Raw genomic sequence first — 49,502 nt, forward strand, 5'->3', positions numbered from 1 at the left:
GTTCCCATACCGAACACGGAAGTTAAGCTCTTTAGCGCCAATGGTAGTTGGGACTTTGTCCCTGTGAGAGTAGGACGTTGCCAGGCACCTGAAAAAGGACTAGCTATTTTAGCTAGTCCTTTTTTTATTATTCACAGAGTATAAGCTATCTACATAAAATGGGGTAAATGAAGTGCATAAAGAAGTTACATCTTGTCGATACTTATTTAGTGGAGGTGGAGAGTAATGGAAAAACAAATTAAAACATGTTCCGTTTGTCATGAACAGCATACAAAGGGTATTGAGGTGTTTTCCAGCTTTATATGCCAACACTGCGAGGTAGAGATTGTAGAGGTGGATTCATCTCATTTTCGTTATCAATTGTTAGTAAATCAATTAAAGAGAATATCAGGAGCGTTTTCTTACTAAAAGCCCTTTTTTATAAGGGCTTCTTTATATGGCTCAAAAAAATCAACTAAGTTTGTTATAATGAAAGAAAAATCAATTTTGATAGAAAAAATACTTACATATTCTTTTATCAAGTTAGCAATGTTATATTTACAAAAAGTAAGGAATGGATGTATGGATACATATTTACCTTTATATAACCGTTTAGTAAGGCACAGCGAAAAGAGGTCACTCTCTTATCACGTGCCCGGCCATAAAAATGGTCAAATTCTACCTTCATATATTCAGTCTTCTTACGCAGACTTTTTGCAATACGATCTAACAGAAATTAGCGGATTAGATGATTTACATGAAGCAGAATCTGTTATTAAAGAAGCACAAGATTTAACGGCAAAGTTGTATGGAGTAGATGAAAGCTTTTTTTTAGTTAATGGTTCTACTGTAGGCAATCTCGCCGCGATTTTATCCCTTTGTCAAGAAGGAGATAAAATTGCTGTTCAAAGAGATTCTCATAAATCTATTTTTAATGCTATTGCTTTATCAAAGGCATCACCTATTTTTTTAGCTCCTGAAATAGATTCAAAAACACATCTTAGTACAGGTGTATCCATTAAAACAATTAAAGCAGCTGTAGAGGGTTCTGAGGATATAAAAGCATTTGTATTAACAAATCCTACTTACTATGGGGTGGCGCGAGATCTAAAGGAGATCATTGACTTTATTCATGGCTACAATATTCCTATAATTATTGATGAAGCTCATGGAGCCCACTTTATTTTAGGTAATCCTTTTCCGTCGTCAGCTGTTACGTATGGAGCGGATCTTGTTGTTCAGTCAGCACATAAAACGCTGCCTGCTATGACTATGGGTTCTTATTTACATATTCAGGGGACGTTGATAAATAAGCAAAGCGTTCGGCATTACCTACAAGTACTGCAGTCAAGCAGTCCCTCATACCCTATTATGGCTTCTCTTGATTTAGCACGGTATTATCTGCAGCAGTTTACTCAGCATGATATTGATAGAATGACTGATAATATTCATTCGTTTGTTGAAAAGATTAATGAGATTGATACACTTTCAACTATTGATGTGGAAACAGATCAAACTGCTACCGACCTTTTGAAAATGACGTTGACTTGTTCGGCTGCAACAGGATATCATTTGCAAAAGGAACTGGAAAAGCAAGATATTTATACAGAACTAGCTGACGTTAACTATGTATTGTTTGTTCTACCTTTGAGCAGCAGTTGGGATTTTAATGATACAATTAAGCGGGTTAGACAAGCAGTAGAGAATATACAGCGTAAGTCATATGAAAAACCAATAATCAAACCATTTCGTTTTTCAAGAGCAACGGTTCTCCTGCCTATGGAAGAAAGAAAACTAAGATCAAAGCATATGTGTTCGTTTGAAGAGGCGATTGGGTGTGTAAGCGCACAATCTGTTATTCCATATCCTCCTGGAATCCCCATTTTAATGGAGGGAGAAACGATTACAAGCAATCATATTGACTATATTTTGCATATTCAAAGGTTAAATGGTCATATTCAGGGCGGATCTTGTATGGAAGAAGGAAAGATAGAAGTATTTAAATAGAGAAAGGAATTTATACATGTCAGGAACGTTTATTACATTCGAAGGGCCAGAAGGTGCTGGTAAGACGACGATCATCCATATGGTTCAACAAAAATTAATACAAGAGGGTTATACCATTGTATTAACAAGAGAACCTGGAGGCATACGAATTGCTGAACAAATTCGTGAAATCATCTTAAATCCATCTAATACGGAAATGGATGCCAGAACCGAAGCACTTCTTTATGCTGCGGCTAGAAGACAACATCTTGTAGAAAAAGTGATTCCTGAGCTAAATAAAGGGAATATAGTATTATGTGACCGTTTTATTGATAGCTCACTTGCTTATCAAGGAAATGCGCGGGGCATAGGCGTAGAAGATATTTTTGCTATCAATCAATTTGCTATTGAGCAAACGATGCCACAGGCCACTTTATATTTTGATATTGAGCCTGAGGTAGGATTAGAAAGAATTAATAAAGGTCGAAAAGATGAGATTAATCGATTAGATTTAGAATCCTTAGACTTTCATTATAAAGTACGAGATGGATATTTATCTCTTTTGAGTGAATTTCCAGAGCGTATTCGACGAATTGATGCAAATCAATCCGTTGAAAAAGTCTGTGAAGAAGCTTATAAACAAATAAAATTGATTTTAAAATAAATACAGATGATTGTTATTCTTGCTATACTATTCTTAACAAAAAAGTAAAATGAGGTGTTATTCATGAAATTAGTAATGACCGTTATTCAAGATTCAGATAGCTCAAAGCTTTTAAATGCACTTGTAGAAAGAGGGTTTCGTTCAACCAAATTATCAAGTACGGGCGGATTTTTAAAATCAGGGAATACAACAATTATGATTGGTACAGATGATCATAAAGTAGATGAAGTACTTGATATTATTAAGGGCCAATGTGAAAACCGCAGACAGATGATTTCTCCTGTGGCACCGATGGGCGGTAATGCAGATTCATACATTCCGTATCCTGTTGAAGTTGAAGTGGGCGGAGCTACAGTATTCGTACTACCAGTAGATCAATTTCATCAATTTTAAGAGAGAAGATTTTAAATAGAAAGTGATGATTGAATGGGAAATACATGGGAACAGCTTGAAGCTCTTCAGCCGAACGTATTAAAGATTTTGCAAAACAGCTTACTTAAAGAGCGAGTTGCTCATGCTTATTTATTTGAAGGAAGCAAAGGAACAGGTAAAAAACAAATTAGTTTTTTGTTTGCTAAAGCGCTGTTTTGCCAAAATCCAGTTAATCATAGGCCATGCCATGAGTGCAGTAACTGCCGGCGAATTGATTCAGGTAATCATCCAGATATTCACTTGATTGAGCCAGCTGGTTTATCGATTAAAAAAGAGCAAATTCAATTTTTGCAATCAGAATTCACAAAAACCGGTGTTGAATCTAATAAAAAGTTATATATTGTGAATCATGTTGATAAAATGACAGTAAGCGCAGCAAATAGTTTACTGAAATTTTTAGAAGAGCCTGGCAACGGAACTTATGCAGTTTTATTAACAGAAAATATACAGCGCTTATTAGATACGATTATCTCACGTTGCCAAGTAATATCATTTCGATCTCTTACACCAGAACAGTTAGCTGAAAAACTAGTAGAAAATGGCCTTTCCGCAGTAGATGCGTCCATCTTGTCTAATTTAACAAACAGCATTGATGAAGCAATTGAATTAAGTAAAGATGAATGGTTTGGACTTGCAATAAAGTTAGTGATACAATTATATGAAGTGTTAACAACGAGACCTCAACAAGCTCTTCTTTTTATTCATGAAAAGTGGGTAACACATTTTAAAGAAAAAGAACAAGCACATATTGGTTTAACTTTATTGATGCTTCTTTATCGTGATTTGTTGACGCTGCAAGTTGGACAAGAGTCTAAAATCGTCTATCGTCATAAAATAGAAGAATTAAAACAGCAAGCTCTTCAGACAACGCAGGAAAAAGCGATTTATCGCTTAGAGGTTATCTTGAAGGCCAAAAATAAATTAAATTCAAATATGAATCTACAGTTATTAATGGAACAGCTGGTGTTGGATTTGCAGGAGGGATAAAAGCTTGTATGATGTAGTAGGCGTTCGCTTTAAAAAAGCGGGAAAAATATATTATTTTGACCCTGGAGAACTTACAATTCCAGATGGTGAGTTTGTCATTGTAGAAACAGTTCGTGGTGTTGAATTTGGCAGAGTGGTTATTAATAAAAAGCAAGTAAGTGAACACGATGTCGTACTTCCTTTGAAAAAAGTAATCCGCATTGCCGAACAAAAAGACAGGCTGATTGTGGATGAAAATAAACAAGCTGCTAGAGAAGCGTATGACGTATGCGTGCAAAAAATTCAATCACACGATTTAGATATGAAGTTAGTAGATGTAGAATATACGTTTGATCGTAATAAAGTCATTTTTTATTTTACAGCAGACGGCCGTATTGATTTTAGAGAGTTAGTTAAAGATTTAGCTGCTATTTTCCGTACGCGAATTGAGCTTCGTCAAATCGGTGTACGAGATGAGGCAAAACTGTTGGGCGGGATAGGTCCTTGTGGCCGTATGCTATGTTGCTCAACGTTTTTAGGTGATTTTGAGCCGGTTTCTATTAAGATGGCCAAAGACCAAAACCTATCGCTTAATCCAACGAAAATTTCTGGTTTATGCGGACGTTTGATGTGTTGTTTAAAATATGAAAATGATGAGTATGAAACGGCAAAAGAACAGCTTCCTGATATAGGCTCAACAATTAAAACTTCAGATGGTTCAGGACGTGTAGTGGGTTTGAATATTTTGGAAAGAATTATTCAAGTGGAACTGTCAGATCACGAACAAATTTTAGAGTATACTCTGGATGAGATCAATAATGAAGGTGCTGTTTCGTTTCAAGCCACAGATTAACGAGGTGGGCAAAGGTGGATAAAAAAGAGATTTTTGATTCGGTGACAAACATGGAGGAACAAATTGGTCATTTATATAAGCAGTTAGGTGAGTTGAAAGAGCATCTTGCTGAGCTAATTGAAGAAAATCATCACCTGCAAATAGAAAATGATCATTTGCGCCGTCGCCTTGACCAGACAAACTTCGAAACGAAGCTGAAAAATAGACATTCAAAAGCAAGCGCTCAAACAAAAGAGCAAAAACAAATTGATATCGGAGAAGGATATGACAATTTGGCTCGCCTTTACCAAGAGGGTTTTCATATTTGTAACATTCATTATGGAAGTGTGCGTAAAGATGGAGACTGTTTGTTTTGCTTGTCATTTTTAAATAAAAAGTAACACCACCTCTCCCTTTTGGAGAGGTTCTTTTTATGAGTAAAAGATGTAAATAATAGATGTACAAGGAGAAGAACGACTATGGTTGAGTTATATGGAGATGAACGTTTAGATTATCTATTAGCCGATGAGGAGATGCGCATTATTCAAAGTCCGTCTGTCTTTTCCTTTTCATTGGATGCTGTGCTTTTATCTCACTTTGCTTATGTCCCAATTCGTAAAGGTAACTTGGTTGATTTATGTTCAGGGAACGGTGTAATCCCCCTGTTTTTATCTAAACGAACAAAGGGAAAAATTATTGGTGTAGAAATTCAAGAGCGGCTACATAGTATGGCGCAAAGAAGTATTGTGTATAATCAGCTCGATGGGCAGATTAAAATGATACATGGTGATTTAAAAAATGCGCCTCAAGAACTGGGTTATGGAAAATATGATGTTGTAACATGTAATCCTCCTTATTTCACCACATCCAATAAAGAAGAGATAAATGAAAACGAACACTTTGCAATCGCTCGCCACGAAATTCATTGTTCGTTGGAAGATGTGATTAGAGCCAGCAGTCAACTAGTGAAGCAAGGCGGAAAAGTGGCATTAGTTCACCGTCCAGGAAGACTGTTAGATATCGTTACGTTAATGAGGCAGTACCGTTTAGAGCCAAAGAGACTTCAGTTTGTCTATCCTAAAGATGGGAAAGAAGCAAATACACTTTTAATTGAAGGTACGAAGGATGGAAGTCCAGATTTAAAGATTCTTCCTCCGCTGGTGGTCTACCAAGATAATGATGAATACACGGACGAATTAAAAAGGATTTTATATGGAACAAAATAATCATTATTTTTACGTAGTTGAATGCAAGGACTGTACGTATTACGCTGGTTACACGAATAATTTGCAAAAACGTATTTCTGTCCATAATGAAGGAAAAGGGGCAAAATATACGAGAGCAAGAAGGCCTGTTTCATTAATTTGGCATGAGGTGTTTACTTCTAAAACAGAAGCTATGCAAAAAGAATATTGGTTCAAACAGTTAAGCAGAGTGAAAAAACAGGCTTACATTCGAAGGGAGCAAGAAAAGCAGAATGAAATCACAAAAAAGTTATGATGTATCGAATGAACGAGGCGTTTTATATTTAGTTCCCACTCCTATTGGAAACTTAGAGGATATGACATTTCGTGCGATTCGAATTTTAAAAGAAGTTGATTATATTGCCGCAGAAGATACGAGACAAACGAAAAAACTATGTAACCACTTTGAGATCGATACACCTATTACAAGTTATCATGAACATAATAAACATACAAAAAGTGAACAGCTGTTAAGCGACTTAGACAGTGAAAAAAATATTGCTTTAGTAAGCGACGCGGGCATGCCTTGTATTTCAGATCCTGGTTATGAGTTAGTGGTAGCTGCCGTTAAAGAAGGATATACGGTTGTTCCGCTGCCGGGGCCTAACGCAGCATTAACAGCTTTAATTGCTTCGGGACTACCTACGGGGCAGTTTTACTTTTATGGATTTTTAAACAGAAATAAAAAACAGCGTAAAGAACAGCTTCAAGAGCTTCAGTATATTAAGGAAAGCATGATATTTTATGAAGCTCCTCATCGATTAAAAGAAACGCTAAAGAGTATAGAAGAAATTTTAGGGAACCGATCTATTGTGTTATGTAGAGAGTTAACAAAACGTTATGAAGAATTTTTAAGAGGAAGTGTATTAGAAGCAATGGAATGGACAAATGCTACAGATATTAGAGGCGAATTTTGCTTAATTCTTGAAGGGACAAATGAAGAAGCGCCAGATGAAAGTAATCTATGGTGGGAACAGCTCACCATTATTGAGCATGTTGATCACTATGTAGAAGAAGGACTTTCAAACAAAGAAGCTATTAAGCAAGTGGCAAAAGACCGAGATGTGTCAAAGCGAGACATTTATAGTGAATATCACGTACATTAAAAAAAGCTGTCTATCATAGACAGCTTTTCGTTTTATTTAGAAGCTTGTAAAGAATCTTGAAGTTCTTTCATGATTTGTTCTGCACCTTCACGGCTTAGAATTAATTTGCCGCTAGCAAGTTGAATGTTATCATCAGATACTTCACCTGTTACTTGGCAAGTCATGTTTGGTTTGTATTTTTTTAAGATGATGCGCTCTTCATCTACATAGATTTCTAGAGCATCTTTCTCTGCAATTCCTAATGTACGTCGTAATTCAATTGGAATTACTACGCGTCCTAATTCATCAACTTTACGAACAATACCTGTAGATTTCATATTAATCGTTCTCCTCTCAGTAATCATTTTTCTATGTTATTACTTTCGTCATTATTCGACAATTTCAACGTACTTTCATAATACCAGCGTTTCCAAAACTAGTCAATCATTTTATATGTAAAAAAATGTAGCTGGTAAAAAATTTTTTTCTCGACTTGTTTACAAGCTAATTGTGACCGTCAGTCAAGGAATGACAAGGGGTTTCATTGGAAAAAAGATTAATCGTCTAAATAGCTTGATATTAACTATTTTGAAGATAGGGTAAATATAATTCGACATAAAACGACAAAATTAGACCTATTTGTCGTTTTCATCAAAGTGACTTTTTGAATGAGGGTATATTTTATATAAAAATAGGGCGAAGCTGATACAATTAACAGGATTATTTTTTGGGAAAATAACGATTATTTAAAAATGAAGTGAATCCGTCATATTCCCGCGTATATAGGAAGAGAATGTTTTGAAATTATCATGTAAAATAGTATGATAGATAGTAGAATAAGAAGACAGGGTTTATATGATTACATACATATAAATCAAAATGTTGAAATGGAATGTTGGAGGTTATGAACATGGCAGATGGAAATAATACATTTTATATTACTACGCCGATTTATTATCCGAGTGGTAAATTACATATAGGGCATGCATACACGACGGTAGCGGGAGATGCAATGGCTCGTTATAAACGTTTGAGAGGGTTTGACGTACGTTATTTAACAGGTACAGATGAACATGGTCAAAAAATTCAGCGAAAAGCAGAAGAGAAAAACGTGACACCTCAGCAATACGTAGATGATATTGTATCTGGAATCAAAGAGCTGTGGGATAAGATGGATATTTCGTATGATGATTTTATCCGTACAACAGAACCAAGACATAAAGAAATCGTGGAAAAGATTTTCGCGCGTCTTTTAGAACAAGGTGATATTTATCTTGATGAGTATGAAGGTTGGTATTCAGTTCCCGATGAGACGTACTATACAGAGCATCAACTAGTAGATCCAATCGTTGAAAATGGAAAAGTTGTAGGCGGAAAAAGCCCGGATAGCGGACACCCTGTAGAGCTCGTTCGAGAAGAGTCCTATTTCTTTAAAATGGGGAAATACGTAGATCGTTTACTAGCTTTTTATGAAGAAAACCCTTCATTTATTCAACCAGAGTCCCGTAAAAACGAAATGATCAATAATTTTATTAAGCCTGGCCTTGAAGACTTAGCTGTTTCGCGTACGACGTTTGATTGGGGGGTAAAAGTTCCAGGTAACCCAAAACACGTTATTTACGTATGGATTGATGCGCTCTCTAACTATATCACCTCTCTTGGGTATGATACAGAGAACGATGAAAACTATCGAAAATATTGGCCGGCTAACGTACATTTAGTAGGAAAAGAAATCGTACGTTTCCATACTATTTATTGGCCAATCATGTTGATGGCCCTTGATTTGCCACTTCCTAAGAAAGTATTTGCTCACGGCTGGTTATTAATGAAAGATGGAAAGATGTCGAAGTCAAAAGGGAATGTAGTAGACCCAGTGACATTGATTGACCGCTATGGACTGGATGCCCTTCGTTACTACTTACTTCGTGAAGTTCCATTCGGTTCAGACGGCGTATTTACACCAGAAGCGTTTGTTGAACGTATTAACTTTGACTTAGCAAATGATCTTGGCAACCTAGTTAATCGTACAGTGGCGATGATTAATAAGTATTTTGATGGTGTTATTCCAACTTATGAAGGTAATGTAACAGAGTTTGATGCACTTATCGTCCAAGCTCAAAAAGATACAGTGAACAAATATGAAGAAGCGATGGAAGATATGGAGTTTTCAGTGGCTCTTGCTTCTATCTGGCAATATGTAAGCCGCACGAATAAATACATTGATGAAACGCAGCCTTGGGCGTTAGCAAAAGATGAGAATAAGCGTGCAGAACTTGCTTCTGTTATGACACATCTAGCTGAATCAATTCGTCACATTGCGGTATTGCTGCAGCCATTCTTAACGCGTACACCTGAGAAGATTTTTGCTCAGATTGGTGTAAAAGAAGATGTGTTAAAAACGTGGGAAAGCACAACGCGTTTTAATATGCTTAAAGAAGGCACAAAAGTAGAAAAAGGTGAGCCAATGTTCCCTCGTCTAGATCGAGAAGAAGAGGTAGCGTTTATTAAAGAGCAGATGCAAGGGAGTGCTCCAAAGGAAGAAAAACCTGTTGTGAAGGAAGAGCCTTCTGAAGAGATTATGATTGATGATTTCATGAAAGTAGAGCTTCGTGTAGCGCAAGTTACGCAAGTAGAACCAGTTAAAAAAGCAGATAAACTATTAAAGCTGCAGCTTGATCTTGGCTATGAAAAACGCCAGGTTGTCTCAGGTATTGCCAAGTTTTATAAGCCTGAAGAATTAGTAGGTCGAAAAGTAATTTGTGTAACCAACTTAAAACCTGTGAAACTGCGCGGTGAACTATCACAAGGAATGATTTTAGCGGGGGAAGATGAGAATGGTCTTTCACTAGCAAGCGTAGATCAAAACTTAGCAAACGGCACGAAGATAAAATAAGTACACGAAGATAAAATAAGTATAGGTAAAAGGGGTGTTTCACGTGTAACATGCGAGGACCCCCTTTTATTCATGGAAAGGATCGATTAGATGTTATTTGATACACATGTTCATTTAAACGCAGAACAGTATGAAGATGATTTGCAAGAAGTAATTAATCGTGCGTTAGAAAAAGGTGTTCAAAACATGGTAGTTGTTGGATTTGATGAACCTACCATTAAAAAGGCTATTCAAATAGCTGAAACGTATGACTTTATCTATGCGAGTGTAGGATGGCATCCAGTAGATGCAGTTGATATGACGGATGAGCACTTAGCTTGGATTGAAAAGTTAGCTCAGCATCCGAAAGTTGTTGCTTTAGGAGAAATGGGATTAGACTACCATTGGGATAAATCACCTAAAGAGGTTCAAAAGGACGTATTTCGCCGTCAAATTCGCTTAGCTCGCAAAGTGAATTTACCTATCATTATCCATAATCGTGATGCAACCGAAGACGTGGTAACCATTTTAAAAGAAGAGCACGTAGAAGAAGTTGGCGGGATTATGCATTGCTTCACGGGCAGTATTGAAGTAGCGAAGCAGTGTATGGATATGAATATGTATATTTCTTTCGGTGGACCTGTTACTTTTAAAAATGCGAAAAAACCAAAAGAAGTTGCTACAGAGCTTCCTTTAGATAAACTATTAATTGAAACAGACTGTCCTTATCTGACTCCTCATCCATTCCGCGGCAAGCGCAATGAACCTGGTTATGTTTCATACGTAGCAGAGCAAATTGCAGAGTTAAAAGGGATAACGTATGAAGAATTAGCTGATATTACAACAGCTAACGCTAAAAAGCTATTTGGCATTAATGATTAAAACTTTTTCTCATATAACAATCATTTTCGTGTTAAAGTAAAGATAGGCGCAGAGGAGAATGTTATCCTCTGCCTTTTTCAGTTAAAATAACAGGTAGATGTTTTTTAATTTAGTTGATAATAAGATAAAACGTTGATTTCATAGAAGAAAAATGATGTGCGCAATGAGCATTTCATTTTTACTGAAAAGCAAATGAACAAAACTGAATGTTTTGGAGGAAGCAATGAAGATTAAAGAAATTATTGTAGTAGAAGGCCGAGATGACACTGTAGCAATTAAACGTGCAGTGGATGCGGATACCATCGAGACAAATGGATCAGCTGTAAATGAAGAAACCATTGAGAAAGTAAAATTAGCTCAAAAAACACGAGGCGTGATTATTTTTACAGATCCAGATTATCCAGGACAGCGAATTCGAAATATTGTTTCAGAACGTGTTCCCGGATGTAAACATGCATTCTTAGATAAAGAAGAGGCTCGTCCTAAAAATGGCAAAGGTATTGGAGTTGAACATGCTTCTATTGCATCTATTCAAAAAGCACTAAAAGATGTGAAGCAAGAGTGGATGGGGGCAGCTATGGAGATTTCTCAAGAGGATTTAATCATAGCTCGTTTGATAGGAGATAGTAAAGCCAAGTCTCGACGTGAAAGAATAGGGAAGTTATTAAAAATTGGTTATGCCAACGGAAAGCAGCTCCATAAACGATTACACATGTTCCAAATTTCAAAAGAGGACTTTATCAGAGCTGTTGAGCAGATAAATAAGGAGGAAAAGGGATCGTGTTAAAAGATATTGCAACGCCTAATCGAACCAAGGAAATTTTAAAGAAATACGGTTTTACATTTAAAAAGAGTTTGGGACAAAATTTTTTAATTGATACGAACATTTTACATCGTATTGTTGATCATGCGGAAATAACAGAAGAAACGGGAGCTATTGAGATTGGACCTGGTATCGGGGCCTTAACTGAACAGCTAGCAAAGCGCGCAAAAAAAGTGCTGGCATTTGAAATCGATCAGCGTTTGCTTCCGATTTTAGCTGATACTCTTTCTCCTTACTCAAATGCAAAAGTTATTCATCAAGATGTGTTAAAAGCGGATTTAAAAGGGACGCTCGAACAAGAATTCGAAAACATAGAAGATTTAATGGTCGTTGCGAATTTACCGTATTACGTGACGACACCCATTTTGATGAAGTTATTAGAAGAGCAAATTCCGGTACGTGGAATCGTCGTTATGCTTCAAAAAGAAGTTGCTGACCGTATAGCAGCTAAACCGGGAACAAAAGAGTACGGTTCACTTTCTATTGCTATTCAATACTATACAGAGGCTGAGACGGTTATGATTGTGCCTAAAACAGTGTTTAATCCGCAGCCTAATGTAGACTCAGCTGTTATTCGATTGTTAAGAAGACCGAAGCCAGCGGTAGAAGTCCAAGATGAAGCATTCTTCTTCCAAGTTGTACGAGCAAGCTTCGGACAGCGCCGAAAAACAATTTTAAACAATCTAGTGAACAACTTGCCAAATGGAAAGCAGAAAAAAGCGGACATTGAACAAGCACTTTCAACTGCTGAAATTGATCCGAAACGAAGAGGCGAAACATTATCTATTCAAGAATTTGGAAAGCTAAGTGATCAACTTTTAAAATCATTTCGCTAAATTATCACATTTTTATCATGAAGTCATAGGCTATGAAGAGAATTTATTTTTGAAGTAGCAAAGACGGAGTGAAGCATATGAACATCAAAATTGGTGATATAGTTACACGACCTTCTTATCAAAGAGATTTGCTTTTTCGTGTTATAGCTATTAATGACAGCGAAACGGGGAAATATGCGACTTTAATAGGAGAAGACGTTCGGTTGATTGCGGACGCTCCTTGTACAGATCTAGAGGTTGTGGATGCTAAAGAACAGGATCAAAGAAAGAAACAAGAAGAAGAACTTTTAGAAAGATCCTTGGAGCTTATTCAACAGGATTATCGGCTCGTTCGAGAGAAAACTGAATATAGCATGACAAATGGATACAGCCATTCACATCGCTTATTTCAAATTCCAGGAAAGGTCCTGCACGTAGACGGAGACCCTAATTATTTACGTAAATGTTTGTTGGTTTACGAAAAAATTGGTGTTCCTGTTTATGGTGTTCATTGCGTTGAGTCAGAAATGCCTGAGAAGGTTGGAAAGCTAATTGAGGATGTAAGACCCGATATTCTAGTGCTGACAGGTCATGATGCCTATTCCAAAGGAAAAGGAAATAAAGATGACCTCCTTGCTTATAGACATTCCAAGCACTATATTCAAACAGTCCAAGAAGCAAGAAAAAGAGTTGGTAATTTAGATCAGCTGGTGATTTTTGCAGGTGCCTGTCAATCGCATTTTGAATTATTGATTCAAGCTGGAGCAAACTTTGCTAGTTCACCTTCACGTGTAAATATTCATGCTCTTGACCCTGTGTATGTAGTAGCAAAACTAAGTTTTACTCCTTTCACAGATCGTATTAATGTATGGGACGTCTTACGTAATACATTAACGGGTGCTAAAGGTTTAGGAGGAGTAGAAACAAAAGGGCTGCTTCGCACGGGCATGCCTTATGAAAGCGATGAGTAGAAATAAAAACAACTGGTTACAGCATGTACACGCATGATGTGCAACCAGTTGTTTTTTCGTATGAAGCCAAAGTATACGCTTAATTACACAAAACCATTTTCAATATTTGCTAAAGATATACATATTTCGTTGAAAAACGAGCATACTAACAGCGAAATGTAGATTCATGTTGAAAATTATTTATTGACACAATTAGAGATAGATTGTTATAATTTTATGTTTTTGACTATTTTTCTAACATGTGTTACACTATACATAGTGAGGTGGACCAATATGGCGAAAACTTTGTCTGATATTAAGCAAGCGCTGGATTTGCACCTAGGCCAACGATTAACTTTAAAAGCAAACGGTGGTCGTAGAAAAACAGTAGAACGTTCAGGTGTATTAACAGAAACGTACCCATCTGTTTTTATCGTTGAATTAGATCAAGAGGAAAACTCTTTGGAGCGCGTTTCGTATAGTTACGCAGATGTGTTAACGGAAACAGTGCAACTGAAATTTTTCTAAGAATGACATAGGCAATATAGCAAGTGGTGATGAGCAGTGGACATTGGTTTACTGCTTTTTTATTGGTCTTTTTTTCAAATTATATATGCATTATTTTTTATACATACTATACATATCGTCCTCGCGTTTCTTATGTAAAAGAGCGAGGAGATTCAGGTTGAAATTTCATTTTATACGTAAAGGAGCCATGTGCAATGTCAAGGCGTAGAGGGATTATGTCATCGAAGCTGAAAGAAGAACTGGCTAAAGAACTTGGTTTTTACGATACTGTACAAGCAGAAGGCTGGGGCGCTATCCGGGCAAAAGACGCAGGCAATATGGTGAAGCGAGCTGTAGAGCTTGCACAGCAGCAGCTGAAGCAATAGCATAGTGAAAATCAATGCTTACACGACTATTTAAAGTGAAATGAGGAAAACCGAAGTGTATAACCGCTTCGGTTTTTTTGTCTCAAAATGAAAGATAAAACAGAGGATTAAACAAAGATGTTTAAATGAACAGCTATATCTTGTTCATTTTATGATAAAATAGCGTTAAACTCGATAAGATGAAGTAGGTGAAGTAAGTTGAAATTAATGGTGAAAGCACCGGCTAAAATAAATTTGTCACTTGATGTGTTACATAAACGTCCAGATGGTTACCATGAAGTTAAGATGATTATGACAACAATTGATTTAGCGGACAGAATTGAACTTTCTGACCGTGAAGATGGACGAATTGTTATCTATTCTCATAATCGCTTTGTTCCAGATGACCAGCGAAATCTCGCTTATCAGGCAGCGCAGATTTTGAAGCGACGTTATAACATTTCAAAAGGTGTAAATATATTAATTGATAAACATATTCCAGTAGCTGCTGGATTAGCTGGAGGCAGCAGTGACGCGGCTGCTACATTACGCGGTTTAAATACGTTATGGGAATTAGGGTTATCATTAGACACACTTGCAGAAATAGGGGCTGAGATTGGCTCTGACGTATCTTTTTGCGTGTACGGAGGGACAGCTCTTGCTACAGGGCGCGGAGAGATTGTAGAGCATATTGAGGCACCTCCAAGCTGCTGGGTGATTTTGGCTAAGCCTGAAATAGGTGTTTCTACAGCAGATGTATATCGAAACTTAAAAATTGAAGAGATGGATCATCCTAAAGTAGATGAGATGGTTCACGCCATACAATCAGGAAATTATGATCAAATGTGTAGCCTTGTAGGAAATGTATTGGAAGCAGTAACGCTGAAAATGCATCCAGAAGTAGCTCTCATTAAAGAACAAATAAAGCGTTTTGGCGCCGATGCTGTGCTCATGAGCGGCAGTGGGCCAACTGTATTTGGACTTGTACAGCATGATTCACGTATGCATCGCATTTATAATGGATTACGTGGCTTTTGTGATAAAGTTTATGCAGTTAGGCTACTAGGTGAACGAATAACGCTTGAATAAATCCGTATGTTAATGTTATATTTACATTACAATATTCGGATTTTCAGGAGGATGTTATGAAGTTTCGACGTAGTGGACGATTAATTGATATGACCAACTATTTCATTCAAAACCCTCAGCGCCTTATCCCTCTTACGTATTTTGCAGATAAATATGATTCCGCAAAATCATCTATTAGCGAAGATATGGCGATTATTAAACAAACTTTTGAACAGCAGGGTATCGGAACTTTGGTTACGCTACCAGGGGCTGCCGGCGGAGTTAAATTCATTCCAAAGATGACGAATGAAGAAGCCGGTCAGCTTGTTCAAGAATTATGTGGGTTGATTGAAAAACCTGAGCGTTTACTGCCAGGTGGATATTTATATTTAACTGATATTTTAGGGAACCCTCGCGTTGTGAATAAAATCGGTCGCTTGTATGCATCGCTTTTTGCTAACCGCAAAATCGATGTGGTGATGACTGTAGCAACAAAAGGTATTCCTATTGCGTATGCGGTTGCTCAGTATTTAGACGTGCCCGTTGTTATTGTGCGCAGAGACAGTAAAGTAACTGAAGGATCGACCGTTAGTATTAACTACGTGTCGGGTTCATCTAAGCGCATTCAAACAATGCTGTTAGCTAAAAGAAGTTTAGCGGTCGGGTCAAATGTACTCATCATTGATGATTTCATGAAAGCTGGCGGTACTGTAAATGGAATGGTTAGCTTGCTTGAAGAGTTCGATGCAACTGTTGCTGGTATTGGAGTTTTAGTAGAATCAGAAGATATTGAAGAACGTTTAGTGGATGAGTATGTGTCCCTTGTACAATTAACAGATGTAAATATCAAAGATAAACAAATTCGTGTACAAGAAGGCAATTACTTAAAATATATTTGATCAAGTAAGGGAGAGGAACATATGTTACAGGTTCAAACAAAAAATGCACCGCAAGCTATTGGTCCATATTCACAGGGAATTGTTGTGAATAACTTGTTTTACAGTTCAGGTCAAATTCCACTTCGTCCAGATGGTACGTTGGTCGAAGGAGATGTTCAAGTACAAGCTACTCAAGTATTTGAAAATCTAAAAGCAGTTCTTGAAGAAGCTGGAGCTTCTCTAAATACAGTTGTAAAGGCAACCGTGTTCATTAAAGATATGAACGACTTCGCAGCGTTAAATGAAGTCTATGGCGACTACTTCGGGGACCATAAGCCGGCACGTTCATGTGTAGAAGTTGCGAGACTACCTAAAGATGTACTTGTTGAAATTGAAGTTATTGCGCTTGTTAAAGGGTAATTAAATTAACAAATTTCTAACAAAAAGCAAGTAACTTCCAATTGTTCACTTTTTTTGCGAAAATTTTCTAAAAATTTTTTCTGAATAGCAGGAAAACACAAAATTCTGTGGAATTAAGTATGTAAAGCTTCGCATAGAAAAAGGTGGTGAACAAGATGGAAGTAACTGACGTAAGATTACGCCGCGTGAACACTGAAGGACGTATGAGAGCGATTGCTTCAATCACATTAGATGGTGAATTTGTTGTTCATGATATTCGTGTGATTGATGGTAATAATGGCTTATTTGTAGCCATGCCAAGTAAACGTACACCGGATGGTGAGTTCCGTGATATTGCACATCCAATCAATTCAAATACTCGCGGAAAGATTCAAGATGCTGTTTTAGCAGAATATCATCGTTTAGGTGAGGTAGAAGTTGAATTCGAAGAAGCGGGTGCTTCGTAAACATATGATACATTAAGAGTCTACTGAAAAGTAGGCTCTTTTCTTTTTGATTACCACTTATATAATTTCACACCTTTGTAAAACTTTAGCATTACCAAAAAATAAAATTCATGACTTATAAATGATTCCTTGAAATGCTGTCATTTTTGATATAATATTCTTAATGGATAAAAAGGTAAAATTGGAGGCCTGTTATGTCAAAAAGATATGCAGTCATATTGGCAGCTGGTCAGGGTACACGTATGAAGTCATCTTTATATAAAGTGTTACACCCTGTGTGTGGCAAACCGATGGTGCAACACGTAATTGATCAGTTATCACGTTTGGATTTAACAAATTTAATTACAGTTGTAGGTCACGGTGCCGAAAAAGTGAAATCACATGTTGGAGATAAAAGCTTATTTGCTTTACAAGAAGAGCAGTTAGGAACAGCTCATGCAGTAATGCAAGCAGAATCTTTACTTGCACATGAAAAAGGTACGACAATTGTTGTATGTGGAGATACTCCGCTTATTACAGCTGAAACAATTGAATCTTTATTAAAGCATCATGAAGCAACAAATGCAATGGCAACTATTTTAACAGCTCATGCAGAAGATCCAACAGGATATGGACGCATCATTCGAAATGAACAAGGGTCTGTTGAAAAGATTGTGGAGCATAAAGATGCCACAGAACAAGAGCGTCTTGTACAGGAAATTAATACTGGTACGTATTGTTTTGATAATGAGAAATTATTTGAGACACTTTCAAAAGTTTCAAATGATAATGTACAGGGAGAGTATTATTTACCTGATGTTATCGAAATTCTAAAAAATGAAGGTCAAATTATTTCTGCATATCAAACATCCGATTTTGCTGAAACATTGGGCGTTAATGATCGATTTGCTCTGTCTCAAGCAGAAGAAACAATGAAAAAGCGCATCAACAAGCAGCATATGTTAAATGGAGTGACGATTGTGGATCCTTCTAACACGTACATTTCAGCAGATGCTGTCATTGGCAGAGATACGGTTATTTATCCTGGTACGGTTATTCAAGGAACAGTTGTAATTGGAGAGAATTGTGAAGTAGGACCTAACAGTGAAATTAAAGACTGCAAAATAGGTAATAATACTTCTATTCGCCATTCTGTTGCTCACGATAGTGAAATTGGTCACGAAGTCACAATTGGCCCATTTGCACATATTCGTCCTCAATCATTAATTGGAGATGAAGTGCGCGTAGGAAACTTTGTAGAAATTAAAAAAGCATCTTTTGGCAAAGGTAGCAAAGCTTCTCATTTAAGTTATATTGGAGACGCAGAGGTCGGAAAAGGTGTAAACTTAGGGTGCGGATCTATTACAGTTAACTACGATGGGAAAAATAAATTTTTAACAAAGATTGAAGATGGGGCATTCGTAGGATGTAACTCAAACTTAATTGCACCTGTAACAATTGGTGAAGGCGCCTATGTTGCAGCTGGTTCAACCGTAACGGATGATGTGCCAGGAAAAGCATTATCAATTGCTCGTGCGAAACAAGTAAATAAAGAAAACTATGCTGAAAAGCTTGATATTAATAAAAAATCCTGACGGAGGTTTCACAATAAAATGTCAAATGTATATGCTGATGAAAATTTAAAGTTATTTACGCTAAATTCAAACAAGGCTTTAGCTGAAGAGATCGCAAAAGTAATTGGTGTGGAATTAGGTAAATGTTCGGTTGATCGTTTCAGTGACGGTGAAATTCAAATTAACATTGAAGAAAGTATCCGTGGTTGTGATGTATTTATCATTCAATCAACAAGTGCTCCAGTTAACGAACACTTAATGGAATTATTAATTATGATTGATGCATTAAAACGTGCATCAGCTAAAACAATTAACATCGTTATGCCTTACTATGGCTATGCTCGTCAGGATCGTAAAGCTCGTGCACGTGAACCAATCACTGCCAAATTAGCAGCAAATATCATTGAAAAAGCGGGAGCTACTCGTATTATCACATTAGATTTACATGCTCCTCAAATTCAAGGTTTCTTCGATATTCCAATTGACCATTTAGTAGGTGTTCCAATTTTAGGTGAATACTTCAAAAGTAAAAACCTTGATGACGTTGTTGTTGTATCTCCGGACCACGGTGGCGTAACGCGTGCTCGCCGTTTAGCGGAACGTCTAAAAGCGCCGATTGCTATCATTGACAAACGTCGCCCACGTCCAAACGTAGCAGAAGTTATGAACATTGTTGGACAAGTGGAAGGAAAAACAGCAATCTTGATTGATGATATGATTGATACAGCTGGTACAATTACAATTGGTGCAAGTGCATTAATTGAAGCAGGTGCAAAAGAAGTATATGCTTGTTGTACACACCCAGTGCTTTCAGGCCCTGCGATTGAGCGTATTCAAAACTCTACAATCAAAGAGCTAGCTGTAACAAACTCTATTGCTTTAACAGAAGATAAGAAAATTGATAAAGTAACAGAACTTTCAGTAGCTCCGTTAATCGGTGAAGCGATTATTCGTGTTCACGAAGAGCAATCAGTTAGTACATTATTTGATTGATAAACAGAACCTCTTTCCATTTGGAAAGAGGTTTTTTTGAAAAAAATTTAAATGTGCTAACCCTTGATTTTAAAGCGCTTTGGACGGAAAGAACAAAGATATATTACTGTTCAAACTGGGTTTCATGTTTAGCAACCTTCTAAAAAGGGTACATTTTAAGTAGAAAACATACTGGAAGGTGAATAAAATGAGTATTTCAATTCAAGCAAATAAAAGAACGGATTTCAAAAATTCTACAAATAGAAAGATTCGCGACGAAGGAAACTTCCCAGCGGTTGTTTACGGAAATAAAACAGAATCCACACCTATTTACTTAAACAGTGCTGATTTTATTAAGACTATTCGTGAAGCAGGACGCAATGGAGTGTTAACATTACAAGTGGATAAGCAAAAATATTCCGTAATGTTACATGATATTCAAACTGATCCATTAAAAAACGAAATTGTCCACGCCGATTTCCAAGTGGTCGACATGAAGAAAGAAATTGATACTGAAGTTTCTTTATCTCTAGTAGGAGAAGCAAAAGGAACAAAAGAAGGCGGCGTATTACAGCAGTCTCTATATGAAATTTCATTAAAAGGCTTGCCGCAGGATATCCCATCGTCTATTGACGTAGATGTATCAGAGTTAGGAATTAATGATACAATCACAGTAGCGGATATTAAGGTAGATAAAAAGCTAGAAATTACGCATGATGCAGAAGATACAGTTGCTTCTGTGCTACCTCCTCAACAGGAAGAAGAGCCGGACAGCGGCGAAGTTCAGGATGCTGAAGGCGATGTTGAAGCAACAAAAGAAAAAGATAACAAAGAATAATATAAAAAGACGTAACCAAAAGGTTACGTCTTTTTGTGTGAATTGATTATAATAAAAGTGATACTATATAGTAATGTAAAACATTAAAGACATTTACCTATTATGTACAACTTACATAGAGTGGAAAGGAGTATCTATTTTGAAATTAATCGTTGGTTTAGGGAATCCTGGAAAAGAATATGACCGTACCCGTCATAACATAGGATTTATGGCAATTGATAAAATTGCTGAACAGTTTATGATTTCATTAGATAAAACAAAGTTTAACGGAATATATGGAACAGGTATAATAAAAGGAGAAAAAGTCATATTATTAAAGCCTCTAACATATATGAATTTATCAGGAGAAAGTATTCGCCCGTTAATGGACTATTTTGATATAGACGTCGAAGACTTGCTTGTTATTTACGATGACTTAGATTTACCGTGCGGAAAAGTAAGATTGCGTACAAAAGGAAGTCCGGGCGGCCATAACGGAATAAAATCAATTATTCAGCATTTAAAAACCCAAGAGTTTAACCGAATTCGTATTGGAATCGATCGTCCGAAAAACGGTATGAAAGTAGTTGATTACGTACTAGGGCGCTTTACAGAAGATGAAATGGTTCATATGGAAGAAGCGATGAAAACGTCTGTACACGCGAGTGAGGATTTTTTAGGTAAACCGTTCTTAGAAGTAATGAATCGCTATAATTAAGTAGAATAAAATTTCTCTCAATCGTCCATACTAACACTAAAAGATTTGGGAGGATTTGTATGTCTATTCATTATTTCTGTAGACATTGTGGCGCAAAAGTCGGTATGATAGAAAAGACAGCTCACAATACAGAAGCACTCGGTTTTAATCACCTAACCGCAGATGAACGAAAAGACTTTATTCACTACCATAATAGTGGAGATATCGTGGTTAAAATTATTTGTGAAGATTGTCAAGAAGCGCTAGAACGAAATCCAGACTATCATCAGTACGAAACATTTATACAATAAAAAGCTTTGGTCTCAAACCAAAGCGTTTTTCTGTTTAGTTTAGACATATCATGGGAGGAGGGAATTCCTTTGCGAGGGATTAGACAGCAATTTGAAGAAAATAAAGAAATTGGAGCTGTTGTCAGCAGTTTAGAAGAAGGTTTGAAAGAACAGTTAGTAACGGGAATTTCCGGTTCAGCTCGATCTGTATTAATGGCACTCTTAAATGAGGATAAAAAATACCCCTTATTAGTAGTGACTCATAATTTATATCAAGCTCAAAAAGTGTATGAAGACCTTTTGCATCTTTTACCGGAAAAAGACGTTTTCTTATACCCTGTTAACGATTTAGTTGCTACAGAAGTGGGGATTGCAAGTCCAGAATTAAAGGCTCAGCGAATTGAAGTACTCAATTATTGGAGTCAACATACAGGTGGAGTAGTTGTAACACCGCTTGCAGGAATTCGAAAGCTGCTGCCTCCTAAAGCAAGATGGGAGCAAACACAGCTGCCGTTTCAAATGGGAATTGACATCGACGTTGATCATTATTTAAAAAGGTTAGTTGAGTTGGGCTATGAGCGGGCATCGATGGTTTCAGCTCCGGGTGAGTTTAGTGTGCGCGGAGGAATCATTGACATTTATCCGTTAACAGAAGAGCTACCTGTCCGAATTGAACTATTTGATACGGAGATTGATTCCATTCGTACTTTTACAATCGAGGATCAACGCTCTCAAGAGCAGTTAAAAGAAATTTCAATCGGCCCTGCTACGGAAATCATTGTGAATCAAAATGAAGTAGCCCAAGGAATTGAAGAACTAGAAGCACAGCTGGCTTCGACGCTGCAACAAGTAAAAAACGCAGCGCTAAAAGCTACCTTAACAGAAAATATTAAAGGTGAAATCGAACAGCTGCGTCAAGGTCAACTTCTTGAAAATATGTTCAAGTATTTATCATTCTTCTACGAATCGCCTGCTAGTTTACTAGATTATTTACCAGAAGGCGGCCTTGTCATCTTTGATGAGACCACTCGAATTCAAGAAACGTCTGATCAGCTTGAAACAGAGGAAGCTGAATGGATAACCGAATTATTAGGACAGGGGCAAATTGTTCGAGACGTTCAATTATCTCATAAGCTCCCATCTCTTATTCAGCGAGCAAAACATCAGTTTTTATACTTATCGTTATTTTTGAAGCACGTATCGTATACTAGTCCACAAAATATTATTAATATTTCATGTAAGCAGATGCAGCAGTTTTACGGCCAAATGAACTTATTAAAAAGTGAAATTGAACGTTGGAAAAATGCTAATTATACGGTAGTCCTCTTAGGAGCAGATAAAGAGCGCGTGAAAAAACTTGAAGGTGTGCTGGCAGATTATGATATTGATTCATCTATTTTAGATGGAAATGGTCAGCTTGTGCCAGGTCTTGTTCAAATCATTGAAGGCGATTTACAAATGGGCTTTGAACTGCCGATGCAAAAATTAGCTGTTTTAACCGAGGAAGAATTGTTTAAAAAACGGGTAAAGAAATCAAAGCGTCGTCAAAAGCTTTCCAATGCAGAGCGTATTAAAAGCTATTCAGAGTTAAACGTAGGTGACTATGTCGTACACGTGAACCACGGTATTGGCCGTTACTTAGGAATGGAAACGTTAGAGATTAACGGTAATCATAAAGATTATATCCATATCAAATATGAAGGCTCTGACAAGCTGTACGTTCCTGTTGAACAGATTGATCAAGTACAAAAATATGTAGGCTCTGAAGGGAAAGAGCCAAAAGTATATAAACTTGGCGGAAATGACTGGAAGAAAGTGAAACGAAAAGTTGAGTCTTCTGTTCAAGACATCGCTGATGACTTAATTAAACTGTATGCAGAGCGTGAAGCAAGTAAAGGTTATGCATTTTCTCCGGATGGCGATTTACAGAGAGAATTTGAAACAGCTTTCCCTTATCAAGAAACCGAAGATCAGCTTCGTTCTGTACAAGAAATTAAAAAGGATATGGAACATGAAAGACCAATGGATCGTCTGCTTTGCGGAGACGTTGGATATGGAAAAACGGAAGTAGCCATTCGTGCTGCGTTTAAAGCTGTGACAGATGGAAAACAAGTGGCTATTTTAGTGCCAACCACTATTTTAGCTCAGCAGCATTATGAAACCATCCGTGAGCGTTTTCAAGACTATCCAATCAACATTGGGCTGTTGAGCCGCTTTCGCAGCCGTAAACAGCAGCAAGAAACAATTAAAGGGTTAAAAAACGGGACCGTAGATGTAGTGATTGGTACACATCGTTTACTATCTAAAGACGTGATTTATAAAGATTTAGGATTGTTAGTTATCGATGAAGAGCAGCGTTTTGGTGTAACGCACAAGGAAAAAATCAAGCAAATGAAAGCAAACGTTGATGTCCTTACACTTACAGCAACGCCTATTCCACGAACATTACATATGTCTATGTTGGGCGTAAGGGATTTGTCTGTTATTGAAACGCCGCCTGAAAATCGTTTTCCGGTTCAAACATATGTAGTGGAGTATAATCCGGTTCTAGTTCGTGAAGCGATTGAGCGTGAGTTAGCGCGTGATGGCCAAGTTTACTTTTTATATAATCGCGTAGAAGATATTGAACGAAAAGCAGAAGAAATTTCGATGCTCGTGCCTGATGCTAGGGTAACGTATGCCCACGGAAAAATGAATGAAACCGAACTCGAAGCGGTTATTTTAAGCTTTTTAGAAGGCGAATATGACGTGATTGTGAGTACAACCATTATCGAAACGGGAGTAGATATTCCAAATGTAAATACGCTTATTGTCAACAACGCTGATAAGATGGGATTATCACAACTGTACCAATTAAGAGGGCGTGTAGGTCGTTCAAACCGTGTGGCATATGCGTACTTTACGTATCACAAAGACAAAGTACTGACAGAAGTAGCTGAAAAGCGTCTGCAAGCTATTAAAGAATTCACCGAATTAGGTTCTGGTTTTAAAATTGCTATGCGTGATCTTTCAATACGTGGTGCCGGAAACTTACTGGGTGCTCAGCAGCATGGATTTATCGATTCTGTCGGTTTCGATCTCTACTCGCAAATGCTTAAAGAAGCGATAGAGGAAAGACGCGGGTCTGACGGAGAAAATGTGAAATTTAATGTAGAAATGAATCTGGACTTAGACGCGTATATTCCTGATCAGTACATTACAGACGGCCGCTTGAAAATTGAGATGTATAAGCGCTTTAGAGGAATTGAAGCACTAGAGGATATTCAAGAATTGCAGGATGAAATGATTGATCGTTTTGGAGAGTATCCGGCTGAGGTTGAGTATTTGTTTAAAGTAGCGGAAACAAAAGTATATGCAACGCAGAACTTAGTAGAATCTATTCTTCAGTCAAAACAAGAAATTTCTATTCTGCTGTCTGAAGAAGCGAGCTCAACGGTAGACGGCCAGAAATTATTCATGCTAGGTGATCAATTTGGCAGAATGGTCAGCTTAGGTATGGAAGGCAAGAAAGTAAAATTAGTGGTTAATGTAAAAGGACTTGCTCAAAAAGAATGGCTCAATATTGTGTACCAGTTAGTAAAAGGAGTAGCCACTGTTAAAAAAGAACAAGTTACGAATTAAAAAGAAGGCTCATTTTTGAGCCTTCTTTTTATATAGCCGAAATAAAAATACCCAAATCCCCATGTTTTGGCGGTTTTTTGGACATTTTTTTAATAAAAGCACACTTTTTAACAAAAAAAGAGATGGTTGGTGAATAGAAGTTGTAGAGTGAAGAATACTAACCTCAACAAAGGTGAACCTTTTATCATATAGCCATCAGTGATATTCACCAACTATTTTAATCATCATATGAAAGAGAGGCTTCAATGAATGAAAGCAACAGGTATTGTTCGTCGTATTGATGATTTGGGTCGCGTTGTGATTCCAAAAGAAATTAGAAGAACGCTTCGCATCCGAGAGGGAGATCCCCTAGAGATTTTCGTCGATCGCGATGGAGAAGTTATTTTAAAGAAATATTCGCCAATTAGTGAATTAGGAGACTTTGCAAAAGAGTATGGCGAAGCGCTATACGATAGCTTGGGTCATCCTGTACTTATTTGTGACCGCGATGTATTTATTGCGGTAGCAGGAAGTTCTAAAAAAGAATACTTAAATAAAAACATTAGTTCGTTAGTGGAATCTGTTATGGAAAGCCGCAGTTCTTCTTTAGTAACTGATGGGAAAAACCTTGAATTTGTCGATGGATACGAAGAAAATATTTCTTCTTACACAATCGGTCCGATTATTGCAAATGGAGATCCGATTGGAGCTGTTGTCATTTTCTCAAAAGATAAGTCCCTTGGTGAAGTAGAGCATAAAGCGGCCGAAACAGCAGCTAGCTTCTTATCTCGTCAAATGGAGCAGTAAGCGTAATTATCTTTATTTTACATTATTTACTGAAAAGGTAGCAGTTTCTGCTGCCTTTTTCATGCTGTCTTACCTTAGAAATAAAGAGAACATGATATAATGGTACGGTATTTTATTTATTGGAAAGTGCAGGATGTTTTATAAGAACAAAGCTCTATTCTATTGCGGTTAGCGGCTAATAAAAAGAGTTGTTCACATCATTACAAGCTGTAGGTGAAAGGTGTAGGAATGCAGAAACAATCAAAGCTCTATTCTATTTTTAACGGCGCCATTATTTTAACGCTCGCAGGTTTATTTACGAAAATCTTAAGTGCCACTTATCGTATTCCATATCACCATATCGCGGGAGATATAGGGTTTTATATCTATCAGCAAGTTTATCCGCTATATGGAATTGCGCTACAGCTAGGTACATATGGTTTCCCTGTAATTATTTCAAAGTTAGTAGCTGAGTATGCGGTAACAAATCGGAGAAAGGAAATCCGAGGAATACTTCAAGTTTCGTTTGCTTTTTTGTTTGTAGTAGGCTGCACGATATTTGCGTTTGAATATATTTTCGCAGAAACGATTGCCGAGTGGATGGGAGATCGTAAATTAACGGTTCTCATTCAAATTATTTCATTTTCCTTTTTACTTATTCCGTTTATTGCTGTTATTCGTGGTTATTATCAAGGATTACATAATATGTTTCCTACAGCGCTGTCTCAAATTGCAGAACAAGTTGTACGGGTAGGGACTATTTTGTATCTGTCTATTTTCTTGATCCAACATGGTTATGATCTATATACTGCAGGGGCGGGAGCTATTTTTGGTTCCATAACAGGCGGTATCACATCCCTTATTATTTTATTTTTATTTGTTTTTAGAACAAAGACAAATTCTAAGGGAGTATTTCAACGCATAAAAAAAGCAGACATCAAGAGAATATTTAAAATCCTTATTATTCAAGGCTTATTAATTTGTATTAGCGGTATGGGTCTGCTGTTTATCCAGCTTATTGACTCCTTTACTTTATATTCTAGTCTAACGGCGCACGGCATGGCTGAAGAAGCAGCACAAATTTTAAAAGGTATTTACGACCGCGGTCTTCCGTTGATTCAATTAGGTACAGTAGTAGGTACAGCTTTTTCGCTTTCGCTTGTACCTGTTATTTCTTCAGCCATTGCGAAAAAGAACTTGTCATTTGTGGTTGAAAAAGTTCAGCTGTCTCTCCGTCTATCGCTTGTAGTCGGAGTTGGAGCAGCTTTTGGCTTGATTGCGCTGATGAAACCCATTAATATGCTTTTATACGGTGACTCCCACGGAACGGACGTTTTACAAATTTTGAGCTTGTTAGTTATATTTACAACAGTAGCAGCAACTGCTGGAGCTGTGCTGCAGGGGATGGGAGCTGTTTTTGCGCCTGTAATAGCCGTCATCGCTGGCATGGCAGTCAAACTAATATTGAATCTTTGGCTAATACCAGATTTTCAAACCATAGGAGCAGCCATTGCTTCCTCAGCTGGATTCGCTATCGTTGCAGCAATCAATCTATTTTGTCTGTATAAAAAGTTAGCTGTACCTCTTGTTCCGAAAAAGGCGAGTGGAGGTATTTTTATAACGGGCATAGCAATGGTCGTTCTTTTGCAAAGCTATTTATTTTGTTTACATCACTTTGTATGGTCTAATGGTTTAGATACAAGCAAACAAGTGGTTGAAACAGGAGCTGGTGTTTTAATAGGCGGTTTGTTTTATTTGTTTATCATTATGAAACAACACATTTTTACCGAAGAGGAATTACGTTTACTTCCAATGGGAAGTGTTTTAGCTAAATACGTATTAAAAAATAAATAAGAAGGTGAAGCAATGACAGGTAAAGTAACAGTTATTGGTTTAGGAGCAGGCGATTTAGAACAGCTACCTGTAGGTATTTATCGCTTGCTACAGCAGGAAAAGCATATTTATATGCGCACAAAAGAACATCCTGTAATCAAAGAATTAGAAAGTGAAGGCTTGACGTATGTATCCTATGATGACGTATACGAATCTTATGATGCATTTGAAGAGGTATATGAACATATATCAAATGATTTAATCGATAAAGCTTCAATAGAAGAAGTGGTGTATGCCGTTCCTGGGCACCCTTTAGTGGCAGAACGTACGGTTCAATTACTTTTACAAAAAGGAAAAGAACGAGGCATTCCTGTTGAAATTAAAGGAGGACAAAGCTTCTTAGACCCAATTTTTGGTGCGCTAAAGATCGATCCTATCGAAGGATTTCAGCTGCTAGATGGAACAGATTTAAAGCGAAGCGAAATAGAGTTAACCGGTCATGTTCTAATTGCTCAAGTGTACGATCAGTTCGTTGCTTCAGAGGTAAAGCTAACACTGATGGAACACGTTCCTGATGATTACCTCGTTTATATTGTAACAGCAGCGGGAAGCAGTGAAGAAAAAATCCAGCCGGTCAAGCTGTATGAATTGGATAGAGAAATGTCGCTCAATAACTTAACGACTATTTATGTGCCTCCAGTAGCAGACGAAACAATTTTATATCATCAATTTGACTCGTTCAGAAGGATTATTGCCACGCTCAGAGGGCCAAACGGATGTCCTTGGGATCAAAAACAAACGCATGAATCGCTCAAGCGCTATTTGCTAGAAGAGTCATATGAGTTATTAGATGCAATTGACCGTCAAGATGACGATAATATGATTGAAGAGCTCGGTGATGTATTGCTGCAAGTATTGCTTCATGCCCAAATCGGTGAAGATGAAGGAATGTTTTCAATTGATGATGTCATTCGCAGTGTTTCAGAGAAAATGGTAAGACGCCATCCGCATGTATTTGGGGAAGTGAGCGTGAATAATGCAGATGAGGTCTTGAAAAATTGGGATGAAATCAAAAAAGAAGAAAAAGGAGAGGAACCTTCTTCTCTGTTAGCTTCTGTACCTGGGGCTATGCCTTCTTTAATGAAAGCGCATGGATACCAAAAACAAGCTGCAAAAGTTGGTTTCGATTGGTCAGAAGTTGAACCAATGTGGGGGAAAGTACAGGAAGAACTTGCTGAATTCCAAGAGGAAGTACAGCATGCTGATAAAGAAAAAATGAGCGATGAATTTGGAGATATTTTATTTGCTTTAGTGAATATTGCAAGGTTTTATAAAATTGACTCTGAAGCTGCATTAGCTAAAACGAATACAAAATTTTTAAATCGATTTCAATATATTGAAGAAAAAGTGAGAGCTTCTGAAAAACCATTTGAATCTTTTTCGTTAGAAGAGTTAGATGAATTTTGGGAAGACGCCAAAAAAACAGGTTTGTAAAACAGAAAGGTGAGGGAATTATGAGGTTAGATAAATTTTTAAAAGTATCACGTTTAATTAAGCGCCGTACATTAGCAAAAGAAGTATCAGACAAGGGCCGTATTACCATTAATGGTATCGTTGCAAAAGCAAGCACAAATGTGAAAGTAGGAGATGAGTTAGCGATCACATTTGGCACGAAGAAAATTACCGTTAAAATAGAGGCTCTTCAAGAAGCAGCTAAAAAAGAAGAAGCAGCTAATTTGTACTCAATTGTCAAAGAAGAGCGTATTTCATCTGAAGTATAACTGATGAAGGCTTGTTCTAAATCACCTTTCTCATTCATATGTTTTAAACAACAGATAACAAGAGCGAATGCTCTTAATGAATGAGGTGGGGATGAAGATATGAGCCAATTTTACGAAACAAGCAATTCAAACAAAGACCATACTCCAAATCATGATTTAGTGATGAAGGGTCGGCGTCTCTTAGATATCACGGGTGTGAAGCAGGTAGAGAGCTTTGACAATGAGGAATTTTTACTTGAAACAGTGATGGGTTTCTTGTCAGTTAGAGGGCAAAATCTGCAAATGAAAAATTTAGACGTTGATCAAGGAATTGTATCGATAAAAGGAAAAATCTTTGATATAGTTTACTTAGATGAGAACCAATCGGAGAAGGCTAAAGGATTCTTTAGTAAGTTGTTTCGATGAGTTTAAACATTCAGCTCTATACAATGCTTGCGATGGTATCGATGGGAAGCGGTTTAGGTGCTTCTCTCGATACTTATCGTTACTTTGTTAATCGCTCTAAATCACGCCCATGGTTTGTATTTGTGAATGACGTATTGTTTTGGATGGTGCAAGCTCTTCTCATTTTTTACGTGTTGTTTTTAGTGAATGAAGGAGAACTGCGTTTGTATGCGTTTCTTGCTTTGTTTTGCGGCTTTGCCGCGTATCAAAGCTTATTTCAATCACTGTATTTAAAAGTATTAACATTTACTGTCTCGAGCGTATTAAGTTTATATCGAGGTGTTTTAACGCTTAGTAATATTTTTTTGGTCAAGCCTATCCGCTTCTTTATTCATATTTTAGTTGTAGTCGCTTTAGGGATCTACCGAGCTGTTCATAAGCTGCTCGTATTCTGTCTAAAGCTTATTTACGTACCGACCAGGTGGCTTCTTTTCGTATTTTGGAGAATGATGCCTAAACCTGTAAAACGATTTTTACATATGGGTTTTCGGTATATAGAAGGAATTTACAATCGTGCAAAGAATATGATAATGAGAATCGTTGCATGGGTGAACACTTTAAAAAACAAGGGGGACGACTAATTCAATGAGTGCGGTACGAAAAAAAAAGGTCGCGAAGTTAAAAACTGATTATAGCCATAAACAAGAGCAAATTAAACAAAATACAGATCGAAAGCGTATCGGTTTAATTAGGCGTTTGACTGTTTTCGGAGTGTTGGCCTTAATCATTGGTGGATTGATGGTATCAGCTTTAATTACGCAAACCTCAGCTATTGAGAACAAAAAAGCTGAGAAGGTGAAATTAGAACAGCAGCTGACAAAATTACAAAGCAAGCAAAAACAGTTAAAAGGTGAAATCGTCAAGTTAAATGACGATGATTATATTAAAAAGATTGCCCGCAGAGATTATTTTTTATCAGAAGACGGGGAAATTATCTTTAATGTAAAAAAAGACTAAACGTATGGTTCGTTGACAGTGTATTTTTGCTTTTTGTATAATATAATAAATTGATTTCTTTTATCATTTAAGGAGGAGCATTTTTTTTATGTCAATCGAAGTAGGCAGCAAGTTACAGGGAAAGGTAACAGGTATTACGAACTTTGGAGCTTTTGTTGAGTTACCAGGAGGTTCAACAGGCTTGGTTCATATCAGTGAAGTAGCTGATAATTACGTAAAGGACATTAACGACCATTTAAAAGTGGGCGACGAAGTTGAAGTCAAAGTAATTAACGTTGAGAAAGATGGTAAAATTGGTCTTTCAATTAAGAAAGCGGTAGACAAACCAGAACGTCCAGAAAGACCAGAGCGTCCTGCAAGAGCGCCACGCTCAGACCGTCCACGTGATTCACGCCCACAACGTAATAACAATCGTGGTGGCGGTAATGATTTCCGTACAAAAGAAACATTCGAACAAAAAATGAATCGTTTCTTAAAAGACAGTGAAGAACGTTTATCTTCCCTAAAACGCCATACCGAATCAAAACGCGGTGGACGCGGTGCAAAACGCGGTTAACTTGCTGCTTATATCAAATAGATAGCGAGTTTTTGGAAAGTGCCTTTTATCTAAAAGGTGCTTTTTTTATATGTAAAAAAGAGTAGAAAAAAAGCATGTACTGTTGTACATGCTTTTTAATGACCCGTACGGGATTCGAACCCGTGTTACCGCCGTGAAAGGGCGGTGTCTTAACCGCTTGACCAACGGGCCGTTATTCGAGTAGCGGCGGAGGGGATCGAACCCCCGACCTCACGGGTATGAACCGTACGCTCTAGCCAGCTGAGCTACACCGCCATTATACGTTCTCTAAAAGACATTTATAATAATATAAAAAAGAAGGGTTATTGTCAATAACTTTTTTTTTATTTTTATAGACTATTATTTGCTTTTGAAAAAAATGATGAGCATAGGCTTTCTCTGAGGCAAACAGTATCTCTGATATTTTTTAAATTGCCATGTAAGATTGTACATCTTTTTGTATAGTTTTCAATATAATACTAGAAAATAGTCGAACGATTATAGGTATTTGACTAGTCCGTTTGACAAAATTTCACCTTTCGCCGCGATATAATAATGAATAAGTATAATTAGCGGGTGGTGGGAGAATGCAAAAGACGGAAAGAGATTTTGCAAGTCCAACAACAGAGGCGGTATTTAACCGAACTAGATTAGAAATGTCCCGTGTGTTTACAAAGGCGGGTATGAAAACGGAAAAGGTGTTATTTCAATGGGGATTGTTGCTGCTAGTCGTAGGTTTTTTATTAGGACGAGCGTTAATTTTAATGAAAATCATGCCATTTGCTTTGCCATTCTTTGCAGCTGTAATGGCTATAAAGAAAGAAAAAGCACCGTTAGCAAGTTTAGCCGTATTGGCAGGGGCATTTAGTGTTTCCATTCAAAATGGAGGTACCGTATTTGCTACACTATTTGTTTTCTTACTAATTCATCGATTTAGCGGCATACTGACAATGGATCCGTTAAAGAAGCTGCCGTTCACTGTATTTAGCGCGATGTTACTTACAAAACTAACTATTTTTTATGTGTTTACCAAGGAATTCACCATGTATGATTTTACATTTGTGGCAGTAGAAGCAGGGTTGAGCTTTATCTTAACCATGATTTTCTTACAAAGCGTGCCTTTAATTTCATACCGAAAGCGAAAACAATCATTAAAAACAGAAGAAGTGATTTCTCTAATCATTTTGTTGGCATCTGTTATGACGGGGACAATAGGGTGGATGATTTACGGGCTTTCGGCTGAACATATATTATCTCGTTACTTAGTATTAGTTTTTGCATTTGTATCCGGCCCTACGATAGGAGCTACGGTAGGGGTCGTAACCGGTTTAATTTTAAGCTTCGCGAATGTTTCTAGTTTGTATGAAATGAGTTTACTCGCTTTTTCCGGCTTGCTTGGAGGACTTTTAAAAGATGGTAAAAAGCTAGGAGCAGCTCTTGGGCTGGTTGTTGGTTCATTGCTAATTGGCCTATATGCTCAGGCAGATCAAGGGTTGACGACTAATTTGTATGAATCACTGACGGCTGTTGTCCTATTTTTATTAACCCCATCTTTTGTTTTGAAAAACTTGAGTAAATTAGTACCAGGGACATCTGAAAACATGCTTGAACAACAGCAGTACGTGCGCAAGATCCGAGATGTAACAGCGAATCGCGTAGAACAGTTCTCAAATGTTTTTCAAGCACTTTCCAAAAGTTTTACGCAAAATGGATTTTATGATGAAAAGCCAAGCGCCGATAAAGAAGTCGATTATTTCTTAAGCAGCGTTACCGAAAGGACGTGCCAATTTTGTTTTAAAAAAGAACAATGTTGGGCACAGCAGTTTGATACAACCTATGAATATATGAAGGAAATTATGCTTGAAGTTGATAATGGCACTCTTGAACAAAATCCAAGACTAATTCGAGAAATGGACAAACATTGTGTGAAATCGAAAAAAGTCATCGATGTGATTGAGCATGAACTTACGTATTTTAAAGCCAATCAGCACTTAAAAGCCCAAATTCAAGAAAGTAGAAGGATTGTAGCAGAACAGCTTCACGGTGTTTCTGAAGTTATGGGAAATTTTGCAAAAGAAATTAAGCGAGAGCGCGAAAATTTAAATGTACAAGAAGAACAGATTTTAGAAGCTCTTCGCAACTTTGGGATGGAAATCAATCAAATTGAAATTTATAGCTTAGAACCTGGAAATGTAGATATTGAAATGTGGGTGCCATATTGTCACGGAAGAGGAGAATGCGAGAAGATTATTGCGCCAATGCTTACAGATATCTTAGGTGAAAGTATTGTAGTAAAGAACGAAGAATGTGCTAAATATCCTCAAGGCTATTGCCACGTTTCGTTTGGCTGTACAAAAGCGTACGTTGTTGATACAGGCGTAGCACATGCTGCTAAAGGCGGAGGGTTTGTATCCGGTGACAGCTACTCCATGATTGAGCTAAACGCTGGTAAGTATGCACTAGCTATTAGCGATGGTATGGGGAATGGAGAGCGTGCCCACTATGAAAGCAGCGAAACGCTTCAGCTGTTAAAACAAATTTTACAAACAGGAATAGAAGAGACAATTGCAATTAAATCGATTAACTCTATTTTATCGCTGCGTACAAACGATGAGATCTTTTCTACGTTAGATTTAGCGATGATCGACTTACAAGATGCCAATGTAAACTTCTTGAAAATCGGTTCTACGCCAAGCTTCATCAAACGTGGAGACAAGGTGATTAAAATACAGGCAAGCAATTTGCCAATGGGCATTATTGAAGAATTTGAAGTGGATGTTGTGAATGAACAAATGAAGGCCGAAGACTTATTAATTATGATGAGTGATGGCGTATTTGAAGGACCAAAACATGTTGAGAACTACGAAATGTGGATGAAGCGAAAAATTGGCGAGCTTCAAACAAACGATCCACAAGAAATTGCAGACTTAATTATGGAAGAAGTTATTCGAACAAAATCAGGCTTGATTGAAGATGATATGACGGTAGTTGTGGCAAAACTTCAGCACAATACCCCGAAATGGTCATCGATTCCTTCTTACGCTTATCGTAAAAAAGCACAATAGTTAGATAGAAGTATATTTTATCTCCTCCTCGTCTATCATGTTAATACTGATAATGAGGAGGGGATTTTTTTATGAAAAAAGGTACATTGAAACAGATGTTGGTCATTACGGACGGTGGTTCGAATACAGGTGAAGATCCGGTAGCAATGGCAGCACTAGCTAAAGAACAAGGGATTAGTGTAAACGTTATTGGTGTGATGGAAGAGGACACAATTGATGAGCAAAGCACGAATGAAATAGAAGGCATTGCCATGTCAGGCGGTGGCGTGAGTCAAATTGTTTACGTAAAACAGCTTTCTCAAACTGTTCAAATGGTTACAAGGCAAGCAATGACGCAAACACTTCAAGGCGTTGTAAATAAAGAGCTTCAGCAAATTCTAGGTTCCTCTAATTCAAGATTAGAAGAGTTATCTCCTGAGAAGCGAGGAGAAATCATGGAAGTTGTTGATGAACTTGGGGAAACGGTTGACTTAGAGATTCTTATTTTAGTTGACATGAGCGGAAGTATGAAAAATAAGCTTCCTACTGTAAAGGAGTCACTGTTAGATTTATCGTTAAGCTTGAATGCTCGCATGGGGCATAATCAATTTTCAATCTTTTTATTTCCTGGGAAAAAGAAAGATGTAGAGAAGCTAATGGACTGGAATCCAAGATTAGAGTCGCTTTCAACGATTTTTCCAAAACTAACAGCAGGAGGTATTACGCCTACTGGACCGGCTATCAAAGAGGCTACTCATTATTTCACCAAAAAGCGCTCATTGAGAGGGTTGTTAAAAAATAATGAACAATACATTGAAGAATCAGGTATGTAACCTATCTCCGGGAACAGAAATTCAAGGGAAATGGCATCACGTCCATTATAAAATTCTTGAGAAATTAGGCGTGGGGGCAACTGGAGTTGTCTATTTAGTTCAATTAGTAAACGGAACGCTAGCAGCGTTAAAAATAAGCTTTTCCAACATGTCTGTTACAGCAGAAGTGAATGTATTAAAAAAGCTCTCTCAAGTCAAAGACAAAGTGCTAGGACCGCGCTTACTTGATGTAGATGATTGGAGCTATGGTTCTCATGCTCTTTCTTTCTATGTAATGGAGTATGTGAAAGGGCAGCCTCTCCTTTCCTTTATCTCAACAAGAGGGACAGAATGGCTGCAAGTATTTGCAAGTCAGCTCTTAACAGACTTGGAAAACCTTCATGAAGAAGGGTGGGTATTTGGCGATTTAAAACCAGAAAACCTGGTCGTAACATCTAACCCCGTAAAAGTTCGATGGATTGACGTCGGAGGAACAACTCTGCAAGGGCGGTCAATAAAAGAATTTACCGACTTTTATGATCGGGCGCACTGGGGGCTTGGCTCCCGAAAAGCAGAACCGACCTATGATTTGTTTGCTGTATCTATGGTTTTGATTCACGCAGCTTATGGCAAGCGAATTAATAAAACGGACAAACCGGCTGAACAATTAAAACAATTTATATTAACAACAAAGCAGTTGGAACCTTTCGGGGACGTTTTGTATCAAGCGGTTACGGGAAAGTATAAGTCAGCTAAAGAAATGAAAACAGAGGTGTTATCGGTCGAAAAAAGAAGAGGGGCAAAAAGTAAAGGAACAAAGCCTCAAAACGTTCGTCAACCGTCTGCCCCTCGTGTTAAAGTAAAGAAGAAGCGTTCTCACGTGTTAGAGACGCTACTACTTTGTACATCTGTAATGTTGATTTATATTTTGTATCTATTTATTCAAGTGCTATAAAGTTTGGAGAAATTGTGAAACTTTCCTTATAGTCATTCGTATAAAGTAAATTAATGATACATTATTGCGTGTACATTATAAGGATGAGTCATTCCTATGGAAAAGCAAGTGAACAATTTTATGACAAAACATCAGTTATTATCCGCAGGCTCTACAGTGGTTGTAGGTATTTCTGGTGGTCCTGATTCTTTAGCACTGGTGCATTTCTTATGGAGTCTGAAAGAGCAAAAATCTCTTACTATTATTGCTGCTCATGTTGATCATATGTTCCGGGGAGAAGAGTCACAGCAAGATATGGAATATGTGCAGAACTACTGCAAACAATTGAATATTAAATGTGAGGCGAAGCAAATTGATGTTACTGCCTATCAGAAGGAAAGAAAGTTATCTTCTCAAGTAGCAGCCAGAGAATGCCGCTATACATTTTTTACTCATGTTATGAAGAAGCACAAAGCAAATTTTCTTGCATTAGGACATCACGGAGATGATCAGATTGAAACGATGTTAATGCGAATGGTCCGAGGCAGTACGATGAATGGATACGCAGGGATGCAGCCCAAGCGGCCATATGCGGATGGATTTATTATTAGGCCGTTCCTAGCCGTAACGAAAGAAGAAATCAATCGCTACTGTAAGCTACATGGGCTTACCCCTCGGATTGATCCGAGTAATGAGAAAGACTCGTACACGAGAAATCGATTTCGTCATTACGTTTTGCCATTTTTAAAGCAAGAAAACGCAGCTGTACATGAAAAATTTCAACAATTTAGCGAGAACTTGCATGAAGATCAAGCATACTTAGAGGAATTAACGACCGATGTGATGAATAAAGTAATGAGAAAGAAATTGCAAAATGAAATTCTCATCGATAGAGATTGTTTTCTAAGGATACGCAAGCCTTTACAAAGGCGTGGTATTCAACTAATATTAAACTATCTCTATAAAGAAATTCCTCCAACCCTTTCCTCAGCGCATGTTGACATGTTAGTAGGATTTTGCGAAAGTGAAAAACCGTCTGGGACGCTTGACTTTCCAAATGGTTTACGTATTATCCGATCTTACAACGACTGTCTTTTCACCTTTAATGAGGGGAACATCGAGCCATATGAATTTATTGTTCCGATTCCAGGGGTCGTCGAGCTTCCAAATGGTCACCAGCTTATTTGTGAAATACATAATAAAGTCGAAGATATAAAAGGAAACGATGTTTTTCTTTTAGATGAAGCTCACGATTTACAATCATTAAAGGTAAGGACACGAAAAAATGGCGATAAAATGCGAGTAAAGGGCATGAAGGGACATAAAAAAGTAAAGGATATTTTTATCGATGAAAAAATCCCTTTACACTTCAGAGATCATTGGCCGGTAGTGGAAGATAGCCAAGGAACTATTTTGTGGCTACCTGGTTTGAAAAAATCTGCTTATGAACTGCATACACATAAGTCCAGATATGTTATTTTATACTATAAGTAGCGAAAACTTCTAGGAGGCAAGTAAGGAATGAAGCAGGATATTCAAGAAATTTTGATTTCAGAAGAAGAAATACAACAGAAAGTAAAAGAATTGGGTAAGCTATTATCTGAGGAATACGCTGACCGTTTTCCTTTGGTAATCGGTGTATTAAAAGGCGCTATGCCTTTTATGTCTGATCTAATTAAGCGTGTTGATACATATTTAGAAATGGATTTTATGGATGTATCAAGTTATGGCAATGCGATGGTTTCTTCTGGTGAAGTAAAAATCCTAAAAGATTTAGATACATCAGTTGAAGGTCGAGACATTCTTATCTTAGAGGATATTATCGACAGCGGCTTAACGCTTAGCTACCTTGTAGAGTTATTCAAGTACCGTAAAGCTAAGTCAATTAAGATTGTCACACTCTTAGACAAACCAACAGGTCGTAAAGCATCTATTAAAGCAGATTACGTTGGATTTGAAGTACCTGATGCATTCGTAGTAGGGTATGGATTAGATTATCAAGAGAAATATCGTAACCTGCCGTATATTGGGGTTCTTAAACCGCAAGTATACAGCAATTAATAAGCACATATCCAAGTGCAATTTATTGGATAGGATAAATGTTCTATGTTAGTATTGAATACAGTATTTGTTTATCGTGGGAGGAGGTAAGAAATGAATCGGATCTTCCGTAATACCATCTTTTATTTACTTATATTTTTAGTCATTATTGGCGTGGTAAGCTTCTTTAGTGGCTCTAATCAAAAAGCAGAACCAATGAGATACGATACATTTGTTCAACACTTAGACAAAGGTGATGTGAAATCACTCTCTATGAAGCCTGAAAGAGGCGTGTATGTTGTGCAAGGGAAGTTAGATTCTTATAAAAAGGATCAAACGTTCCAAACTTACATCGTAGATGGTGACAAAGCACTTGATCGTATTGACGCTGCTTCCGAAAATAATCAAGTAGAAGTTGATTTTAAACCTGCTGATGAAACAAGCGGCTGGGTAACGTTCTTTACGTCAATCATTCCGTTTGTTATTATTTTCATCCTATTCTTCTTCTTACTGAACCAAGCTCAAGGTGGCGGAAGCCGCGTTATGAACTTCGGTAAAAGTAAGGCTAAGCTTTACAGTGAAGAAAAGAAAAAGGTTAAATTTAAAGACGTAGCTGGTGCAGACGAAGAAAAGCAAGAACTTGTGGAAGTTGTTGAGTTCTTAAAAGATCCTCGTAAGTTCGCAGAGCTAGGTGCAAGAATTCCGAAGGGTGTCTTACTTGTGGGACCTCCTGGTACTGGTAAAACATTATTAGCAAGAGCCGTTGCTGGCGAAGCAGGCGTTCCTTTCTTCTCTATCAGTGGTTCAGACTTTGTTGAAATGTTTGTTGGGGTCGGTGCTTCTCGTGTTCGTGATTTATTCGAAAATGCGAAGAAGAATGCTCCATGTATTATCTTTATTGATGAAATCGATGCTGTAGGTCGTCAACGTGGCGCAGGTCTTGGTGGCGGACACGATGAGCGTGAACAAACATTGAACCAGTTGCTTGTTGAGATGGATGGTTTTGGTGCTAACGAAGGTATCATTATCATTGCAGCAACAAACCGCCCGGATATCTTAGATCCAGCGTTATTACGTCCAGGCCGTTTCGACCGTCAAATTACGGTAGATCGTCCAGATGTAAATGGCCGTGAAGCAGTGCTTAAAGTACATGCTCGCAATAAGCCTTTAGATGAATCAGTAAACTTAAAAGCAATTGCTATGCGTACGCCAGGTTTCTCAGGTGCAGATCTCGAAAACTTGTTAAACGAAGCTGCCTTAGTAGCTGCTAGACAGGACAAAAAGAAAATTGAAATGGTTGACATTGACGAAGCAACAGACCGCGTAATTGCAGGTCCAGCTAAGAAAAGTCGAGTTATTTCTAAAAAAGAACGCAATATTGTTGCTTATCATGAAGCAGGACATACAATTATCGGTGTCGTATTAGACGAAGCTGATATGGTACATAAAGTAACCATTGTTCCACGTGGGCAAGCTGGTGGATATGCTGTTATGTTACCAAAAGAAGATCGCTACTTTATGACGAAGCCAGAGCTGCTGGATAAAATTGTTGGATTGCTTGGTGGTCGCGTAGCTGAGGAAATTATTTTCGGCGAAGTGAGTACAGGTGCTCATAATGACTTCCAGCGTGCAACAAGCATCGCTCGTAAAATGGTAACAGAATACGGTATGAGTGAAAAGTTAGGACCAATGCAATTCGGTCAATCACAACAAGGCCAAGTATTCTTAGGTCGTGATTTACACAGTGAACAAAACTACAGTGATGCGATTGCTCATGAAATTGATAATGAAATCCAACGTTTCATTAAAGAAAGCTATGAGCGTGCGAAGCAGATCTTAACGGAAAACCGTGACAAGTTAGAGCTTGTAGCTCAAACATTGTTAGAAGTAGAAACGTTAGACGCTGAGCAAATCAACCACTTAGTAGATCATGGAACTCTTCCAGACCGTTCTAGTCACGTAACAGATGAAGATGTTAAAGTAAACATCCAAACAAAGACAGACGATGAAGAGCCAAAAGCATAAGACAATAAAGATCAGTGGAGATATTCTCCACTGATTTTTTAATGGGCAAAAGTTAGGTTTGGTAAAAGATTTTCGTATATATGGTGGATAAGTAGGATATCCACTAGAGAATCGTGTCATTATATTCCTATTTTATCTAGAATATACACGTCTATTTACCAGTTATGGTATGATGGTTTCAGTGTGAATACTGAATTTATATAAAGTGGTGATTGAAATGATTTTTGTATTAGATGTTGGAAATACGAATACGGTATTAGGTGTATACGATGGAGATGAATTGAAGTATCACTGGCGTGTAGAAACAAGCCGTAATAAAACAGAAGACGAGTATGGCATGACAATCAAAGCCTTGCTTGAGCACGTTAGTTTATCTTTTAAAGATATTCATGGTATTATTATTTCCTCTGTTGTTCCTCCTATTATGTTTGCATTGGAGAGAATGTGTCAAAAGTATTTTCATTTAAAGCCGCTTGTTGTTGGTCCTGGAATTAAGACGGGTTTAAATATTAAATATGAAAATCCGCGTGAAGTGGGAGCAGACCGTATTGTAAATGCTGTTGCTGGAATTCAGCTATACGGAAGCCCTTTAATTATCGTTGATTTTGGTACCGCAACCACATATTGCTATATTGATGAAAATAAGCAATATATGGGTGGTGCGATTGCCCCTGGTATTAATATTTCGACAGAAGCTCTTTATTCAAGAGCATCTAAGCTTCCGCGAATTGAAATTGCGCGACCAAATAGCATTGTGGGAAAAAATACAGTATCTGCGATGCAAGCAGGTATTTTATATGGATACGTTGGACAAGTAGAAGGAATTGTAGCAAGAATGAAAGAGCAAGCAACAGTAAATCCTAAAGTTATTGCTACTGGAGGACTCGCAACATTGATTGCTAAAGAGTCGGATATTATTGATATTGTGGATCCATTTTTGACTTTAAAAGGATTGCAAATAATTTATACAAAAAATATGGAGTAAGAGGTGTATATTATGGGTGACTATTTAGTAAAAGCATTAGCTTACAATAGTCAAGTTCGCGCTTATGCAGTAAAAACAACGGATACAGTTGGAGAAGCGCAGCGCCGTCACTATACATGGCCTACAGCCTCTGCAGCATTGGGACGTTCAATGACTGCGGGAGTCATGATGGGGGCTATGCTAAAGGGTGAGCAAAAGCTAACAATTAAAATTGAAGGCCGCGGCCCAATTGGCGTTATTTTAGTAGACAGCAATGCTAAAGGGGAAGTGCGTGGATATGTAACGAATCCACAAACGCACTTCGATTTAAATCAGCATGGGAAATTAGATGTAGCACGTGCTGTAGGTACAGAGGGCACGCTAAGTGTCGTAAAAGATATCGGAATGCGTGATCAATTTAACGGACAAGTACCTATTGTATCGGGAGAATTAGGAGAGGATTTCACGTATTATTTTGTGACATCTGAACAAGTCCCATCTTCAGTAGGTGTAGGTGTACTTGTTAACCCTGATAACACGATCTTAGCTGCGGGCGGATTTATCATTCAGCTTCTGCCGGGAACAGATGATAAAACGATTACAGCTATTGAACAACGATTACAGACGATTGAACCAATTTCAAAACTGATTCAAAAAGGTCTTTCTCCTGAGGAAATCTTAGAAGAAGTTCTTGGAAAAGAAAATGTGAAGTTTCTGGAGACAATGCCTGTAGAGTTCAAATGTCAGTGCTCAGAAGAAAGAATTGCCAATGCTATTATCAGCTTAGGACAAGAAGAGATTCAATCGATGATTGAGGAAGACGGCCAAGCTGAAGCCCAGTGTCATTTCTGTAATGAGACCTATCGTTTTGATAAAAAGCAGCTTGAAGAAATGAAAAAACAAGCAATTTAAATGAAATAAAAGATTCTTAAAAGGCGTCATTTTATAAATGAGCGCCTTTTTTTATAGATATTAAGTTCTATTTCTGTATATATTGATCTAAAAATATAACAAAATTAGGTAAATGGAAAGACAAAATGATTGACAATTTAGAAAACATCTGATAAATTGTATACAAAATCAATAAAATTAGTTGGTATTAGGAGTGGTCATATGGCACGTATTGCAAATTCAATTACAGAGTTAATTGGTCAAACACCAATCGTAAAACTAAACCGTCTAGTTGAAGAAGATATGGCGGATGTATATTTAAAATTAGAATTTATGAACCCGGGAAGCAGCGTAAAAGATCGTATCGCATTAGCGATGATTGAAGATGCGGAAGCAAAAGGTGTGTTAAAACCTGGCGACACAATCATTGAACCAACAAGTGGTAACACAGGAATTGGCTTAGCAATGGTAGCTGCAGCAAAAGGATACCGTGCTATTTTAACAATGCCTGAAACGATGAGTATTGAGCGTCGTAATCTGCTTCGTGCATACGGTGCAGAGTTAGTATTAACACCAGGTCCAGAAGGAATGAAAGGGGCGGTTAATAAAGCAACTGAGCTTGCAAAAGAGCACGGCTACTTTATTCCTCAGCAGTTCCAAAACGAGGCGAACCCAGAAGTGCACCGTCAAACAACGGCTAAAGAAATCATCGAGCAGTTCGGCGATCAGCTAGATGGATTTGTGGCAGGTATCGGTACTGGCGGTACTATTACAGGTGCTGGTGAAGTGTTAAAAGAAAAGTACCCAAATATCAAAATTTATGCGGTAGAGCCAGCTGATTCTCCGATTTTAAGCGGTGGTCAACCAGGACCTCATAAAATTCAAGGAATTGGTGCAAACTTTGTTCCGGATACGCTTAACACGGAAGTATATGACGAAGTTGTCGCTGTTCAAAACGATCAAGCTTTTGAATATGCCCGTAAAGTAGCAAAAACAGAAGGTGTACTAGTAGGTATCTCTTCTGGGGCTGCGATTTATGCTGCGTTAAAAGCTGCAAAACAGCTTGGAAAAGGTAAAAAAGTGTTAGCGATTATTCCAAGTAACGGTGAGCGTTACCTAAGTACTCCATTGTTCCAATTCGAGGAACAAACACAAGCATAAAAACGATAAAAAAACAGCTTCTATATGAAGCTGTTTTTTTTCATCTAAGAATCATGTAAAATGAAAGCAGGTGATTTATTTTTAGGAGAGTGAACAAATGCAGCAAAGAATGACTTGGGGCGAATCTATTTCTATCTCTAAAAGCCAATGGTTCAAAAAATATCAAGAGTTGTCAAAAGAGGAACCGAATCATATCCTGCTTGAAAGCGGTCGAGGCGGAAAGTTTCAAATGATGGGATTAAAACCTGTAGCCATTTTGCGAGGCGGACAAAACGAGCTTCATATCAAAACGGATGACCAAACTACTGTTCAAAAAGGTAATCCGCTTCATCTTATGCGAGACTGGATGAAGAAGTTTGAAGCAGAGGTGAATCCAGATCTTCCTCCTTTTCAAGGTGGAGCAATTGGCTTTATTAGCTATGATTATATCCGCTATGTAGAAACCATACCTGACCTTGCTGAAGATTCATTGAAAACGCCGGACGTTTATTTCCTTATTTTCGATGACGTATTTGTATACGATCAAGAAAAGGAAAAGCTCTGGATTATCGTTAATGACGAAGCAGATTGTAGAGAGCAGGCACATAAGCGTATTGATCAATACAAAAAGGACTGGATGGGGGCAAGTGATGAAGGACTCTCATATGAGCAGATTCATCGTGTTGCCGAAAAGAGTGAGGTTTCGATGTCTGAAGCTGCTTTTTCAGATGCTACAACACGCGTACATGAGTACATCGGGCAAGGCGATGTGTTTCAAGTGAACTTATCTGTTCGACAGTCTCAACAGCTTCAAACTCATCCTATGCATATCTACGAACAGGTACGAAAAATCAACCCGTCTCCTTACATGTCTTATATGCAGACAGAAGAATTTCACATTGTGAGCTGTTCACCAGAATTATTAGTGAAAAAAGCCGATGATGAAATCAGTACGAGACCGATTGCGGGAACACGCTCCCGCGGTAAGGATGATCAAGAAGATCAACAGTTAGCAGATGAGCTTATTCATAACGAAAAAGAGCGTGCAGAGCATGTGATGCTTGTTGACTTAGAGCGTAATGATCTTGGTAGAGTAAGCGAATATGGTACTGTGCATGTTGACGAGTTTATGGTTATTGAAAAATATTCACATGTCATGCATATTGTGTCTAATGTAAAAGGCAAGCTCGCGCGCAACAAAGATTTTGTAGATATCGTAGATGCGGTTTTTCCTGGAGGAACGATTACTGGAGCACCTAAAGTTCGTACAATGGAAATCATTGAAGAACTTGAACCAGTTCGAAGAGGAATTTATACAGGATCGATTGGTTGGATTGGGTTTAATGGAGATATGGAATTAAATATTGCGATTCGCACTATGATTATTCAAGACGGCCAAGCTTATGTGCAGGCTGGTGCGGGTGTTGTGATTGATTCAAATCCGAAACACGAATACAAAGAATCACTGAAAAAAGCAATTGCACTATGGAAAGCAAAAGAGCAGAGCGAAAATGAGCTGAGTGAGGGTGAGTAAAGATGATATTAATGATTGATAATTATGATTCTTTTACGTTTAATTTAGTACAGTATTTAGGTGAGCTAGGGCATGAGCTTCTTGTAAAAAGAAATGATGAAATTACACTTTCTGAAATTGAAGTGCTAAATCCAGATTTCTTGATGATCTCCCCGGGACCATGCAGTCCTAACGAAGCGGGAATCAGTCTAGAAGCCATCGAGTATTTTGCAGGTAAGATTCCAATATTCGGCGTATGCTTAGGGCATCAGTCGATTGGGCAAGCTTTTGGAGGGAATGTGATTCGTGCGGATAAATTAATGCACGGGAAAACATCTGAAATGCATCATGATGGCCGTACTATCTTTAAAGGTCTTGATAATCCGTTCACGGCAACGCGGTATCATTCTTTGATTGTAGAAAAAAGTTCACTGCCGGATTGCTTTGAGATTTCAGCGTGGACAGCAGAAGATGAAATTATGGCGATTCGCCATAAATCATTACCTATTGAAGGAGTACAGTTCCATCCTGAATCTATCATGACTTCTTACGGTAAAGAAATGCTGAAGAATTTTATTGAAACTTACGAAAAAAAGCGAGTGTAATGATATGTATATATACGTAAATGGCGAAGTAAAGTCTGCGTCTGAAGCCACTATTTCTCCGTTTGATCACGGATATATGTATGGCCTAGGGCTGTTTGAAACGTTACGAGTGTATGAAGGTCATCCATTTTTAGTGGAAGACCATCTGGATCGCCTGCATAGCAGCTTACGTGAATTAAATATTGTATGGGACTACTCTACACAGGACGTGTTGGAAATCATTAATAGTTTGTTAATGAAAAACAATGAGAGAAATGCGTATGTTCGATTAAATGTCTCAGCAGGAAATGGCGGAATTGGCTTGCAAGTGGAAGAATACGACAAGCCATCTACAATCGTATATATGAAATCAATGCCTCATCCATCGAGCCCCCTTGTAAAAGAGGGGCTTATTCTTGAGACGAAACGAAATACGCCTGAAGGAACCATGAGGTTAAAGTCTCATCATTATTTAAATAATGTACTAGCTAAGCGAGAAGTTGGTTCGGACTTAAATAAAGAGGGTATCTTTTTAACAAAAGAAGGGTTCTTAGCCGAAGGTATTGTGTCCAATTTATTTTTTGTAAAAGATGATTGTGTATATACGCCGTCTCTTGAAACAGGTATCTTAAATGGAATTACGAGACAGTTTATCTTTACGCTTTTACAAAAGAAAAACATAGAGGTTGTAGAAGGCTTATTTACGGTGGAACAGCTCTTGGAGGGTGATGAAGCTTTCGTTACAAATTCCATTCAAGAAATCGTACCTCTTCGAAGTATAAAGGATAAGCAGTTTTCAGTAGGAGACCATACGCTGACAGCTCAGTTGCAAAAAGAGTATCGCTCTTACACAATGTCGCTAATGAGTCGACACGAGCTACATGTATAAAAGCGAAAGGAGAGACTAAAGATGGATAAAATTTATGTAAATGATATGCGTTTCTATGGCTATCATGGCGTATTTCCAGAAGAAAATAAATTAGGGCAGCGTTTTCACGTGGATTTAGCTGTGGAACTGGATTTAAAGCAAGCTGGTACTACGGACAATTTAGAATACTCGGTGAGCTATGCAGATTTATACCAAACATGCCAGGAAGTTGTAGAGAAGCGCACGTTCAAGTTAGTTGAAACGGTGGCTGAAACGATTGCATCTGAATTGCTTGCTAATTACGAACTCGTGCAGGCTTGTACAGTAAAGGTATATAAACCCGATCCGCCAATTCCCGGTTATTATCAATCGGTAGCTATTGAAATTAAAAGGAGCCGTTGAATGACAACAGAAGCATATATTGCATTAGGATCAAATATTGGAAATCGAATGGAACATTTGAAGTCAGGAGTTACTGGCTTGATGAAACACTCTGAGATTAAGGTAGTGGCTGTTTCATCTGTTTATGAAACGGCCCCTGTCGGGTATACGAATCAAGCAAGCTTTTTAAACATGGTAGTAAAAATACAAACAACGTATTCGTCAGAGCACCTTTTAGATTGTTTGCAAGCCATTGAACAAACGGCAGGCCGAAAAAGAGAGATTGTATGGGGACCTAGAACCCTTGATTTAGATATCTTACTTTATAGTAATGAAATCATTCACACGGATAGACTGAGCGTCCCTCATCCCCGAATGTTTGAACGAGCGTTTGTGATGGTTCCTCTAAACGAACTAGCTCCATCTCTTATTCTCCCTGTAGCAGAAGAAAAAGTTGAAACCATCACAACACGTTTATCAGATTTAAAAGATGTAAAATTATTTCGAGAGCAAACAACGGGTATACTAGATATGTTCGAAAATAATCGTAATGATTTACATAAGTGAAGATGAATCTTATTAGTTGATTCATTTTTATATTGGCGTAAAGTAGAGTTCATAGTGAAAACTTTGAGATTTGGGTTCGCAGGTTTTGGGTTTATTCGGTAGCTTGTTAGAGAAATCGAAGAAAAAGAGAAGCGAAGCAAGAATAAAGCGATTTGACATAGAGAAACGACTGAACCTATAATAATTTTAAAGAAACGTAGTAGTTGCCAGTAAACATGCTGGCCTTTTTTCTGTTTCGGAAAACTTAATTATACGATGGAGATGAGTAAACGATGAGTCATGAAGAATTAAATGATCAATTTCTCGTTCGTCGCGAAAAAATGAGCAACCTACGAGATCAAGGTATTGATCCGTTTGGTCAACGTTTTGAACGTACACATACATCACAGCAATTAATTAGTGAGTATGACGAGTTAACAAAAGAACAGTTAGAAGAAAATGAAGTGCCTGTGTCACTAGCTGGTCGTATTATGACAAAGCGTGGAAAAGGAAAAGCAGGTTTCGCTCACGTTCAAGATTTAACAGGACAAATTCAGCTTTATGTACGTAAAGATGCAATTGGCGAAGAGCAGTACGAAATCTTCAGCAGCGTAGATATCGGTGACTTGGTAGGGGTTGAAGGTGTTTTATTCAAAACAAAAGTTGGCGAACTTTCTATTAAAGTAAAAGATTTTACGTTACTAACAAAAGCGCTTCGTCCACTTCCAGATAAATATCATGGTTTAAAAGATATTGAACAGCGCTACCGTCAACGTTACTTAGATTTAATTACAAACCCAGAAAGTAAACAAACATTTATCTCAAGAAGCCGCATTATTCAATCGATGCGCCGTTACTTAGATAATCATGGATATTTAGAAGTTGAAACACCGATGATGCATTCAATCGCAGGTGGAGCAGCAGCTCGTCCGTTTGTGACACACCACAATGCGCTTGATATGGAACTTTATATGCGTATTGCGATTGAACTTCATTTAAAACGTTTAATCGTAGGTGGATTAGAAAAAGTATACGAAATTGGCCGTGTATTCCGTAATGAAGGTGTATCTACACGTCACAATCCTGAATTTACAATGATCGAATTGTACGAAGCGTATGCGGACTACAAAGATATCATGGCTTTAACAGAGAACTTAATTGCACACATTGCGCAAGAAGTACTTGGCACAACAAAGATTCAGTATGGCGATCAAGAGGTAGATTTAACTCCAGAGTGGACAAGACTTCATATGGTCGATGCTATTAAACAATATACGGGCGTAGACTTCTGGGGAGAAACATCTGTTGAAGAAGCTCGTGCTTTAGCGAAAGAACACGGGGTAGAAATCACTGAACATATGCAATATGGACATATTGTAAATGAATTCTTTGAACAAAAAGTAGAAGAGCAGTTAATTCAACCAACGTTCATTTACGGACATCCTGTAGAAATCTCTCCATTGGCTAAGAAAAATGCGGAAGATCCGCGTTTTACTGACCGTTTTGAGCTGTTTATCGTTGCGCGTGAACACGCGAACGCATTTACAGAGCTAAATGATCCAATTGACCAACGTGAGCGCTTTGAAGCTCAGTTGAAAGAGAAAGAACAAGGAAACGATGAAGCACATGAGATGGATGATGACTTCATTGAGGCATTAGAATATGGTATGCCACCTACAGGTGGTCTAGGAATCGGTATTGACCGCCTTGTTATGTTACTAACAAATGCACCGTCAATCCGTGATGTACTATTATTCCCACATATGCGTCAACGCTAAAAAAAGAGATGGCTACGGCCATCTTTTTTTAGTTAATAATATTAGAAAATTTAAACTTTTAATTTACCTCTTGTTTTTATGAAATTGATTTGGTATATTTATATCTGTTGCTAACGCAGACAAGCGAGAACAACAAAAAGAAATAAAAAAGTTGTTGACATTACGTTGATAACTTGATAAGATAGTAAGGTCGCTTAAGAGCGACGGTTGAACTTTGAAAACTGAACAAAGCGACAAACGTCAACGTTAAATTTTATTTTTAAATTGAGCAAGTCAAACATTTCTTCGGAGAGTTTGATCCTGGCTCAGGATGAACGCTGGCGGCGTGCCTAATACATGCAAGTCGAGCGAACTGATTAGAAGCTTGCTTCTATGACGTTAGCGGCGGACGGGTGAGTAACACGTGGGCAACCTGCCTGTAAGACTGGGATAACTTCGGGAAACCGAAGCTAATACCGGATAGGATCTTCTCCTTCATGGGA

51 protein-coding genes, 2 tRNA genes and 2 rRNA genes are annotated in these 49,502 nt (G+C 37.8%); 52 read left to right on the plus strand and 3 right to left on the minus strand.

Annotated features, from left to right (window positions below; genetic code table 11):
* From rrf to rsmI, 11 genes are all read left to right on the plus strand, one after another.
* Positions 1-86 (plus strand): 5S ribosomal RNA (gene rrf, locus AC0KUU_RS28560); the annotation flags it as partial.
* Positions 87-225: 139 nt separating this feature from the next.
* The gene (locus tag AC0KUU_RS28565; RefSeq protein WP_013081329.1) at positions 226-408 is read left to right on the plus strand and encodes a sigma factor G inhibitor Gin; all 183 of its coding nucleotides are present in this window, start codon (positions 226-228) and stop codon (positions 406-408) included.
* A 153-nt stretch (positions 409-561) separates the two neighbouring features.
* Complete coding sequence (locus AC0KUU_RS28570; RefSeq protein ID WP_043979049.1) at positions 562-1,986, plus strand: aminotransferase class I/II-fold pyridoxal phosphate-dependent enzyme; 1,425 nt, start codon at positions 562-564, stop codon at positions 1,984-1,986.
* A 16-nt stretch (positions 1,987-2,002) separates the two neighbouring features.
* On the plus strand, positions 2,003-2,629 hold the full coding sequence (tmk, locus tag AC0KUU_RS28575) for a dTMP kinase (protein ID WP_043979046.1): 627 nt from the start codon (positions 2,003-2,005) through the stop codon (positions 2,627-2,629).
* Between the two features lie 63 nt (positions 2,630-2,692).
* On the plus strand, positions 2,693-3,022 hold the full coding sequence (locus tag AC0KUU_RS28580; protein WP_043979044.1) for a cyclic-di-AMP receptor: 330 nt from the start codon (positions 2,693-2,695) through the stop codon (positions 3,020-3,022).
* Between the two features lie 33 nt (positions 3,023-3,055).
* Positions 3,056-4,048 carry a DNA polymerase III subunit delta' gene (gene holB / locus AC0KUU_RS28585; RefSeq protein WP_025753146.1) on the plus strand — a complete coding sequence of 331 codons (993 nt, stop codon included), beginning with the start codon at positions 3,056-3,058 and terminating at the stop codon, positions 4,046-4,048.
* A gap of 4 nt (positions 4,049-4,052) precedes the next feature.
* Complete coding sequence (locus tag AC0KUU_RS28590; protein ID WP_013054847.1) at positions 4,053-4,880, plus strand: PSP1 domain-containing protein; 828 nt, start codon at positions 4,053-4,055, stop codon at positions 4,878-4,880.
* 14 nt (positions 4,881-4,894) lie between these two features.
* Positions 4,895-5,260, plus strand: a complete 366-nt coding sequence (gene yabA, locus AC0KUU_RS28595) for a DNA replication initiation control protein YabA (protein ID WP_013054848.1) — start codon at positions 4,895-4,897, stop codon at positions 5,258-5,260.
* A 78-nt stretch (positions 5,261-5,338) separates the two neighbouring features.
* The gene (locus AC0KUU_RS28600; protein ID WP_097825382.1) at positions 5,339-6,085 is read left to right on the plus strand and encodes a tRNA1(Val) (adenine(37)-N6)-methyltransferase; all 747 of its coding nucleotides are present in this window, start codon (positions 5,339-5,341) and stop codon (positions 6,083-6,085) included.
* Complete coding sequence (locus tag AC0KUU_RS28605) at positions 6,072-6,359, plus strand: GIY-YIG nuclease family protein (protein WP_043979037.1); 288 nt, start codon at positions 6,072-6,074, stop codon at positions 6,357-6,359. Before AC0KUU_RS28600 ends, AC0KUU_RS28605 begins: the two co-directional genes overlap by 14 nt.
* Entirely contained in the window at positions 6,337-7,209 is an 873-nt protein-coding gene (gene rsmI, locus AC0KUU_RS28610; RefSeq protein WP_043979034.1) for a 16S rRNA (cytidine(1402)-2'-O)-methyltransferase, read from the plus strand. Before AC0KUU_RS28605 ends, rsmI begins: the two co-directional genes overlap by 23 nt.
* Positions 7,210-7,241: 32 nt before the next feature.
* On the opposite strand, the gene AC0KUU_RS28615 is transcribed toward rsmI, so the two are convergent.
* A complete protein-coding gene (locus AC0KUU_RS28615; protein ID WP_170836841.1) occupies positions 7,242-7,532 on the minus strand; it encodes an AbrB/MazE/SpoVT family DNA-binding domain-containing protein in 291 nt (96 codons plus the stop codon).
* 566 nt (positions 7,533-8,098) lie between these two features.
* On the opposite strand from AC0KUU_RS28615, the gene metG reads away from it, so the two are divergent.
* From metG to AC0KUU_RS28740, 25 genes are all read left to right on the plus strand, one after another.
* Positions 8,099-10,081, plus strand: a complete 1,983-nt coding sequence (gene metG / locus AC0KUU_RS28620) for a methionine--tRNA ligase (protein ID WP_025601514.1) — start codon at positions 8,099-8,101, stop codon at positions 10,079-10,081.
* Between the two features lie 90 nt (positions 10,082-10,171).
* Positions 10,172-10,942, plus strand: a complete 771-nt coding sequence (locus AC0KUU_RS28625; protein WP_013081336.1) for a TatD family hydrolase — start codon at positions 10,172-10,174, stop codon at positions 10,940-10,942.
* 223 nt (positions 10,943-11,165) lie between these two features.
* Entirely contained in the window at positions 11,166-11,729 is a 564-nt protein-coding gene (rnmV, locus tag AC0KUU_RS28630; protein ID WP_043979029.1) for a ribonuclease M5, read from the plus strand.
* On the plus strand, positions 11,723-12,601 hold the full coding sequence (gene rsmA, locus AC0KUU_RS28635; protein ID WP_013054856.1) for a 16S rRNA (adenine(1518)-N(6)/adenine(1519)-N(6))-dimethyltransferase RsmA: 879 nt from the start codon (positions 11,723-11,725) through the stop codon (positions 12,599-12,601). The genes rnmV and rsmA overlap by 7 nt, the downstream gene beginning before the upstream one ends.
* A 77-nt stretch (positions 12,602-12,678) precedes the next feature.
* Entirely contained in the window at positions 12,679-13,551 is an 873-nt protein-coding gene (gene yabG, locus AC0KUU_RS28640) for a sporulation peptidase YabG (protein WP_013081339.1), read from the plus strand.
* Positions 13,552-13,824: 273 nt separating this feature from the next.
* Positions 13,825-14,058: a biofilm formation stimulator Veg gene (gene veg, locus AC0KUU_RS28645; RefSeq protein ID WP_013054859.1), complete on the plus strand. Its 234-nt coding sequence runs from the start codon at positions 13,825-13,827 to the stop codon at positions 14,056-14,058.
* Between the two features lie 194 nt (positions 14,059-14,252).
* Positions 14,253-14,423: a small, acid-soluble spore protein, alpha/beta type gene (locus AC0KUU_RS28650; protein ID WP_013054860.1), complete on the plus strand. Its 171-nt coding sequence runs from the start codon at positions 14,253-14,255 to the stop codon at positions 14,421-14,423.
* 198 nt (positions 14,424-14,621) lie between these two features.
* Positions 14,622-15,491 (plus strand): 4-(cytidine 5'-diphospho)-2-C-methyl-D-erythritol kinase, encoded by an 870-nt coding sequence (ispE, locus tag AC0KUU_RS28655; protein ID WP_013054861.1) that lies wholly within the window; start codon positions 14,622-14,624, stop codon positions 15,489-15,491.
* 56 nt (positions 15,492-15,547) lie between these two features.
* Positions 15,548-16,369 carry a pur operon repressor gene (purR, locus tag AC0KUU_RS28660; RefSeq protein ID WP_013054862.1) on the plus strand — a complete coding sequence of 274 codons (822 nt, stop codon included), beginning with the start codon at positions 15,548-15,550 and terminating at the stop codon, positions 16,367-16,369.
* A gap of 21 nt (positions 16,370-16,390) precedes the next feature.
* Positions 16,391-16,768, plus strand: coding sequence for a RidA family protein (locus AC0KUU_RS28665; RefSeq protein ID WP_013054863.1), 378 nt, complete (start codon positions 16,391-16,393; stop codon positions 16,766-16,768).
* Positions 16,769-16,923: 155 nt separating this feature from the next.
* Positions 16,924-17,214: a septation regulator SpoVG gene (gene spoVG / locus AC0KUU_RS28670; protein WP_013054864.1), complete on the plus strand. Its 291-nt coding sequence runs from the start codon at positions 16,924-16,926 to the stop codon at positions 17,212-17,214.
* A 194-nt stretch (positions 17,215-17,408) separates the two neighbouring features.
* Complete coding sequence (gene glmU, locus AC0KUU_RS28675; protein WP_014462060.1) at positions 17,409-18,788, plus strand: bifunctional UDP-N-acetylglucosamine diphosphorylase/glucosamine-1-phosphate N-acetyltransferase GlmU; 1,380 nt, start codon at positions 17,409-17,411, stop codon at positions 18,786-18,788.
* An 18-nt stretch (positions 18,789-18,806) separates the two neighbouring features.
* The gene (locus AC0KUU_RS28680; RefSeq protein ID WP_013054866.1) at positions 18,807-19,760 is read left to right on the plus strand and encodes a ribose-phosphate diphosphokinase; all 954 of its coding nucleotides are present in this window, start codon (positions 18,807-18,809) and stop codon (positions 19,758-19,760) included.
* A gap of 187 nt (positions 19,761-19,947) precedes the next feature.
* Positions 19,948-20,577, plus strand: a complete 630-nt coding sequence (locus AC0KUU_RS28685; protein ID WP_097825378.1) for a 50S ribosomal protein L25/general stress protein Ctc — start codon at positions 19,948-19,950, stop codon at positions 20,575-20,577.
* A 139-nt stretch (positions 20,578-20,716) separates the two neighbouring features.
* Positions 20,717-21,274, plus strand: a complete 558-nt coding sequence (gene pth / locus AC0KUU_RS28690) for an aminoacyl-tRNA hydrolase (protein WP_052500310.1) — start codon at positions 20,717-20,719, stop codon at positions 21,272-21,274.
* A 59-nt stretch (positions 21,275-21,333) separates the two neighbouring features.
* Complete coding sequence (locus tag AC0KUU_RS28695) at positions 21,334-21,564, plus strand: anti-sigma-F factor Fin family protein (RefSeq protein ID WP_013054869.1); 231 nt, start codon at positions 21,334-21,336, stop codon at positions 21,562-21,564.
* A gap of 69 nt (positions 21,565-21,633) precedes the next feature.
* The gene (mfd, locus tag AC0KUU_RS28700) at positions 21,634-25,164 is read left to right on the plus strand and encodes a transcription-repair coupling factor (RefSeq protein ID WP_043979015.1); all 3,531 of its coding nucleotides are present in this window, start codon (positions 21,634-21,636) and stop codon (positions 25,162-25,164) included.
* Between the two features lie 249 nt (positions 25,165-25,413).
* On the plus strand, positions 25,414-25,950 hold the full coding sequence (gene spoVT, locus AC0KUU_RS28705; RefSeq protein WP_013054872.1) for a stage V sporulation protein T: 537 nt from the start codon (positions 25,414-25,416) through the stop codon (positions 25,948-25,950).
* Between the two features lie 228 nt (positions 25,951-26,178).
* On the plus strand, positions 26,179-27,783 hold the full coding sequence (locus tag AC0KUU_RS28710; RefSeq protein ID WP_043979013.1) for a putative polysaccharide biosynthesis protein: 1,605 nt from the start codon (positions 26,179-26,181) through the stop codon (positions 27,781-27,783).
* A 12-nt stretch (positions 27,784-27,795) separates the two neighbouring features.
* Positions 27,796-29,256: a bifunctional methyltransferase/pyrophosphohydrolase YabN gene (gene yabN, locus AC0KUU_RS28715; RefSeq protein ID WP_162215136.1), complete on the plus strand. Its 1,461-nt coding sequence runs from the start codon at positions 27,796-27,798 to the stop codon at positions 29,254-29,256.
* A gap of 20 nt (positions 29,257-29,276) precedes the next feature.
* Positions 29,277-29,543 (plus strand): RNA-binding S4 domain-containing protein, encoded by a 267-nt coding sequence (locus AC0KUU_RS28720; RefSeq protein WP_013054875.1) that lies wholly within the window; start codon positions 29,277-29,279, stop codon positions 29,541-29,543.
* 99 nt (positions 29,544-29,642) lie between these two features.
* Positions 29,643-29,948 (plus strand): sporulation protein YabP, encoded by a 306-nt coding sequence (yabP, locus tag AC0KUU_RS28725; RefSeq protein ID WP_013054876.1) that lies wholly within the window; start codon positions 29,643-29,645, stop codon positions 29,946-29,948.
* Positions 29,945-30,568, plus strand: a complete 624-nt coding sequence (yabQ, locus tag AC0KUU_RS28730; RefSeq protein ID WP_025753169.1) for a spore cortex biosynthesis protein YabQ — start codon at positions 29,945-29,947, stop codon at positions 30,566-30,568. Before yabP ends, yabQ begins: the two co-directional genes overlap by 4 nt.
* A 4-nt stretch (positions 30,569-30,572) precedes the next feature.
* On the plus strand, positions 30,573-30,944 hold the full coding sequence (locus tag AC0KUU_RS28735) for an FtsB family cell division protein (RefSeq protein ID WP_322551663.1): 372 nt from the start codon (positions 30,573-30,575) through the stop codon (positions 30,942-30,944).
* Between the two features lie 88 nt (positions 30,945-31,032).
* The gene (locus AC0KUU_RS28740; protein ID WP_013054879.1) at positions 31,033-31,500 is read left to right on the plus strand and encodes a S1 domain-containing RNA-binding protein; all 468 of its coding nucleotides are present in this window, start codon (positions 31,033-31,035) and stop codon (positions 31,498-31,500) included.
* Between the two features lie 120 nt (positions 31,501-31,620).
* Here AC0KUU_RS28740 and AC0KUU_RS28745 read toward each other — a convergent pair.
* Together AC0KUU_RS28745 and AC0KUU_RS28750 are read right to left on the minus strand one after the other, a co-directional pair.
* A tRNA-Glu gene (locus AC0KUU_RS28745) sits at positions 31,621-31,692 on the minus strand.
* Between the two features lie 10 nt (positions 31,693-31,702).
* A tRNA-Met gene (locus tag AC0KUU_RS28750) sits at positions 31,703-31,776 on the minus strand.
* A gap of 311 nt (positions 31,777-32,087) precedes the next feature.
* Between AC0KUU_RS28750 and spoIIE the strand changes: the two genes are divergently transcribed.
* The 16 genes from spoIIE to AC0KUU_RS28830 form a co-directional block, all read left to right on the plus strand.
* A complete protein-coding gene (gene spoIIE / locus AC0KUU_RS28755) occupies positions 32,088-34,565 on the plus strand; it encodes a stage II sporulation protein E (protein WP_013054880.1) in 2,478 nt (825 codons plus the stop codon).
* 71 nt (positions 34,566-34,636) lie between these two features.
* Positions 34,637-35,377, plus strand: coding sequence for a VWA domain-containing protein (locus AC0KUU_RS28760; protein WP_013054881.1), 741 nt, complete (start codon positions 34,637-34,639; stop codon positions 35,375-35,377).
* Positions 35,346-36,311 (plus strand): protein kinase domain-containing protein, encoded by a 966-nt coding sequence (locus tag AC0KUU_RS28765; protein ID WP_034654932.1) that lies wholly within the window; start codon positions 35,346-35,348, stop codon positions 36,309-36,311. Before AC0KUU_RS28760 ends, AC0KUU_RS28765 begins: the two co-directional genes overlap by 32 nt.
* 96 nt (positions 36,312-36,407) lie before the next feature.
* A complete protein-coding gene (tilS, locus tag AC0KUU_RS28770) occupies positions 36,408-37,784 on the plus strand; it encodes a tRNA lysidine(34) synthetase TilS (RefSeq protein ID WP_043979004.1) in 1,377 nt (458 codons plus the stop codon).
* A 27-nt stretch (positions 37,785-37,811) separates the two neighbouring features.
* Positions 37,812-38,351, plus strand: a complete 540-nt coding sequence (hpt, locus tag AC0KUU_RS28775) for a hypoxanthine phosphoribosyltransferase (protein ID WP_013054884.1) — start codon at positions 37,812-37,814, stop codon at positions 38,349-38,351.
* A 93-nt stretch (positions 38,352-38,444) separates the two neighbouring features.
* Positions 38,445-40,355: an ATP-dependent zinc metalloprotease FtsH gene (ftsH, locus tag AC0KUU_RS28780; RefSeq protein ID WP_013054885.1), complete on the plus strand. Its 1,911-nt coding sequence runs from the start codon at positions 38,445-38,447 to the stop codon at positions 40,353-40,355.
* Positions 40,356-40,572: 217 nt separating this feature from the next.
* The gene (locus AC0KUU_RS28785; protein ID WP_013054886.1) at positions 40,573-41,340 is read left to right on the plus strand and encodes a type III pantothenate kinase; all 768 of its coding nucleotides are present in this window, start codon (positions 40,573-40,575) and stop codon (positions 41,338-41,340) included.
* A gap of 12 nt (positions 41,341-41,352) precedes the next feature.
* A complete protein-coding gene (hslO, locus tag AC0KUU_RS28790; protein ID WP_097825370.1) occupies positions 41,353-42,231 on the plus strand; it encodes an Hsp33 family molecular chaperone HslO in 879 nt (292 codons plus the stop codon).
* A gap of 201 nt (positions 42,232-42,432) precedes the next feature.
* The gene (gene cysK, locus AC0KUU_RS28795; protein WP_013054888.1) at positions 42,433-43,371 is read left to right on the plus strand and encodes a cysteine synthase A; all 939 of its coding nucleotides are present in this window, start codon (positions 42,433-42,435) and stop codon (positions 43,369-43,371) included.
* A 97-nt stretch (positions 43,372-43,468) separates the two neighbouring features.
* Complete coding sequence (gene pabB / locus AC0KUU_RS28800) at positions 43,469-44,884, plus strand: aminodeoxychorismate synthase component I (RefSeq protein ID WP_322551664.1); 1,416 nt, start codon at positions 43,469-43,471, stop codon at positions 44,882-44,884.
* Positions 44,885-44,886: 2 nt separating this feature from the next.
* Positions 44,887-45,468, plus strand: a complete 582-nt coding sequence (gene pabA / locus AC0KUU_RS28805) for an aminodeoxychorismate/anthranilate synthase component II (protein ID WP_013054890.1) — start codon at positions 44,887-44,889, stop codon at positions 45,466-45,468.
* A 4-nt stretch (positions 45,469-45,472) separates the two neighbouring features.
* Complete coding sequence (pabC, locus tag AC0KUU_RS28810) at positions 45,473-46,336, plus strand: aminodeoxychorismate lyase (protein ID WP_043979051.1); 864 nt, start codon at positions 45,473-45,475, stop codon at positions 46,334-46,336.
* A gap of 21 nt (positions 46,337-46,357) precedes the next feature.
* A complete protein-coding gene (gene folB / locus AC0KUU_RS28815; RefSeq protein ID WP_013054892.1) occupies positions 46,358-46,717 on the plus strand; it encodes a dihydroneopterin aldolase in 360 nt (119 codons plus the stop codon).
* Positions 46,718-47,263: a 2-amino-4-hydroxy-6-hydroxymethyldihydropteridine diphosphokinase gene (gene folK / locus AC0KUU_RS28820; RefSeq protein ID WP_028410339.1), complete on the plus strand. Its 546-nt coding sequence runs from the start codon at positions 46,718-46,720 to the stop codon at positions 47,261-47,263.
* Between the two features lie 272 nt (positions 47,264-47,535).
* On the plus strand, positions 47,536-49,020 hold the full coding sequence (gene lysS, locus AC0KUU_RS28825) for a lysine--tRNA ligase (protein WP_013054894.1): 1,485 nt from the start codon (positions 47,536-47,538) through the stop codon (positions 49,018-49,020).
* Between the two features lie 282 nt (positions 49,021-49,302).
* Positions 49,303-49,502, plus strand: a 16S ribosomal RNA gene (locus tag AC0KUU_RS28830); the annotation flags it as partial.

This window comes from Priestia sp. ST2 (assembly GCF_055810735.1).

Coding starts and splice junctions, on each gene's coding strand:
- AC0KUU_RS28565 (WP_013081329.1), top strand. CDS start 226: ATGGAAAAACAAATTAAAACATGTTCCGTTTGTCATGAACAGCATACA.
- AC0KUU_RS28570 (WP_043979049.1), top strand. CDS start 562: ATGGATACATATTTACCTTTATATAACCGTTTAGTAAGGCACAGCGAA.
- tmk (WP_043979046.1), top strand. CDS start 2,003: ATGTCAGGAACGTTTATTACATTCGAAGGGCCAGAAGGTGCTGGTAAG.
- AC0KUU_RS28580 (WP_043979044.1), top strand. CDS start 2,693: ATGAAATTAGTAATGACCGTTATTCAAGATTCAGATAGCTCAAAGCTT.
- holB (WP_025753146.1), top strand. CDS start 3,056: ATGGGAAATACATGGGAACAGCTTGAAGCTCTTCAGCCGAACGTATTA.
- AC0KUU_RS28600 (WP_097825382.1), top strand. CDS start 5,339: ATGGTTGAGTTATATGGAGATGAACGTTTAGATTATCTATTAGCCGAT.
- AC0KUU_RS28605 (WP_043979037.1), top strand. CDS start 6,072: ATGGAACAAAATAATCATTATTTTTACGTAGTTGAATGCAAGGACTGT.
- rsmI (WP_043979034.1), top strand. CDS start 6,337: ATGAAATCACAAAAAAGTTATGATGTATCGAATGAACGAGGCGTTTTA.
- metG (WP_025601514.1), top strand. CDS start 8,099: ATGGCAGATGGAAATAATACATTTTATATTACTACGCCGATTTATTAT.
- AC0KUU_RS28625 (WP_013081336.1), top strand. CDS start 10,172: ATGTTATTTGATACACATGTTCATTTAAACGCAGAACAGTATGAAGAT.
- rnmV (WP_043979029.1), top strand. CDS start 11,166: ATGAAGATTAAAGAAATTATTGTAGTAGAAGGCCGAGATGACACTGTA.
- yabG (WP_013081339.1), top strand. CDS start 12,679: ATGAACATCAAAATTGGTGATATAGTTACACGACCTTCTTATCAAAGA.
- veg (WP_013054859.1), top strand. CDS start 13,825: ATGGCGAAAACTTTGTCTGATATTAAGCAAGCGCTGGATTTGCACCTA.
- AC0KUU_RS28650 (WP_013054860.1), top strand. CDS start 14,253: ATGTCAAGGCGTAGAGGGATTATGTCATCGAAGCTGAAAGAAGAACTG.
- purR (WP_013054862.1), top strand. CDS start 15,548: ATGAAGTTTCGACGTAGTGGACGATTAATTGATATGACCAACTATTTC.
- AC0KUU_RS28665 (WP_013054863.1), top strand. CDS start 16,391: ATGTTACAGGTTCAAACAAAAAATGCACCGCAAGCTATTGGTCCATAT.
- spoVG (WP_013054864.1), top strand. CDS start 16,924: ATGGAAGTAACTGACGTAAGATTACGCCGCGTGAACACTGAAGGACGT.
- glmU (WP_014462060.1), top strand. CDS start 17,409: ATGTCAAAAAGATATGCAGTCATATTGGCAGCTGGTCAGGGTACACGT.
- AC0KUU_RS28680 (WP_013054866.1), top strand. CDS start 18,807: ATGTCAAATGTATATGCTGATGAAAATTTAAAGTTATTTACGCTAAAT.
- AC0KUU_RS28685 (WP_097825378.1), top strand. CDS start 19,948: ATGAGTATTTCAATTCAAGCAAATAAAAGAACGGATTTCAAAAATTCT.
- AC0KUU_RS28695 (WP_013054869.1), top strand. CDS start 21,334: ATGTCTATTCATTATTTCTGTAGACATTGTGGCGCAAAAGTCGGTATG.
- spoVT (WP_013054872.1), top strand. CDS start 25,414: ATGAAAGCAACAGGTATTGTTCGTCGTATTGATGATTTGGGTCGCGTT.
- AC0KUU_RS28710 (WP_043979013.1), top strand. CDS start 26,179: ATGCAGAAACAATCAAAGCTCTATTCTATTTTTAACGGCGCCATTATT.
- yabN (WP_162215136.1), top strand. CDS start 27,796: ATGACAGGTAAAGTAACAGTTATTGGTTTAGGAGCAGGCGATTTAGAA.
- AC0KUU_RS28720 (WP_013054875.1), top strand. CDS start 29,277: ATGAGGTTAGATAAATTTTTAAAAGTATCACGTTTAATTAAGCGCCGT.
- yabP (WP_013054876.1), top strand. CDS start 29,643: ATGAGCCAATTTTACGAAACAAGCAATTCAAACAAAGACCATACTCCA.
- yabQ (WP_025753169.1), top strand. CDS start 29,945: ATGAGTTTAAACATTCAGCTCTATACAATGCTTGCGATGGTATCGATG.
- AC0KUU_RS28735 (WP_322551663.1), top strand. CDS start 30,573: ATGAGTGCGGTACGAAAAAAAAAGGTCGCGAAGTTAAAAACTGATTAT.
- AC0KUU_RS28740 (WP_013054879.1), top strand. CDS start 31,033: ATGTCAATCGAAGTAGGCAGCAAGTTACAGGGAAAGGTAACAGGTATT.
- spoIIE (WP_013054880.1), top strand. CDS start 32,088: ATGCAAAAGACGGAAAGAGATTTTGCAAGTCCAACAACAGAGGCGGTA.
- AC0KUU_RS28760 (WP_013054881.1), top strand. CDS start 34,637: ATGAAAAAAGGTACATTGAAACAGATGTTGGTCATTACGGACGGTGGT.
- AC0KUU_RS28765 (WP_034654932.1), top strand. CDS start 35,346: ATGAACAATACATTGAAGAATCAGGTATGTAACCTATCTCCGGGAACA.
- tilS (WP_043979004.1), top strand. CDS start 36,408: ATGGAAAAGCAAGTGAACAATTTTATGACAAAACATCAGTTATTATCC.
- hpt (WP_013054884.1), top strand. CDS start 37,812: ATGAAGCAGGATATTCAAGAAATTTTGATTTCAGAAGAAGAAATACAA.
- ftsH (WP_013054885.1), top strand. CDS start 38,445: ATGAATCGGATCTTCCGTAATACCATCTTTTATTTACTTATATTTTTA.
- AC0KUU_RS28785 (WP_013054886.1), top strand. CDS start 40,573: ATGATTTTTGTATTAGATGTTGGAAATACGAATACGGTATTAGGTGTA.
- hslO (WP_097825370.1), top strand. CDS start 41,353: ATGGGTGACTATTTAGTAAAAGCATTAGCTTACAATAGTCAAGTTCGC.
- cysK (WP_013054888.1), top strand. CDS start 42,433: ATGGCACGTATTGCAAATTCAATTACAGAGTTAATTGGTCAAACACCA.
- pabB (WP_322551664.1), top strand. CDS start 43,469: ATGCAGCAAAGAATGACTTGGGGCGAATCTATTTCTATCTCTAAAAGC.
- pabA (WP_013054890.1), top strand. CDS start 44,887: ATGATATTAATGATTGATAATTATGATTCTTTTACGTTTAATTTAGTA.
- pabC (WP_043979051.1), top strand. CDS start 45,473: ATGTATATATACGTAAATGGCGAAGTAAAGTCTGCGTCTGAAGCCACT.
- folB (WP_013054892.1), top strand. CDS start 46,358: ATGGATAAAATTTATGTAAATGATATGCGTTTCTATGGCTATCATGGC.
- folK (WP_028410339.1), top strand. CDS start 46,718: ATGACAACAGAAGCATATATTGCATTAGGATCAAATATTGGAAATCGA.
- lysS (WP_013054894.1), top strand. CDS start 47,536: ATGAGTCATGAAGAATTAAATGATCAATTTCTCGTTCGTCGCGAAAAA.